Source organism: Alishewanella tabrizica, from assembly GCF_014652375.1.
In the GTDB taxonomy this organism is placed as follows: Bacteria; Pseudomonadota; Gammaproteobacteria; order Enterobacterales; family Alteromonadaceae; genus Alishewanella; species Alishewanella tabrizica.
Window position 1 is genome coordinate 1 of record NZ_BMYR01000006.1, and the last position, 57,671, is coordinate 57,671.

At 46.4% G+C, this 57,671-nt stretch carries 41 protein-coding genes (1 of these 41 running past the window's edge); 18 read left to right on the forward strand and 23 right to left on the reverse strand.

All coding sequences use genetic code 11. The annotated features are described in order from the left end of the window. Window positions 1–3,222 (forward strand): Ig-like domain-containing protein (locus IE070_RS07935; RefSeq protein ID WP_189482244.1); only part of this gene is annotated, 3,222 nt, incomplete at its 5' end. 124 nt (window positions 3,223–3,346) lie between these two features. Here IE070_RS07935 and IE070_RS07940 read toward each other — a convergent pair. Further along, window positions 3,347–3,763, reverse strand: coding sequence for an organic hydroperoxide resistance protein (locus tag IE070_RS07940; RefSeq protein ID WP_189482598.1), 417 nt, complete (start codon window positions 3,761–3,763; stop codon window positions 3,347–3,349). A gap of 210 nt (window positions 3,764–3,973) precedes the next feature. Here IE070_RS07940 and IE070_RS07945 point away from each other — a divergent pair, with 210 nt between their 5' ends. Beyond that, a complete protein-coding gene (locus IE070_RS07945; RefSeq protein ID WP_189482246.1) occupies window positions 3,974–4,420 on the forward strand; it encodes a MarR family winged helix-turn-helix transcriptional regulator in 447 nt (148 codons plus the stop codon). 99 nt (window positions 4,421–4,519) lie between these two features. Here IE070_RS07945 and acuI read toward each other — a convergent pair whose 3' ends face one another. After that, window positions 4,520–5,500 carry an acrylyl-CoA reductase (NADPH) gene (acuI, locus tag IE070_RS07950; RefSeq protein ID WP_189482248.1) on the reverse strand — a complete coding sequence of 327 codons (981 nt, stop codon included), beginning with the start codon at window positions 5,498–5,500 and terminating at the stop codon, window positions 4,520–4,522. A gap of 169 nt (window positions 5,501–5,669) precedes the next feature. Here acuI and IE070_RS07955 point away from each other — a divergent pair, with 169 nt between their 5' ends. Next, window positions 5,670–8,507 carry a M16 family metallopeptidase gene (locus IE070_RS07955; RefSeq protein WP_189482250.1) on the forward strand — a complete coding sequence of 946 codons (2,838 nt, stop codon included), beginning with the start codon at window positions 5,670–5,672 and terminating at the stop codon, window positions 8,505–8,507. Between the two features lie 126 nt (window positions 8,508–8,633). Here IE070_RS07955 and IE070_RS07960 read toward each other — a convergent pair whose 3' ends face one another. Both IE070_RS07960 and IE070_RS07965 read right to left on the reverse strand, forming a co-directional pair. Continuing rightward, window positions 8,634–8,879, reverse strand: a complete 246-nt coding sequence (locus IE070_RS07960; protein WP_189482252.1) for a GNAT family N-acetyltransferase — start codon at window positions 8,877–8,879, stop codon at window positions 8,634–8,636. Further along, complete coding sequence (locus IE070_RS07965) at window positions 8,876–9,145, reverse strand: hypothetical protein (RefSeq protein WP_189482254.1); 270 nt, start codon at window positions 9,143–9,145, stop codon at window positions 8,876–8,878. The genes IE070_RS07960 and IE070_RS07965 overlap by 4 nt, the downstream gene beginning before the upstream one ends. 103 nt (window positions 9,146–9,248) lie before the next feature. Between IE070_RS07965 and IE070_RS07970 the strand changes: the two genes are divergently transcribed. Continuing rightward, a complete protein-coding gene (locus IE070_RS07970; RefSeq protein WP_189482256.1) occupies window positions 9,249–10,493 on the forward strand; it encodes an NRAMP family divalent metal transporter in 1,245 nt (414 codons plus the stop codon). A 70-nt stretch (window positions 10,494–10,563) separates the two neighbouring features. Here the strand turns inward: IE070_RS07970 and ilvN are convergent, their stop codons facing one another. Then, complete coding sequence (ilvN, locus tag IE070_RS07975; RefSeq protein WP_189482259.1) at window positions 10,564–11,055, reverse strand: acetolactate synthase small subunit; 492 nt, start codon at window positions 11,053–11,055, stop codon at window positions 10,564–10,566. A gap of 1 nt (window position 11,056) precedes the next feature. Further along, the gene (locus IE070_RS07980; protein WP_189482261.1) at window positions 11,057–12,796 is read right to left on the reverse strand and encodes an acetolactate synthase 3 large subunit; all 1,740 of its coding nucleotides are present in this window, start codon (window positions 12,794–12,796) and stop codon (window positions 11,057–11,059) included. Between the two features lie 305 nt (window positions 12,797–13,101). Between IE070_RS07980 and IE070_RS07985 the strand changes: the two genes are divergently transcribed. The 4 genes from IE070_RS07985 to IE070_RS08000 all read left to right on the forward strand — a co-directional run bounded on the left by IE070_RS07985 (window position 13,102) and on the right by IE070_RS08000 (window position 19,415). Beyond that, window positions 13,102–13,956, forward strand: a complete 855-nt coding sequence (locus IE070_RS07985; protein ID WP_189482263.1) for a tetratricopeptide repeat protein — start codon at window positions 13,102–13,104, stop codon at window positions 13,954–13,956. A gap of 35 nt (window positions 13,957–13,991) precedes the next feature. Further along, window positions 13,992–15,212, forward strand: a complete 1,221-nt coding sequence (locus IE070_RS07990; protein WP_189482265.1) for a methyltransferase — start codon at window positions 13,992–13,994, stop codon at window positions 15,210–15,212. A gap of 68 nt (window positions 15,213–15,280) precedes the next feature. Continuing rightward, the gene (locus tag IE070_RS07995; protein ID WP_189482267.1) at window positions 15,281–17,035 is read left to right on the forward strand and encodes a putative bifunctional diguanylate cyclase/phosphodiesterase; all 1,755 of its coding nucleotides are present in this window, start codon (window positions 15,281–15,283) and stop codon (window positions 17,033–17,035) included. A 10-nt stretch (window positions 17,036–17,045) separates the two neighbouring features. Next, on the forward strand, window positions 17,046–19,415 hold the full coding sequence (locus IE070_RS08000; protein ID WP_189482269.1) for an ATP-binding protein: 2,370 nt from the start codon (window positions 17,046–17,048) through the stop codon (window positions 19,413–19,415). A 39-nt stretch (window positions 19,416–19,454) separates the two neighbouring features. Here IE070_RS08000 and yihG (IE070_RS08005) read toward each other — a convergent pair whose 3' ends face one another. The 3 genes from yihG (IE070_RS08005) to speA form a co-directional block, all read right to left on the reverse strand. Beyond that, window positions 19,455–20,402 carry a 1-acylglycerol-3-phosphate O-acyltransferase, YihG family gene (yihG, locus tag IE070_RS08005; protein WP_189482271.1) on the reverse strand — a complete coding sequence of 316 codons (948 nt, stop codon included), beginning with the start codon at window positions 20,400–20,402 and terminating at the stop codon, window positions 19,455–19,457. A gap of 15 nt (window positions 20,403–20,417) precedes the next feature. Next, window positions 20,418–21,311 carry a 1-acylglycerol-3-phosphate O-acyltransferase, YihG family gene (gene yihG / locus IE070_RS08010; protein ID WP_189482273.1) on the reverse strand — a complete coding sequence of 298 codons (894 nt, stop codon included), beginning with the start codon at window positions 21,309–21,311 and terminating at the stop codon, window positions 20,418–20,420. Between the two features lie 90 nt (window positions 21,312–21,401). Continuing rightward, window positions 21,402–23,288 (reverse strand): biosynthetic arginine decarboxylase, encoded by a 1,887-nt coding sequence (gene speA / locus IE070_RS08015; protein WP_189482274.1) that lies wholly within the window; start codon window positions 23,286–23,288, stop codon window positions 21,402–21,404. 133 nt (window positions 23,289–23,421) lie between these two features. On the opposite strand from speA, the gene speE reads away from it, so the two are divergent. Next, complete coding sequence (gene speE, locus IE070_RS08020) at window positions 23,422–24,288, forward strand: polyamine aminopropyltransferase (RefSeq protein ID WP_189482275.1); 867 nt, start codon at window positions 23,422–23,424, stop codon at window positions 24,286–24,288. Window positions 24,289–24,373: 85 nt separating this feature from the next. Here speE and IE070_RS08025 read toward each other — a convergent pair whose 3' ends face one another. Beyond that, window positions 24,374–25,012 (reverse strand): YiaD family glycine zipper/OmpA-like lipoprotein, encoded by a 639-nt coding sequence (locus tag IE070_RS08025; RefSeq protein WP_189482276.1) that lies wholly within the window; start codon window positions 25,010–25,012, stop codon window positions 24,374–24,376. Window positions 25,013–25,224: 212 nt separating this feature from the next. Here IE070_RS08025 and proB point away from each other — a divergent pair, with 212 nt between their 5' ends. Together proB and IE070_RS08035 are read left to right on the forward strand one after the other, a co-directional pair. Then, complete coding sequence (proB, locus tag IE070_RS08030; protein WP_189482277.1) at window positions 25,225–26,328, forward strand: glutamate 5-kinase; 1,104 nt, start codon at window positions 25,225–25,227, stop codon at window positions 26,326–26,328. Between the two features lie 103 nt (window positions 26,329–26,431). Beyond that, window positions 26,432–28,333, forward strand: a complete 1,902-nt coding sequence (locus tag IE070_RS08035) for a methyl-accepting chemotaxis protein (RefSeq protein WP_189482278.1) — start codon at window positions 26,432–26,434, stop codon at window positions 28,331–28,333. Window positions 28,334–28,383: 50 nt separating this feature from the next. On the opposite strand, the gene argA is transcribed toward IE070_RS08035, so the two are convergent. The 4 genes from argA to IE070_RS08055 form a co-directional block, all read right to left on the reverse strand. Continuing rightward, on the reverse strand, window positions 28,384–29,703 hold the full coding sequence (gene argA / locus IE070_RS08040) for an amino-acid N-acetyltransferase (RefSeq protein WP_189482279.1): 1,320 nt from the start codon (window positions 29,701–29,703) through the stop codon (window positions 28,384–28,386). A gap of 267 nt (window positions 29,704–29,970) precedes the next feature. Continuing rightward, window positions 29,971–31,122, reverse strand: a complete 1,152-nt coding sequence (locus IE070_RS08045) for a glutathionylspermidine synthase family protein (RefSeq protein ID WP_189482280.1) — start codon at window positions 31,120–31,122, stop codon at window positions 29,971–29,973. A 3-nt stretch (window positions 31,123–31,125) separates the two neighbouring features. Beyond that, window positions 31,126–31,755 carry a DUF1190 domain-containing protein gene (locus IE070_RS08050; protein ID WP_189482281.1) on the reverse strand — a complete coding sequence of 210 codons (630 nt, stop codon included), beginning with the start codon at window positions 31,753–31,755 and terminating at the stop codon, window positions 31,126–31,128. Between the two features lie 10 nt (window positions 31,756–31,765). After that, a complete protein-coding gene (locus IE070_RS08055; protein ID WP_229796982.1) occupies window positions 31,766–32,227 on the reverse strand; it encodes a DUF350 domain-containing protein in 462 nt (153 codons plus the stop codon). A 172-nt stretch (window positions 32,228–32,399) separates the two neighbouring features. Between IE070_RS08055 and IE070_RS08060 the strand changes: the two genes are divergently transcribed. Continuing rightward, window positions 32,400–34,460, forward strand: a complete 2,061-nt coding sequence (locus IE070_RS08060; RefSeq protein ID WP_189482282.1) for a M13 family metallopeptidase — start codon at window positions 32,400–32,402, stop codon at window positions 34,458–34,460. A 108-nt stretch (window positions 34,461–34,568) separates the two neighbouring features. Here IE070_RS08060 and IE070_RS08065 read toward each other — a convergent pair whose 3' ends face one another. Further along, entirely contained in the window at window positions 34,569–35,156 is a 588-nt protein-coding gene (locus IE070_RS08065; RefSeq protein ID WP_189482283.1) for a porin family protein, read from the reverse strand. 261 nt (window positions 35,157–35,417) lie between these two features. Here IE070_RS08065 and IE070_RS08070 point away from each other — a divergent pair, with 261 nt between their 5' ends. Continuing rightward, window positions 35,418–37,838 (forward strand): alpha/beta hydrolase family protein, encoded by a 2,421-nt coding sequence (locus IE070_RS08070; protein ID WP_189482284.1) that lies wholly within the window; start codon window positions 35,418–35,420, stop codon window positions 37,836–37,838. Window positions 37,839–38,032: 194 nt separating this feature from the next. Here IE070_RS08070 and IE070_RS08075 read toward each other — a convergent pair whose 3' ends face one another. The 3 genes from IE070_RS08075 to IE070_RS08085 all read right to left on the reverse strand — a co-directional run bounded on the left by IE070_RS08075 (window position 38,033) and on the right by IE070_RS08085 (window position 43,965). Further along, a complete protein-coding gene (locus IE070_RS08075; RefSeq protein ID WP_189482285.1) occupies window positions 38,033–40,879 on the reverse strand; it encodes a glycosyl hydrolase 115 family protein in 2,847 nt (948 codons plus the stop codon). After that, window positions 40,879–42,606 (reverse strand): glycoside hydrolase family 43 protein, encoded by a 1,728-nt coding sequence (locus tag IE070_RS08080; protein ID WP_229796983.1) that lies wholly within the window; start codon window positions 42,604–42,606, stop codon window positions 40,879–40,881. Before IE070_RS08080 ends, IE070_RS08075 begins: the two co-directional genes overlap by 1 nt. Before the next feature lie 162 nt (window positions 42,607–42,768). Next, window positions 42,769–43,965: a XylR family transcriptional regulator gene (locus IE070_RS08085; RefSeq protein WP_189482286.1), complete on the reverse strand. Its 1,197-nt coding sequence runs from the start codon at window positions 43,963–43,965 to the stop codon at window positions 42,769–42,771. Between the two features lie 221 nt (window positions 43,966–44,186). On the opposite strand from IE070_RS08085, the gene xylB reads away from it, so the two are divergent. Both xylB and xylA read left to right on the forward strand, forming a co-directional pair. Beyond that, window positions 44,187–45,641: a xylulokinase gene (gene xylB / locus IE070_RS08090; RefSeq protein ID WP_189482604.1), complete on the forward strand. Its 1,455-nt coding sequence runs from the start codon at window positions 44,187–44,189 to the stop codon at window positions 45,639–45,641. Between the two features lie 121 nt (window positions 45,642–45,762). Next, window positions 45,763–47,082: a xylose isomerase gene (xylA, locus tag IE070_RS08095; RefSeq protein ID WP_189482287.1), complete on the forward strand. Its 1,320-nt coding sequence runs from the start codon at window positions 45,763–45,765 to the stop codon at window positions 47,080–47,082. Window positions 47,083–47,189: 107 nt separating this feature from the next. Here the strand turns inward: xylA and IE070_RS08100 are convergent, their stop codons facing one another. Together IE070_RS08100 and IE070_RS08105 are read right to left on the reverse strand one after the other, a co-directional pair. After that, window positions 47,190–48,122 carry an aldose epimerase family protein gene (locus IE070_RS08100; RefSeq protein WP_189482288.1) on the reverse strand — a complete coding sequence of 311 codons (933 nt, stop codon included), beginning with the start codon at window positions 48,120–48,122 and terminating at the stop codon, window positions 47,190–47,192. Window positions 48,123–48,228: 106 nt separating this feature from the next. Next, complete coding sequence (locus IE070_RS08105) at window positions 48,229–49,671, reverse strand: sugar porter family MFS transporter (RefSeq protein ID WP_268247348.1); 1,443 nt, start codon at window positions 49,669–49,671, stop codon at window positions 48,229–48,231. A 270-nt stretch (window positions 49,672–49,941) separates the two neighbouring features. Between IE070_RS08105 and IE070_RS08110 the strand changes: the two genes are divergently transcribed. Genes IE070_RS08110 through IE070_RS08120 form a run of 3 tightly spaced genes read left to right on the forward strand, consistent with a single transcriptional unit; the run spans window position 49,942 to window position 54,409 of the window. Further along, the gene (locus tag IE070_RS08110) at window positions 49,942–51,423 is read left to right on the forward strand and encodes an MFS transporter (RefSeq protein WP_189482289.1); all 1,482 of its coding nucleotides are present in this window, start codon (window positions 49,942–49,944) and stop codon (window positions 51,421–51,423) included. A 1-nt stretch (window position 51,424) separates the two neighbouring features. After that, window positions 51,425–52,429: a glycoside hydrolase family 43 protein gene (locus IE070_RS08115; RefSeq protein ID WP_189482290.1), complete on the forward strand. Its 1,005-nt coding sequence runs from the start codon at window positions 51,425–51,427 to the stop codon at window positions 52,427–52,429. 12 nt (window positions 52,430–52,441) lie between these two features. Then, a complete protein-coding gene (locus IE070_RS08120; RefSeq protein ID WP_189482291.1) occupies window positions 52,442–54,409 on the forward strand; it encodes a sialate O-acetylesterase in 1,968 nt (655 codons plus the stop codon). 23 nt (window positions 54,410–54,432) lie between these two features. Here IE070_RS08120 and IE070_RS08125 read toward each other — a convergent pair whose 3' ends face one another. The 3 genes in view from IE070_RS08125 to IE070_RS08135 are tightly spaced (at most 16 nt apart) and all read right to left on the reverse strand, a layout consistent with a single transcriptional unit that may run on beyond the window. Continuing rightward, a complete protein-coding gene (locus IE070_RS08125; RefSeq protein WP_189482292.1) occupies window positions 54,433–55,950 on the reverse strand; it encodes a tryptophan halogenase family protein in 1,518 nt (505 codons plus the stop codon). Window positions 55,951–55,966: 16 nt separating this feature from the next. After that, entirely contained in the window at window positions 55,967–57,001 is a 1,035-nt protein-coding gene (locus IE070_RS08130) for a cupin-like domain-containing protein (RefSeq protein WP_189482294.1), read from the reverse strand. After that, window positions 56,991–57,671: the 3' portion of a SapC family protein gene (locus IE070_RS08135; protein WP_189482296.1), read on the reverse strand. The gene runs 66 nt beyond the window's last position; the window shows 681 of its 747 coding nt (coding positions 67–747); its start codon lies beyond the right edge, outside the window; its stop codon occupies window positions 56,991–56,993. Before IE070_RS08135 ends, IE070_RS08130 begins: the two co-directional genes overlap by 11 nt.

Consider the following 57,671-nt stretch of genomic DNA (forward strand, 5'->3'; position numbering starts at 1 on the left):
AGCGTGGTGGTGAGTGCGGTAGTTAATGCCGATGGCAGTTATAGCCTAGCGGGTGTGGATATTAGCGGCTTAGCGGATGGCGCCTTAACCATTACCGCGACAGCGGTGGATAATAACGGCAATCCAATCAGTGCCAATACGGGCTTAACACTGGATGCCATCGACTCGGCCATTACCTTGGCGGCAGAGCTGGCAGCAAATAATAGCTTAACGCTCTCGGGTAACACGGTGGATGTCGCGCCGGGCAGTACGGTGCAGCTGACTATTACCGATCAGTTTGGTATTAGCGTGGTGGTGAGCGCGTTAGTCAATGCCGATGGCAGCTATAGCTTGGCGGGGATTGATATTAGCGGCTTAGCGGATGGCGCTTTAACCATTACCGCGAGCGGCGTAGATAATAATGGCAATCCTATTAATGCTAATACGGCGATCAACTTAGATGCGGTCGAAGCGGCTCTGAGCGTAAACGCGACCGTGGATAACGGCGATGCGACGCTGGACATCAGCGGCAGCACCACCGATGTGGCCGAAGGCACCGTGGTGAACATCACCATTACCGATAAAAAAGGCAACACCGTGACCACCACGGCCACCGTGCTGGCGGATGGCAGCTACCTGGTTGAAAACGTGGATGTGAGCGGCCTGACCGACGGTCTGCTGACCATCAGCGCGACGGCGTTGGACAACAACGGTAACCCGGTCAACGGCAGCACCAATGGGTCTTTAGACACTACTGCTCCAACTCTTGAAATAACAACGACCGATTCAACCTTATCAGCTGGTGAATCCACCACCGTAACCTTTACCTTTAGCGAGAATGTAATTGGTTTTACTGCGGATGATATAGTCGTATCAGGAGGAGTGCTCAGTGGTTTAACTCAGGATCCAAATAACCCTAATATTTGGACGGCTACTTTTGTTGCTTCCGGCACTGCTGCAATAGCTATTTCTGTTGCTGCCGGCAGCTATACCGATGCTGCAGGAAATGCAGGTGTAGGTGATAGTGTTGGAATTAATAGCACACCTGTTGCAGTAGCTGATACCTATCAGGTTAAAGAAGATACGGAGTTAACTGGTAACGTTTTCAGTAATGATAAAGATGTTGATGGTAACACCCTGACATTAGAGTCTTTTGTTATTAATGGTGTCACTTATACACCAGGTAGTGAAGCTACCATTGCCGGCCAGGGAACGCTAATTATAGCGGCAGACGGTAATTTTACCTTTACCCCTGCTACCAACTGGAGCGGTACTTTCCCAACGATTACTTACTCTGTTATAGATGGTCAAGGGGGTGTATCAGTTGCGGATGTCAATATCACAGTAACGCCAGTTGCTGATAAGCCGGTTTTAGAGGTTACGCCAACTTTAATGAATGGTGTATCTACTTTTACCATTACGACTGGCGCAAATGGCACACTAGCGGGTAGTGGACTTTCACAAGCAGCTATTGAAAGTGCGTTAGGGCTAACAAGCGGATTCTTAGATAGCTTCAATCCTACTGGCGGGCCAGTTAATCATAACGGCAACATAAATGCAGTTGATGGTAACTTTAAGACAAATAATTACCAGCTTAAAGCGAACACAACGATTAAATTTGATTGGTCTTTTATCAACGGTGAAAATTTAAGCAGTGAAATCCAGTCAGGATTCAATGATTTTGTTCTAATGATTGTGACTGCGCCAGATGGAACAAGAACGACTACCTTGATTACTGCGTCGGAGTTACTAGGTGCAGGTGTTAACGGGGCGGGTATTGCCTCGTTTACCGCGAATCAAGATGGTAATTACAAAGTGGATTTTGTCATCCTAAATGGTTTAGATTCTGGAAAAGATTCAGGATTCACCGTAAATAATACGCAGATAGTTATTGATGGCAGTAGCTATGGTATTCCTGTGGCGTTAACAATTAATGCAGCCGTTACTGATGCGAGTGAGACCTTGCTTGTGACTATTTCAGGGTTACCTGCTGGAAGCAGTTTGTCAGCGGGTTCTAAAAATGGTGATGGTTCTTGGTCATTAACAGCGGCACAATTAAGTGGTTTATTGCTGTATCCACCAGTTGGGTTTAACGGAAATATTCAGCTTACCGTTGTTGCAACTAGCTTTGATGGCGATGATCAAGCTTCTGTGACAGCAACAATTGACGTCACTGTGAATCAAACTGTTGCAAGTAAGTCGACAAACTCGACGGCAGCAAGTTCCAATGGTTTGGCTGTTGAGAGTACTGCTAATACTGTAATGTTGTCTCAAATAAGTGAGATGTCTCCTGCGTTAGAGATATTACCAGAAGATCAATCGCAGCCAGTGATCGATGTTGTTGCGATGGTGGTGGACAGCGTACCAGAAGATCAATCGCAGCCAGTGGTTGATGTTGTTGCGATGGTGGTGGACAGCGTACCAGAAGAACAATTGCAGCCAGTGGTTGATGTTGTTGCGACGGTGGTGGACAGCGTACCAGAAGATCAATTACAGCCAGTGGTTGATGCTGTTGCGATGGTAGTGGACAGCGTACCAGAAGATCAATCGCAGCCAGTGGTCGATGTTGTTGCGATGGTAGTGGACAGCATACCAGAGGATCAATCGCAGCCAGTGGTTGATGTTGTTGCGATGGTAGTGGACAGCGTACCAGAAGATCAATCGCAGCCAGTGGTTGATGTTGTTGCGATGCTGGTGGACAGCGTACCAGAAGATCAATCGCAGCCAGTGGTCGATGTTGTTGCGATGGTAGTGGACAGCGTACCAGAAGATCAATTACAGCCAGTGGTTGACCATTTGGGCGAGCAAGACGTCTCGGTGTTAGTTGACAATTCGCAATCGTCAGAGCAAGAGGGTAATAGTGCAGTTGTAGTATCGTTAGAACAGGAACAAACATTGTTACCTATTGATCTGTTTACCGGAGAGACCACCGATATATTCAGTTGGGATTTGGCAGATAACCTAAGTGATATTGGGTCGAACGCGCCAACTGAAAGTGAAACACCAGTAACTGATCAGGCAATACTACAACTTGACGAACTGCTGAATGCGACCGATTCAGAGGGTATTATTCAAGAGTTGAGTATGGCGATAGATAGTGATGTTGGGAGCGCAACCCTGTTACTGAATGGCCAACAAATAGCGTCTTATGATATTAATAATCTGGATCTGTCAGCCTTTGGAACACAAGATGAAGCGATTCAGTACTTATTAAATAATTCGCAGTTTAAGCTTGATGTGTAATACGGTTTAAGACGTGACAATAAACTAGGCCATCGTGGGAGGATATTCGCCCACGATGGCCTAGATTCTTTATGGTACTTAGATATGGTTCTTAGATCTTTATAACAAAGACGTTGCTAACTCGTTACACGCTCGTGTGTAAACGAACATCGATATTGCCGCGAGTTGCGTTTGAGTATGGGCATACTTGGTGGGCTGCAGCAACCAATTGCGTAGCCGTTTCATTAGCTAAACCTGGTAAATTGATATATAAATCAACGTCTAAACTAAACCCTCCTTCCACTTTACCAATACCTACTTCCGCGCGAATACTGCTGTCGGTAGGCAACGTTTGTTTGCTTTGTCCTGCAACAAATTTTAACGCGCCAATAAAGCATGCGGCATAACCTGCAGCAAATAATTGCTCTGGATTGGTTGCATCCCCTTTACCACCTAACTTTTTAGGGGCGGCAAGTTTAGTTTCTAATAAGCCGTCATCTGACTTCGCTTGGCCATCACGTCCACCCGTTGCGGTTACCACTGCTTTATAAAGAATATCCATCATTTACCTCTTGTTGGTTTAAGGTGTTTTTACTGTTGGCGTAATCATAGGCTACATTTATCTTGCGCGCAATATTATTGCGTGAAATATTTTTGTGTGTCAGCCTTTTTTGCTATAATGTCAGCCAAGCATACCGACAACGTGCACAGGCTTTAGATATTGAAATAGTCAAGCTGCGCCTTCGCGCCCTGATAATGCTGAGGATATTACATGACCAACAAAACGTTACCATTGCCGCAACAGGTTTGTTTTGCTTTATATAGCGCCAATAATGCCATGATGCGGCTGTATCGACCCTTATTACAGCCGTTAGATTTAACGTACCCGCAATATGTTGTGCTATTGGCGTTGTGGCAGCAAGATAATATTAGTTTAGGCCAATTGGGGGCAGCGACCTTGTTTGATTCGGGTTCACTCACGCCATTGGTAAGAAAATTAGAACAAAAAGGTTGGTTACAACGGCAAGCAGATGAGAAGGATGAGCGAAGTAAAAAGGTACTTTTAACCGCAGCTGGCAAAGCACTTGAAGATCAGGTTGCTGGAGTGATGCCCGCTTTACGTTGCCAAGTTGCGTTAACTGATGAACAACTACTGACATTGCGGGAGCAGGCACAACAGCTGCTTATACAGTTACAGCAACTTGAAACCTGCCGCTAACGGCAGGCTATTTTCGTTATATGTGTTTTGACAGCTTTTCTTCGACAGTATAGTGCTATTGGGCTTCCCGCTGCTACCCAACAGAATGTTTTGAACAGATTACGGCTGGAGATTGACCAGCAAACGCCCTTGGATTTGACCGGCTAACAAGGCGTGCGCCTTAGCAAGGGCATCCGAAAGCGTAATCTCTTGACTGAGTAATGCAAAGTCTGTTTCTTGTAAAAGCGACGCTAATTGTTGCCATGCGGCAATTCGAGCAGGCATTGGCTGCATTACACTATCGATACCGCACAGTGTGATACCGCGTAAAATAAAAGGGGCTACCGAAGCAGGGAAATCCATACCTTGCGCCAATCCACATGCCGCAACAACACCGCCATAACATGTCTGCGCACAAGCATTGGCAAGGGTATGACTACCTACGGAATCTACTACACCGGCCCATTGTTCTTTTGCAAGCGGTTTACCGGGTGCCGACAAGGTCTCACGACTGACAACAACGCTCGCGCCCAATTGCTTTAGATAATCAGCTGAAGTGGTTTTACCGGTAACGGCGGTAACGTGAAATCCTAAGCGAGCCAACAAGAGTACGGCAAAGCTGCCAACCCCTCCGGTGGCCCCGGTCACTAAAACAGGCCCCGCTGCAGGCGTCAAACCATGCTTTAACAACGCTTGTATACATAACATAGCGGTATATCCCGCAGTACCAATACTCATCGCTTGTTTGGCGGTTAATGGGGCAGGAATTGATTGTAACCAAGCCGCAGGTACTGCTGCACGTTGGGCCAAACCGCCCCAGTGCTTTTCACCTACACCCCAGCCGTTCAATAGCACCTGATCGCCCACTGCAAATGTAGGGCTTTTACTTTTTAGCACCGTACCAGCAAAATCAATACCGGGAACCATCGGAAACGCTCGGACTACCGGCGATTGGCCAGTTATAGCCAGTGCATCTTTGTAATTCAATGTGGAATAAGCGACCTGTACAATCACTTCAGCATCCGGTAATTGGTTATCAGTAAGCTGTTGTAAACTGGCGTGATAATCTGGGGTTTTGTCGATGACTAATGCGCTAAACATCTTAAATCCTCTTATGAATAATAACTAAGGCTAGTTTATACAACAGGTTAGCGCTATGCGACTTTGGTGGTGTTTTTCTAGCCAGTTATATTTTGTTACATCTGTTAGGTTTTCATTAAAAGCGCGACCTGTTTTAATCGTGAATAAAACAACAGCAAAGGAGCTTGTTTTGAAATATTCTTCTCTCTCACTAGCGTTACTGGTTGCCTTGGGTGTAACAAGTTGCAGCCATAAATCACATAACGAATTACCCACTGGGGTGACTCTGGTTGCGGCTAAATCGCAACAGCAAAATGAAATTAGCCTGCCCTATAAAAAATACGTTTTAGAAAACGGCTTAACAGTAATTATTCATGAAGATCAATCTGATCCTCTGGTGCATATTGATGTGACCTATCATGTAGGTTCTGCCCGTGAAGAGTTAGGTAAGTCGGGTTTTGCGCACTTCTTTGAGCATATGATGTTTCAAGGTTCCGACAATGTTGGTGCCGAAATGCATTTTAAATATGTGACGGAGGCAGGCGGTACATTAAACGGCACCACGAACAGCGATCGAACAAACTATTTTCAAACGGTACCAGTGAATCAATTAGAAAAAATGTTGTGGCTGGAATCGGATCGAATGGGCTACTTCCTAGATTCTGTGACACAGGAAAAATTTGATATTCAATTATCTACCGTTAAAAATGAACGCGGTCAGCGCGTGGATAACCAACCTTATGGCCGTTACTTTGAGCAATTATTAGGTGCCTTATACCCTTACGGTCATCCTTATTCATGGCCGGTTATTGGTCATATGGATGATTTAAATCGCGCAACAATGCCTGATTTAAAACAGTTTTTTTTGCGCTGGTACGGTCCTAACAATGCCACTCTTACTATAGGTGGTGCGGTAAAAGCAGAAGATGTTTTACCTTTGGTGCAACAATACTTTGGGACGATTCCTGCCGGTCCAGCAGTAGAAAAAATGGCAAAAGCGCCGGCTAAGCTAGATGCTGATCGGTATGTGTCGATGGAAGACAATGTACATTTACCTTTAATTAGTATGACGTTTCCAACCGTATACGCCGGTCATCCAGATGAAGCGCCGTTAGATATTTTGGCAGATATTTTAGGTAATGGTAACAATTCGTTGCTGTATCAAAGTTTAGTGCGACCGCAAATTGCGGTAAATGCCTCGGCGGGGCATCGCTGTATGGAATTGGCGTGTACCTTTAGCTTAAGCGCTTTGCCACACCCAGCGTCGGGTAAAAATTTAGCAGATATTGAACAATTACTGCGTCAAAACTTAAAACAGGTAGCTGAGCGTGGCGTTAAACCAGACGATTTAGCTCGCGCCAAAACGCGCGTAGAAGCGCGCAGTATCTTTGGTTTGCAAAGTGTCGCTGGTAAAGTTAGTCAACTGGCCTATAACGAAATTTTCTTCGGTGAGCCAGATCGTATCGCCAGCCTATTAGCGGCATATGAAGCGGTAACAGCAGACGATGTGATGCGTGTTTACCAGCAATATGTACAAAACAGCCCCGCCGTGATTAGCAGTGTTGTACCTCGCGGTAAAAAAGAATTAATTGCAGCGGCGGATAATTTCACTCCGCAGCAATTTGATCCGGCAACGGCGCAGGCGTCAGCAGAGTTGCCAATGCGTTATGCAACACAAACCTTCGATCGCAAAGTGGTACCTCAAGCAGGGGCCAATCCGGCTATCGTATTGCCAGAGACTTGGACAACGCAATTAGAAAACGGTATAGCCGTGTTAGGTGCGATCAGTGACGAAACGCCTACCACGTCTATTTTACTCCGGATCCCTGCAGGCAGTTTTCAAAACACCGTTGAACAGGTGGGCACTGCCGCGATGCTGGCATCGCTACTAAATGAAAGCACGGAGAATTACAGTACAGAGCAAATGAGTATGGCGTTGGAGCTGCTGGGCAGTTCGGTATCTTTTAGTGCTGCTGATAATGAGCTAAATGTGTTTATCAGCAGTTTAAGCCGAAATCTGCCGCAAACTCTGGCGTTGGTGCAAGAGAAGTTATTAAGACCCGCATTTAAGGAAGAAGATTTTAACCGCTTAAAGCAGCAACGTTTACAGTCTTTAGCCCAGGCACAGAAAAATGCGAGTTATTTAGCGGATCAGGCAGTACGACAGCTTATGTTTGGCGATACCATTGCTGGACAACCTGGTGCCGGTACAGAGCAAAGCCTGCAAGCTATGACGTTAGCACAGGTGCAAGCGTTTTATCAGGCTTATGTTAAGCCAGAGGGCGCACAGTTAGTTGCCGTGTCGGACTTGCCACAAGCTCAGTTACAACCTTTATTAGCGCAAATTGCACCGCAATGGCAAGGTAAAGCGCCTGAGCTGAAACTGGCATTACCCGCGCCTACAATTCAAGCTGGAGCGATTTACTTAGTACATAAAGATCAATCACCACAATCAGAAATTCGTATTGTGCGCCGAGCGATGCCTCGCGATTTAACAGGAGATTTTTATCGTGCAGGTTTGATGAATTTCACCTTGGGGGGTAATTTCAATAGCCGTATAAACCTAAACTTGCGGGAAGATAAAGGCTATACCTATGGTGCCCGAAGTGGGTTTGGTGGTGATCAACAGGTTGGGCTATTTACCGCCAGTGCCGCAGTGCGTGCCGATGTTACTCGGGAATCTATTACGGAGTTTTTAAACGAGCTTAACACCTATCAGCAAACGGGGATGACAGCAGAAGAGCTGAGCTTTATGCGCAGCGCCGTCAATCAATCTGAAGCCTTACGGTATGAAACGCCAAACGCTAAATTAGGGTTTATGGCGCAAATGCTGGAATTTAAGGTTGGGCCAGAGTTTACTCGCGAGCGAAATAGTGTGTTACAACAAACGTCATTAGCAGAGCTAAATGCCTTAGCCACGCAGTATTTATCGCCTGCAGAGATGGTCATAGTGGTAGTGGGCGAGGCAGATAAATTAAAGCCTGAGTTAGCCAAACTAAACTTACCCATTATTGATTTGACGTTATAACCCTCGCGCGATAAAAGTTGCTTAACACAACTCGCGTAAGGTAATCAACATAATCAAACCCTGGTGTATAACCAGGGTTTTTTATATGGCGTGCTTTAGATAACAGGCGTAATAAACAAACAGGTGTTATAAAAATCGTTGTACGTAAGAACAGGAAGCCGTAATCGATAAGCCCGTTTGTCGCGCCCACGCGAGACCATGTCGCACCAGTTGTTCGGCAAGGCCTTTACCGCGAAATTCTGGCGGGACAAAGGTGTGACAAAAATTAATGGTATTGCCAGTAATTTGATAGTCTAAAACTGCACTCGCATTGGCCATGCTAAGAACAAAGCGGCGTTCTGTTGTTAGATGAGTAATCAGGGTATCACTCATGGCGTATCATCCAGCCAAGGTGTCTCGGGTAATAGGGCTAAATGCGCGATGTAGCGTTCTAAATTAAAGCTTTGTTGTTGCTCAACCACCGCAAACATCTCTGGCGCTAAGGCACAAGCCATCAATTCTAGTGCGGCTTCTCGGCTATGGCCGGTCATGCGTAAACGCATCAGCGTTGCGGTAACTTCTTTAGGGTAATTATCGGCAAGTTGATTTTCCAGTACCTCAATTAAGGTGTCTTGATCCGTTAGCTCGTGGTCTTGCATGGTAATGGCCTTGGTTAGTGCTTAAAAGCTGATTAGGGTGATGCATCCGTAAGTTGCTTAGGCTAAGCTAGCGCGCAGGAAATAACAATAAACAAGAACGATTATGCAACAAGTTTTAACCGGATGGCGTGGGCGTGTGCAAGCACTTGGGCCCGGTGTATTAATGGCAACTGCCGCAGTTGGGGGATCGCACTTGGTTGCCTCCACGCAAGCGGGTGCCTTATTTGGCTGGCAATTACTGTGGCTTATAATCGTAGTTAATGTATTGAAGTATCCCTTTTTCCGGTTTGGGGTGCAGTATACGTTAGAGCATAACGTGTCTTTAGTTGAAGGATATTGGCGTAAAGGTAAGCCGTATTTTTACAGTTTCGTTTTGCTTAATATCGTTGCGGCGATCGTTAATACGGCAGGTGTGCTGATTTTGACCGCAGCGCTCTTGCAGTATGCTTTACCATGGTCTTTATCGATCATAAGTTTATGTTGGTTAATTTTAGCTGCCTGCTTGCTCATTATATTGTTAGGGCACTATCAGGCCTTAGATAACGTGGCCAAGCTGATCATGTTATTGCTCACTATTACCACGGTGGTTGCCGCATTGATCGCAGCAAAAAATGGGGCGATGGCGCCAGTCGATTTTGTAGGGCAATCGCCATGGCAGCTGGCTATGCTAGGGTTTTTAGTCGCGTTAATGGGCTGGATGCCCGCACCTATAGAAATATCGGCCATTAGCTCATTATGGTTAAAAGCAAAACAACAGCGCCATACAGTAACGCCGGCACAAGGACTGTTTGATTTTAATCTAGGTTACTGGCTAACGGCGGCGCTGGCGTGTGTTTTTGTATCGTTGGGGGCATTAGTGCAATATGGTAGTGAACAGCCGATCGCCCTCGCGGGTGCTGCATTTGCGCAGCAGTTAGTTAATATGTATGGCAGCACAATAGGGGAATGGGCAAAACCGCTCGTGTCACTGATTGCGTTTTTGTGTATGTTTGGTACCACGCTAACGGTATTAGATGGTTATGCGCGTACGCTAGATGAATCTGGCCGCTTGCTTGGTTTATATACCCGAGCTACCCGCTGGCGTTTTCCAAGCCTGTTATTGCTCCAGGCATTCAGTGGTATGGCAATGATTGTATTTTTCCGTTCGGCAATAGGTCCGATGTTAACTTTTGCGATGACGCTAGCGTTTCTCACAACCCCCGTATTTGCGTGGTTAAATTTTAGTTTGATGCGTGGCGGAAATAAACCGGGTTTATCAAAAAGGTTAACCCTGCTTAGTTGGCTAGGATTAGCCTATTTGATTGGTTTTGCAGTGGTATTTTTGGTGTGGTATCTCTATCAGGTCTAGCAAGATATGCCGGTTTATTTAACCGTTCTGCTACCAAACACTCGAGGGTGTTTGATAGCAGATAATGAGCTTACATGGCGAGCGTTTTATCGCCACGCGCAATACCTGATACACCACTGCGCACAACTTCTAGGATTTGTGAGCCGGTAAGCGCCTGAATAAACGCATCCAATTTATCACTGGTGCCGACAAGCTGCACGGTGTAGGTGCTGGCGGACACATCGACAATTTGCCCACGGAAGATATCCGCGCAGCGTTTCACTTCATCACGTTGTTCGCCAATCGCTTTAACCTTTACCAGCATTAGCTCACGCTCGATATGGGCAGATTCACTGAGATCAGTAAGTTTAACAACTTCAATTAATTTATGAAGTTGTTTGGTAATTTGCTCAATAACCTGATCATTGCCATGCGTAACTAAGGTGAGCCGAGACAGCGTTGCATCTTCAGTGGGTGCCACGGTGAGTGAATCAATGTTGTAGCCGCGTTGCGCGAATAATCCTACTAAACGGGCCAGCGCACCTGATTCGTTTTCTAGCAAAACAGAAATAATATGTCGCATGTTAAGTCCTCTCTGTCTTACTTAAAAACATATCATTCATGGCACCACCTGGAATTTGCATTGGGTAAACATGTTCTTTCGGATCGATATGAATATCTAAAAATACCAATTGATCTTTTAATGCAAAAGCGCGCTCTAGGGCAGGTTGCAATTCTTCTGGTGTTGTTACGCGAATGCCCACATGGCCATAGGCTTCGGCCAATTTAATAAAGTCGGGCAGAGAGTCCATGTAAGAGCTGGCGTAACGGGATTCATAGTTCATATCTTGCCATTGCTTCACCATGCCAAGATAGCCGTTATTTAAGTTGATGATTTTTACGCCTAGCCCATATTGTTTACAGGTCGAAAGCTCCTGAATATTCATTTGAATAGAGCCTTCGCCTGTGACACAGATCACATCATCATCCGGGAAATTAAGTTTTACGCCCATTGCAGCGGGTAAACCAAACCCCATAGTGCCTAAGCCACCAGAATTGATCCAACGATTGGGTTTATTGAATTTATAGTATTGTGCTGCAAACATTTGATGTTGACCCACATCGCTACAAACAAATGCATTACCTTTGGTGATTTTACTCACTTGTTCAATAACATATTGCGGTTTTAGCAGCGGTGTTTGCGTATCATAGCGGCCACCATGAACGGCGCGCCATGCGTTGATTTGTTGCCACCATTGCTCTAGGGCGCTTGCATCAAGTTTTTTCTTTTTCTGTTTAACAATGCTTAGCATTTCTTCCAGCACGGGTTGCACCAAGCCTACAATAGGGATGTGCGCATTGACAGTCTTGGAGATACTGGCTGGATCCACATCAATATGGATAATTGTGGCATCTGGACAGAATTTTTTGGTGCTATTGGTGACGCGATCGTCAAAGCGTGCACCTACTGCCAAAATAACATCAGCATTATGCATGGTGTGGTTGGCTTCATAGCTACCGTGCATACCTAACATACCGATAAACTGTGGATCGTCTCCGGGATAGGCACCAAGGCCCATTAAGGTATTGGTGACAGGCAAATTAAGATATTGAGCCAGTTCAGTTAGTTCTGCCGAACCACCGCCCATGATCACGCCGCCACCGGCATAAAGAATCGGTTTTTTAGCGGCAAGTAATGCGGTAACCGCTTTCTTAATTTGGCCACTATGGCCTTTTAATTTCGGCTGATAAGAGCGTAATTTAACCTCGTCCGGATAATGATAAGGAAATTTGACGCTTGGTAGGGTCATATCTTTCGGAATATCCAATACGACTGGGCCTGGCCGACCGCTTTGTGCAATATAAAAGGCTTTTTTGATTAAATAGGGAATGTCTTCGGGCCGGCGCACCGACATGTTGTGTTTAACGATCGGTCTGGAAATCCCCAGCATATCGGTTTCTTGAAACGCGTCGCCACCAATAAGATGACTCATTACCTGACCCGTTAAGACGACCATTGGAATAGAATCCATATAGGCGGTAGCAATACCGGTGACCGCATTGGTAGCACCCGGACCAGAGGTGACCAGTACGACACCCGCTTTACCGGTAGCACGTGCATAGGCATCGGCCATATGGGTAGCGGCTTGCTCGTGGCGAACAAGCACATGCTTTACTTGCGTTTGCTGAAATAGCGCATCGTAGATATGCAGGACTGCACCGCCAGGGTAGCCGTAGACATATTCTACCCCTTCATCGGCTAGCGCCCGAATAATCATCGCCGCGCCCGATAACATCTCGGCTTGTTTTGATTGGCTTGTCATAGTGTTGTCTCATCGTTGGCTGAGGTAAAAGCAGGGCGCAAAAATTTGGCGCATAAAACCTGCTGACAGCCCTATTTAGGCTCTCTGTTGTGCTACGTGGACTGGTCTGCGAAATGCAGTGCTCACTGCTATTTCGGGCGCGATGGTTGTTGCTCTAATGGCTTTTTTTGCTGCGCAAAGCTAATTTACGGCAACTCCTTTCGAAAGTCGATGCCTTTTTACGGTTTTTAGCCGTCTTTACCGCTTTGAAATTGCGAATGGCGCCACCATAGTAAGCAAGATAATTGGTTAAATGGATCCGTGTTATGTCAAACAGGTTAAACCCCATTGTGGCTGTTACCATGATGAATGCGCGTGAGGTGTTAGATCGCTCCACCCAGCAGCTCGTATTGTTTCAATTTTGGTCTGCTCGCAGTGCCGCATGCCAACAGTTGTCGCCTATTTTAGAAAAAATTGTGCAGCAATATCCCGAGCAATTATGTTTAGCAAAAGTGGATTGTGATCAGGAACAGGATTTAGCCATTCAATTTGGTGTGCAATCCTTACCTACGGTGATGATGATTAAAGAGGGGCGGCCTGTTGACGGTTTTGCTGGCGTTGAAAGTGAACAACAAATTCTGCAACGATTGGCTGCGTATTTGCCGAAACCCGAAGATGATTTAATTGCTAAAGCACAACTGGCGCTTACCGCTGGCAAGGCCGTAGAAGCCTATCCCCTTTTAGCCGAAGCATTAGCTCTAGCGCCTAGTCGGGTGGATATAAAACTGTGGCTTGCAGATACTGCGGTTGTTTTAGGGCAGTTAAGTCAAGCTGAGAAACTCTTAGCCGACATCGGTTTAGCAGATCAAGACGCACAATTTAAAGCGGTATTAGCGAAACTTGAGCTGGCACAACAAGCCACTAATACGCCAGAAATTCAGGCTTTAGAGGTGCAATTAGCCGCAGCGCCCAGCGACAATTTACTCAAAGAGCAATTAGCGGTTCAGTATCAGGCGGTGTTGCGCTCAGAAGACGCTTTAGCGTTATTACTGCAAATTTTGCAGCACGATCTGAATTTTGGACAAAGCAAAAAAATCTATTTAGATATTCTTGCGGCGTTACCCAAAGGTGATGCGGTGGCATTGCAATACCGGCGTAAACTGTATGCCTTGTTGTACTAAGCATTCAGTTTTTCTCGCCGCGAATGACCTAAAGCATGGCTAATATCCTAACAGGCGATGCCATTGCCTCGCTGTTCTTTGACGTTGCCGCCTTGCTTAAGCGTTACGAAGCGTATTGGCGGCTGCATCCTATGGGTATAAAAACCTTGCCTTGGCAGCCTGCGCTAAATGCACAACTATCATCTTTAACCTTAGCTGAGCTTAGCGCTCTAGACCAATCACCACAATTGCAAGCAGCATGTTTTCGACATTTTTTTCCAGCGTTATTTGAACTGCCCTTTTTTTGGCATGCGGATAGCGCAGCACCACCCGTCACTTGGCCGTTTTGGTTGAGTAACGGTATCGCAGGGCGTAAATTAGAACAAATTCAACAGTTTTGTCAGTTTTTGCCAGTAGGCGATTTGCCTATACTGGAGTGGTGTGCTGGGAAAGGTCATTTAGGGCGTCTATTGGCCGCAGCCGGAACACAATCGGTAACCAGTATTGAATGGCAGCCCGCGCTTTGCCAAGACGGTGAGCAATTGGCAACGCGTTTTGGTCTGCAACAGCGTTTTGTGCAAGCGGATGTATTAAGTCCGGCTGGGCAGGCTGTTTTAACACCAGCACAGCAAGTGGTGGCATTGCATGCATGTGGAGAGTTACATCTTGCGCTCTTAAGGTCAGCGAGCCAGATAGGATGCCAGCAGTTGCACGTGTCTCCATGTTGTTATCATCTGATCTCCCATGATACCTATGTGCCGTTATCCCGAATCGCGCAAGCTTCGGATCTTGCGTTAACGCGGCAAGAATTAAAGCTCGCAGTACAAGGTCAAGTCACCGCTGGCGAACGCATAGCACGCTTGCGAGAAATCGAAGTAAGCTGGCGTTTAGCTTATGATGCGCTTAGGGCACATATCAGCGGTGAGCCAGCTTATCAGCCGCTGCCCTCATTACCCAAACACTGGTTTAGTGGTGCCTTTACGGACTTTATTCAGTTTGCTGCGGCACAACAACACCTTGTGCTACCGACTGATATCGATTTTGAGTCTTATCATCAGCAAGGTCAGCAAGCGTACTTACGATTACAACAGCTTGATGCCGTGCGGCATTTATTTCGTCGGCCATTAGAATTATATTTGGTATTAGATCGCGCTTTGTTTTTACAGCAGCAAGGTTATGAGGTCTGCGTTAGGGCGTTTTGTGATTATGAGCTGACACCACGCAATTTGTGCTTGCATGCAACGTTAGCTACAAAAGCGTCTATTAAAGCATGCTAATTAAGCTTTTCTAATAAGAGTGTGCTATGTTGAATTAATCAACAATCGTGATGTATCACAGGTGTAAAATGCAGGATGAGCTGTTTCAATTTGCTGCAGAGTCTACAGAACTTACCCTACCTAAAGCGATCTTGCCCGCACTTAAACTATTAGTGGTGGATGACGACAGTGATGTTCACACTGTCACGGAGTTACTGTTAAGAGATCTGACTTTTGATGGTCACCGTTTACACCTGTTGCATGCTTACTCTAGCGCTGAAGCCTTTGCTGTACTGCAAAATACCCCAGATATTGCGATTTTACTGTTAGATGTAGTGATGGAATCGGATGATGCTGGGCTAAAATTAGTACAGCAGATCAGAGAAACCTTACATCGTAAAAAAATTCGGATCATTCTAAGAACGGGCCAGCCTGGTTACGCACCTGAGCTAACTACCATTGCAAATTTTGATATCAATGATTATAAAACGAAAACGGAGTTAACGCGTGAACGGCTATATACGTGTTTGATGGCGGCGGCTCGAAGCTATTTACAGCTGGCACAGCTAGAGCAACTGGCTTACGAAGATCATCTTACCGGATTGAATAACCGCAATGGTTTATTAAAAGCCATGGAAATTGCTGCCGCAGGTGGCCAAGTTCACACCTTACTACTACTCGACTTAGATCATTTTTCCATGCTAAACGACAGCTTTGGCAATGAGCTCGCCGATCAATTTTTACAGCAAGTGGCGCAACGGCTTAAGGCTATCCCTTCAAGCATTACTGCTGCCCGATTGGCCGCCGATAAATTTGCGGTATTAAGCCATGCGCCCATTAGTTTAAGTGAGCAACTGTGTCGCGAGTATCTTTCAGAAACTCCTTTGCTAGTTGATGGTATCTCGCAAGACGTGAGCTTTTGTTTAGGCATCGCCACGACGCATCCTGACATTAGTCCGTCTGAAAATCTCTCGCATGCTTACATGGCGCTTAAACGGGCCAAGAATGCCGGTATTCGTCAAACAGTGGTATTTAATGATGCCATGGTAGAAGCCTTACGTGAGCGTGTGGGGCTGATTTCATCATTAAATCGAGGCATGGAATTAGCGCAGTTGTATGTTGCTTATCAACCACAGTTTCATTTGGCTACGAAAGTAGTTATTGGTGTAGAGGCTCTGGCACGGTGGGTAGATGATAGTGGACGACATGTTTCGCCAGCCATTTTTATTGAATTAGCCGAGCAAGCGGGTTTAATCCATCGTTTAGGGCATATTGTGTTGGTTAAGGCTTTAAACGAGACAAAATTTTTATGTTCACTTATCAAAAACTTTCGTTTAGCCGTCAATGTATCCAGCATACAGTTTAAGCATCCTGATTTTTTAGAGCAGATTTTTGCGGCGTTAGCGGAAACCGATTTTCCTGCCAAACACCTAGAAATCGAATTAACCGAGTCTGCCACGATGGATTTTTCTGCCGATACCGAGTTTAAGTTGTCGAAATTACGTGAGGCCGGCATTGCGTTAGCCATCGACGATTTTGGCACAGGGTTTTCATCACTGGCTTATTTAGAAAAGTTACAAGCCAATTGCCTGAAAATTGATAAAAGCTTTGTGGATAATATTGTAGAAACCGGTTCTGGCCTGCGAATTGTGCAAACTATTCTGGCGCTTGGGCATAAGTTAACGATGCGCGTTTTAGCTGAAGGTATTGAAGATCCCCGGCAATTGGCCGCGCTAATTGAGATGGGGTGTGACGAAGGACAAGGCTATTTATTGGCAAAACCAATGAAAATGCAGGTGTTACAAGAGTGGCCGCCGATTAAACAGCTTTTATTAGCACAATAAAGGCCGATTGATGTCAGGGCAACTGCGTAAAAATTTACTTATATCAACCGTGTTTTTGTTGATGTCTTTTGGTGGCATGCTGCTTATTGCTATCTATTTATTACAACAAGCTAGTATTCAAAGTTCCCGTGATGCCTGGGCACAAGCGCAAAGCTCTATTGAATTTCAATTATTATTAAATGCCGAAAATATCAGTAACAACATCAAAAATCATATTCAACGCGCAGTAGAAACGCCCGAGTTATTAGCGTTGATGGCGAGTAAAACCGTTGAAAAGTCTGAACAACTTTCTCGTACGCAGTTAAAAACCTTAGTTGCCGAAGCGTTAAGGGCGAATCCTGTTGTAAACTCTGTGTATATGCATTTTCAGCCTAATGCCTATGATGGCGAGGATGACGCTAATCGGGGCGATTATCGGCATAGTTCGGAGCAGGGAACATTAGAAATTTATTGGGTGAAACACGCCGATGGTTTGCACTTTTATCCAATAGCCGATGGCAATTTTAAATATCAGCAGCAACTTGATGCCTACGGACAGAGCGAGTCGGAATGGTATAACTGCCCGAGCCAGACTCGACAAAACTGTATTACCGAACCATTTTGGTGGGAGCTGCAAGACCTTATAAACGTGCAACTTATGTCGGTAACTGTGCCTATTATTGCCAATAATGCGTTTTTAGGTATCGCTGGGGTAGATTTAAATATGCCCGAGTTTAATGCCGCCATTACCGCGTTTGTGCGGCCCCTCTATGGTGGGAATGTCCGCTTTTACTTGCTAACCGACAGTGCGCGCCTCTTAGCGGCAAACGACTATCCCGAGCGAGTGGGCGAGTCACTGCAAGATGTCGATGCTGCGATTTCCACCCTATTTAACACACCTAGCCAGCGTACTTTTGTGCAAGGTGAGCAGGGTTATCTTATTGAGCGTTTGTCACTGACTATTTTAAACAAGCAATGGCACATGCTGTTATTGATCCCAGAACAGGAAGCATTAACCGAATTTACGCAAGCAAGAGCCGATTTCACGCGATTAAGTGTGCGCAATATGGCGGGATTGATTCTCAGTTCAGGATTACTGATCTTACTCACGATGGCGATTGCTCTGAAATATTTGCATAAACGTGAGCGTTTGTTAAGCCAAAGTCAGGCAGAACTAGAGCTTATTCTCCGTGCTGCGCCAACGCCAATTTCGGTAGGTTATTTGGTTCACGACAAGGTGATCTTGCACAAAGTAAATCAAGCATGGCTAGATAAATTTGGTTACTCGGATCAGCAAATTGCACTGAACACTTTTTCAGATGCATTGCTATGGAGTTCTGCAGCCGATCACACGCGCCTAATGCAGCAAATACGCCAAGAAGGGCAAGTGACTGCCTTTGTCGTGTGGTTAACACGGCGAGATGGCTCCGCGTTTTTGGGCGAGATTTCTGCTACCGTGGTACAAACCGACGATGAAACATTGTTGGTTACGGTATATGACGATATTAGTGATCATTATGCGCTACAGGGGCAATTACTGGCGATTAATGATCAATTAGAACAGCGTGTTGATCAGCGTACGCAACAGTTACAACATACCATCAACACGCTTGAGTTAACTAAGCAAGAGCTGATTCAATCTGAAAAGTTAGCGGCACTAGGCAATTTGGTCGCGGGTATTGCTCATGAGTTAAATACGCCGGTTGGGAATGCGGTGCTGGCGGCGTCACGACTTAAATCAGATTATCAACACTTAGTAGCCAAAACTGCGGTAGGGTTAACGAAAAAGGATTTTGAGCAGTTTTTGGCCGATGGCCAAGACAGCACGGCTATTCTTGATAGAAACTTACTCCGTGCTGCCGAATTGATTCGTAGCTTTAAACAAGTTGCGATTGATCAAACCTCATTGCAACGGCGGACCGCCTTCGTGCACGAGATCCTTGATGACGTATTGTTGATGTTACAACCCAGTATTCGCAAAAGTGGTCATAGTGTAACGTTACAGCAGCCCGACCAACCTATATTGATTGAAAGTTATCCTGGGCCATTAGAGCAAGTATTAATTAATTTGGTACAAAATGCCTTAATACACGCCTTCGATCAGCCGGGGGGGCAAGTTACTATTACGGTGAGCCAGTTAGATCAAACCCTCATGCTAAGCGTGGCAGATAATGGCAAAGGGATACCTTTAGCGATTCAACCGAAAATATTTGAGCCTTTTTTTACCACCCGATTAGGGCAAGGTGGCTCAGGATTGGGCTTGAGTTTGGCGCATAATATGGTAACGGGTATTTTAAAAGGGCAGTTGCGCGTAGAGAGTATGCCAGGAGAAGGCAGTCGTTTTTGGGTAACCATGCCGCGCGTCACTCCTGAGCAATATCTGAGCAATAAAGAGGGCTAACGCGCGGCGTTGTTTGCTGCGGCACTGCAGAACGGAACGTTAATGAAAAGATTCACGTTCAGCATGTGAGGGGCTCACCAATAGGGGAGAACTCTGTTGCTGATAGTATTGGCTGATATACGCATCTTTTAATTGCCAGCGTTGGTTAAGCCATTGCTGAAAATTTTCGCGAAACGCGGCATCATTAAAATAATCTCCAATCACCTCATGGTTCACGGCTAATACGTCGGCATGAATAACCACTTTGGTGAGACGACCCATCAGCATATCTAGTGCGACATGGCCTTGGTTCTCGGGATAGATTAAGGTGATATCCAAAATCGCGTTAAATTGCTCACCCATACTGGCCAGGGTAAAGGCGATACCGCCGGCTTTGGGAGGTAACAAATGTTGGAAAGGACTGTGTTTAGCCCGTTGTTTTTCGGCAGTACAACGACTGCCTTCAACAAAGTTAATAATGGTAGTAGGCGTATATTGAAATTTTGCACAAGATTGCCGTGTGGTTTCAATATCTTTGCCTTTTAAATGCGGTTTTTTAGCAATTTTGGCAGCGCTATAGCGTTTCATGTAGGGCATATCGAGCGCCCAACAGCCCGTTCCCAAAAAAGGTATCCACTTAAGCTGATCTTTTAAAAAGAATTTTGGCTCGGGGATCAGCGGGTAAGCAAAGGTACTGACAACTGGAATATCTACCCAGCTTTTATGATTGGCAATCAGCAAATACCAGCTGTCTTTGTCTAAATGTTGTTGACCACTAATTTGCCAATCAATCTGGTTAAACAAGTTCATTAAAAACGTATTCACCGCTGTCCAACCGCGGTAGCAGCGACGGCCGAGAGCCGCAATCCTTTTGTGTGCGGCTGGCAATGGCAGCAACAGTTTCAACAAGCCAAGGGGAGTAACGAGTATTCCCCAAAACGCTAAATTTAATGCAAATAAGCTGAAGCTTAAAGGTAACAGTAAAAAACCGGGCAAAAAGCTTAGCATCGTTGACACACTCCGTTATTGGTCAGCGCGGGTTTGTAGTGCGGCCAATTGCCGATCTTTATCGGTCCACAATTGGTTAAGCCACTGTTGAAAACGTTCACGGTAAACCTGATCGTTATAATCGCCGATCAACTCTTTACCTATTGGTAAAACGTTAATATTAACTGTTATAGCATGAACTTTACCGGAAATGTAATCCCAAAATGAAGGAATTCCTTGCGGATAATGAATAGTGACATCCAGTAATTTATGTAATTGTTCACCCATAGTGCCAAGGACAAAGGCGGTGCCACCGGCTTTAGGTTTCAATAAATACTGTAACGGTGACTGTTGTTCAGCATGCTTGGCAGGCGTAAAACGGGTGCCTTCTACAAAATTCATGATGGATACCGGCTTAAAACGAAATTTCTCGCAGGCTTTGCGCGTGGTCGCAATATCTTTACCTTTCAACTCTGGGCGTTTTTTTAACAGTTGTTGGCTGTAGCGCTTCATAAAGGGGAAATCGAGAGCCCACCAACATAGCCCCATGAACGGCACATATAAGAGTTCTTTTTTTAAGAAAAATTTAATAAAAGGAATTTTACGATTAAATATATTTTGTAAGATCAGAATGTCTGCCCAAGATTGATGATTAGCAATAATCAAGTACCAATCTTTGCGTGACAGCGTTTCAAGCCCTTCAATACGCCATTTAATAGAGGTAAAGAGCTGCGTCGTAAGATTATTTAAACTTATCCAAGCAACAGCGATGGCATCGACCAAATAGCTCATCCAAGCTTGCCAGCGAGTGATTGGCAACAACTTTAAAATGGCCAACAACATTAACGGCACAAACCAAAACAAGGTATTAATGATATACAGTAGTAAGGATAAAACGCCCTTAAGTGGGCTGGGTAACCATCGTAACATAACGCACTCATCTCATTTTATGGTAGTAGAACGACCATGCAAATAATGGAGGTGTTATGGCTAACACCTCCGATCAGTGCTTATTTTAGCTTAATCTTCGAAATAGGTGTAACCATAAACGCCAGCTTTTAATTCATCCAGCATTTCATCCTTACGGCTATCCAGCATATCCAGTTTTGCCAATTGTTTGGTGTAAGAGGCAATAAGCTTCTTAGCATCAAATTGCACATAACGCAGTACATCTGCAACCGTATCGCCTTTGATGATATTGGTCAGTTTGTAGCTGCCATCTTCTGTTAGCTCAACGTGAACAGAATCGGTGTCACCAAACAAGTTGTGTAAATCACCTAAAATTTCTTGATAGGCGCCAACCATAAACATGCCTAATAAATACTGCTTATCTTCACTGTATTCTGGCAGCGGTAAACTTGATTCAATACCGTTACCATCGGCGTAGCTTTTTAGCATACCATCAGAGTCACAGGTAATATCTTGAATAATCGCACGGTGTTCCAGCGATTCATTCATCCGCTCCAGAGGCATTACCGGGAACAATTGATCAATACCCCAAGCATCAGGCATCGATTGGAACAGCGAGAAGTTTACAAACAGTTTATCGGCCAGCTTTTCATTCAACTCATCGTGAATGGCGCGGTGAGAACGCGCTGATAAGTCCAAATTAGCTCTTACTTTGTTAATGGTAGCAAAGTAAATTTGTTCTAGTAACGACCAATCTTGTAAGGTTAACAAGCCATGTACATATTGGGCGTGCGCGTCAGTAAAGTAATGAATCGCATCGTGATAAGCCTCTATCGCTGAACGAGGCGTTACGTTTTGGTACGCTTCCCATAAGCCTAGAATTACCGTGGGCGAATCTTCGCTTGGCTCTGGTAAATTCACCAAGCCTGGCGCGCGTTCAATGTCGATAGCGTCTGTGACTAACACGGCATGGTGGGCAGTCATCGCGCGACCCGATTCGGTGATAATATTCGGGTGCGGTAAATCGTACTCGTCACACACTTCTTTTAAGCCATTCACGACATTACGGGCATATTCCATCATGGTGTAGTTCATTGAGCAGGCAGAGCGAGATTTTGAGCCCTCATAATCAACACCTAAACCACCGCCTACATCAACTGTCGTAATGGGCACGCCCAACGTACGTAATTCAGCATAATGACGCGCACACTCACGAATCGCATTATGAATATCGCGGATATTGGCAATTTGTGAGCCGATATGGAAATGCACCAGCTGTAATAAATCGAGTTTATTGGCAGCGCGTAAAATTTCAATGGCCTGTAAAACCTGCGTGGCGGTTAAGCCAAATTTGCCTTTTTCACCGCCGGTATTTTGCCATTTGCCTTTACCCACTGAATTTAAGCGAATACGAATACCAATACGCGGTGCGGCGCCTAAGTTATCTATTTCACGGATCAGGGTTTTTAATTCAGACAGCTTCTCAACTACCACATACACGGTGTGGCCCATCATTTGTCCGATAGTGGCTAAGCGCAAAAATTCGCTGTCTTTGTAGCCGTTACACACAATTTGCAATGGTTGTTCTGTTACACCCAAAATCGCCATTAATTCTGGCTTACTACCGGCTTCTAAACCGACTTTACCGCTGTCGTGGCTAATTAGGCGTTTAACTACAGAAAACTGTTGGTTTACTTTAATGGGGTAAACCGCCGTATATTGGCCTTGATATTCTTTTTCGGCTTTCGCCAGTTGAAAAGATTTAATTAAAGTATCAACTCGGTGTTGCAAAATGTCGGTAAAACGTACCAACACTGGCAAGGTTAATCCTTCTTCTTTAAATCGCTGAGTCAACTCCGGGAAGCTAATACCCGCTTTTTTGTGATCCTGGTCCGGATAGGCAATTAAATCACCGTCCTTATTCACATCAAAATAGCCTTCACTCCAGACGGCAACGTTATAAATGGAACGTGCTTTCTCAAAACCCCAATCAGCCATGGTATTTCCTCAAAAATTTAAACTGCTATAGTTTAAAGCCTATAGCGTCTTGGTGCAGCAAAATTGCCGAAATATTTGTATGTCACCGCCAACGCAGGCAAAATACGGGCCTTATACGTTTTAGGGGGTAATAATGTCAGTAATTAATGACAAAAATTGGCTTACCGAAGTGTTTGCCGACAGTGGTAGTGTGTTTGGTTTAGCCATTACAAAAAAACTGGATGAAGTGCAGTCACCTTTTCAGAAAATTGCCATGTATGAAACCACCCATTTTGGCAATTTAATGGTCATTGATGATGTTATCATGTTAAGTAGTCGTGACAACTTTTTATATCACGAGATGCTGAGCCATCCGGTTTTATTTACGCATCCAAATCCCCAAAATGTGGTGATTATAGGCGGTGGTGATTGTGGTACCTTGCGTGAAGTGTTAAAGCATCCTGGTGTGAAATGTGTCACGCAAATTGATATTGATGAACACGTTACTCGCATGGCAGAAAAATACTTCCCTGAGCTGTGTGCCTCTAACAACGATCCGCGTGCGACGTTAACTTTTGAAGATGGCATTAAGTTTATGCGTGATGCCGCGCCAGGTTCCATCGATGTTATTATTGTTGATTCAACCGATCCAATTGGTCCAGGTGAAGGCCTTTTTAACCGTGCTTTTTACGCTAGCTGTGTAGCAGCATTAGCGAATGACGGTATTTTGGTACAGCAAAGTGAATCGCCGCTGATCCATATGCCTCTTCTTACAGCAATGCGTCAGGCGATGACGGATGCCGGTTTTGCCAGCTTACAAACCCTTAATTTCCCGCAAATGGTCTACCCATCAGGTTGGTGGACGTGCACGTTGGCTAAGAAAACGGGTGACTTTGTTGGATTCCGTGAAGCCGATGCAGCAGCTGCACCATTTGAGACAGAGTATTACAATGTTGAGGTACATAAAGCCGCTAGTGCGTTACCGAATTTTGTCAAAAAAGCGTTTGCACAAGCGCGTTAATCGCGTAGCCACGTATTCTACGTTAACCACAACGCCCGGCATGTCCGGGCGTTGCTGTTAAAACGTTAGCATAAATGCCGCGGAGTTACTCGACCACTGGCTCAATATGGATCTCAACCCGCCGATTTTGCGCGCGGTTTGCTTCTGATGTGTTAGGAACTGCCGGATAATCTGGACCGTAACCTACTGTTTCTACTCTGATAGATTGCACATTTTGCGCGATCAAATAATTTTTAACGGCATCAGCACGGGCACGTGATAAATTCATATTGTATTGATATGGGCCGGTATCATCAGTGTGGCCAGCAACAACCAACATGGTTTTGGGGTAATCACGCAATACTTTTGCAATGTCATTTAAGACGGGATACAAGCTGGCACGAATATCTGAACGATTAATGTCAAAGGTCAGTTGGGCGGGAATGTCCAGCGTAAGTTTGTCACCATTTCGGATCACTTTAACGCCTGAGCCAGAGAGTTCTTCGCGCAGTGCTTTTTCCTGATTATCCATGTAACTGCCCACAGCGGCACCCGCTAATGCACCTACCGCAGCGCCAATGACTAAACGTTTGTTTTTATGATTACCCGTTGCTTTACCAGCAATAGCACCTGCTACCGCACCAATAGCCGCGCCGCGGGTGGTATTTTGGTTATCCGTAGTGGCACAGCCTGCCAAGACTAAACTCGCCGACATCATTAATACCACTGTCGCTTTTACTTTCATTGCTGTTTCTCCGCAATTACCACATGATTTAGCGTTATCTTAACGTGGCAGCATGAATCAAGGCTGAACCTATCAATTGCACTGTATCAGTGTTATCTCGCCATACCTCGAGACACGAGCAAACGCATAAATAGAAATAGACATGTAGACTTCTAAACTTTAAGCTAAGCACGGTGTATCAGCAGAGATAAATAACAGCAAGGACAGTAAGTATGGCGGTGCGTGGTTGGAAACGTATTGTATTAAAAGTGGGAAGTGCGTTAATTGCACCAACGGCAAATGGCTGTTCTACCCGGTATTTGTTGTCTATCGCGCGGTTTATTGCTGAATGTCGCGCGGCAGGTACCGAAGTCGTCTTGGTCTCTTCGGGCAGTGTGGCTGCCGGCCGAAATGCGATAAGCTTTAAGCAACTCCCCTTACCGATCAATGTTAAACAAGCAATGGCGGCAGTTGGACAAAGTCGGATGATGGCATCGTGGTCACAATTATTTGATTTTGATTGTGCGCAAATTTTGCTAACGCACGATGACTTAAAAGATCGTCGGCGTTACTTAAATATTGATAATACCCTGAAAACCTTGCTGGCGAATGGTGTATTGCCCATCGTTAATGAAAACGATACGGTGGCAACGGCTGAATTAAAAGTGGGTGACAACGATAATCTTGCTGCTATGGTTGCTATTGTGGCCGACGCAGATGCCTTGCTTATCTGCTCTGACATCGATGGTTTATACACTGCAAACCCGCGCACCACACCTACTGCAACCTTGTTGCCTCAGGTATCAAGCATAACGGCTGATATCTACGCCATGGCTGGCGGTAGCCATCATGCAATCGGTACCGGCGGTATGATCACCAAAATTCAAGCCGCGGATAAAGCGACCGCTGCGGGCATTGATACCTTAATTATTAATGGTCAAAAAGCGGCAACCTTTGATGAGTTGTTGCTTAATCGGCCAGTAGGTACGGTATTTTTACGCCAACAAGAGCGCATAAGTGCCAAAAAACACTGGTTACGCCATAACCTAAAGCCAAGCGGATCCATAATATTGGATACAGGTGCAGTCCAAGCGGTAACGCTGCGTGGCGCTTCACTGTTGCCTTCAGGTATTCATGGGACAGAGGGTGATTTTGAAAAAGGCGATGCCGTATTATTGACGCGCGAAAGCGGTGAAACGATAGCGCAGGGTATTACACAATACAGTGCCATGGAGTTGCGAAAAATTCAGGGTGCAAAAAGCCAGGAAATTACCGCACGCTTAGGCTATTGCCCTAGCGAAGTGGCGGTGCATCGCGATGATTTGGTTTTGTTTTAGGCTTGTAAGGGATTAACTGCTCGCGTTGTCATAGGATTGTCAGTGTCGCAGTGTTAAAATCGGCACAAACACTTTTCGCTATGATGTTAGCCGGAGCAGTACTTTGACCTTTCTGAAAAACCTGTCAGTTAAACAGCAACTGATTTTATCTTTGGTGCTGGCCACCTTATTGGCAACGGCCTTAATGGGTACTTTGTCTTATCAACAAGCGCGCAATGTTGTTGTTGAGCGTATGCTGCATCATGAGATGCCGGCGTTAGTGAAGCAAGTGGGGCAAACGTTAGATACCCAAATCTTGCAAATGACCACGATTACGCAGCAACTCGCCGAAAACCCCTACATTTTGACTTGGGCTGAGCAGGGGTTTGCCGCGTCAGAAGAACCGATGCTGCTTACCCAAATTCGAGCCGTACAACGCCAGTTAACCTTAGACGCTGCCTCGTGGGCCGATCGAGAAAGTGCGCGTTATTGGAATCAAGATGGATTTTTACGTGCGTTAAATCAGCAAGACGATGCGTGGTTTTTTGCGTTTCGTGATTCAGGTCAAGCAACCAACGTCAGCTTATTTACGGAACCTAACGGCCGGGTGCGGATGTTTGTTAATTATCAGCAACTTAACGGCCGGGGCTTATCGGGTATCGCCGTCTCGTTAGAGCAACTTGTTGCTTACTTAAATTCGGTGCGTATTGCCGAATCGGGTTTAGTGTATCTTATTGATCAGACTGGACACGTAATCTTGCATCCCGACAGTAGCGTGTTGCAAAAAACCTTAACAGATGTTGTGGGTGCCAGTGCAAGTCAGCAACTATTACAAGCCGGATTAGCCAGTGTGGTGAATGATCAGGTGTTACTCGTCAGTACACCTGTGACCAGTGCTGGTTGGAAGGTGGTCGCACAAGTGCCGGTTAACGAGGTGTTAGCACCCGTCCAACGGATTCGTGATCAAGTGCTCCTTTCTGGCATTATTTTAACGCTGCTTGCCGCGTTAGCTGCGTGGTTTGTGGCGCAGCGCCTCACCCGGCAGTTACATGAGGTGGCGCATTCTCTGCAAGATATTGGTCAGGGGCAGGGCGATTTACGCCAGCGTCTTGCGGTGAAAGGGGCGCAAGAAATTCAGCAAATTAGTAGTGGTTTTAATAATTTTGTCGCCAATATTCGGCAATTAGTGGCTGAAGTACAGCAACAAAATACTTTATTGCTGTCGTCCTCTGCAGTGGTATCTGAAAATGCTAACAATAATAAAGAGCTAGCTGCAGAACAACGGCAGCGATTAAGCCGTATTGCTACAGCCATAGAGCAATTAGGTGCCACGATTGCCGAAGTAGCAAATCATGCAAAGGTCGCCGCTGAAGCGGCAAGGACGACGCGTGGCCATGCCGATCAAGGTTTAGCTGTGATTGCCGAAACTAACAAGAGTATTGGCGAACTGAGTGGTGAAGTAGAAAATATTGCTAAGGTGGTAAGTACCTTAGCGCAAAATAGCGATAAAATTGCCGATATTCTTAGTGTGATCCGCAGTATTTCTGAACAAACCAATTTGTTAGCTCTAAATGCTGCGATTGAAGCTGCACGAGCGGGTGAGCAAGGGCGTGGTTTTGCGGTGGTTGCCGATGAGGTGCGGCATTTGGCGCAACGTGCTGCACAATCGACAAATCAAATCCAGCAGATGATTGATCAACTCGCTAGCCAATCCCGTCATGCGGTGCAGGCATCTGCCGCAGGGCAAGAACGTGCTCGGCATGGCGTTATAGCTATGGCGTCTGCCAGTGAAGCCTTAGGGCGCATTGTGCAGGGGATCCGTCAATTGGATGAATTAAATCAGGATGTAGCGCGTGCTACTGATGAACAAGCCGCAGTGGTACAGGATATTAGCCAAAGCGTGCACGATAGTAATCAATTAATTGATGAAAGTGCCGCCGCCGCCGCTCAGTTAGCGAATTTTAGTGCCGACTTACGTCAGTTATCGACAACGTTACAGGGGTTAACCACGCGCTTTATTATCTAAAGCGCGTAGTGTGTCGTCGCGCGATCTGGCAAATGGGCGAGATTCGTGCGTTATAAATCCAGCGCCAAAATTTTTGAGCGGCGCTGGTAATTATAAAGTTGTTTTTTCTGTGTCGGTAAATCTTCTACGGTCACGAGCTCAAAACCCTGTTCTAAAAACCAGTGAATACTGCGTGTGGTGAGTGCAAACAGCCGATCATATTTTCGCTGTCTTGCTTGCTGAATAACACTGCGTAGCAGCGTGGTGCCACGGTCAGCATCACGATAATCGGGATGAACCGCTAAGCAGGCAAATTCACCCACGTTGTCTTCGGTAAACGGATATAACGCAGCACAACCAATAACCAAACCATCTCGTTCAATCAAGGTAAAATAATCGATCTCCATTTCGAGTTGTTCACGTGAGCGTCTTACCAGTAAGCCTTGTTGCTCTAGTGGCCGAATCAAATCTAAGATACCGCCAATATCACTAATTACCGCGCGGCGTAGTTTTTCAGCGGATTCAGTGACCACTTGCGTACCAATACCATCCCGTGAAAACAGTTCTTGTAGCAAAGAGCCATCTTCACTATAGCTTACTAGGTGACAACGTGGCACACCTGCACGACAGGCCGTAACGGCGGCGCGTAAAAATGCCACTGTCCCCACGCAGGCGTCATCGAGCAGCTCTAATTGCTGCATAATATCTTCGGCACGATTTGGCATTAATTCAGCCGTTATTTCGCCGTTTTCGCCGGTAATACCACCCACCTCATTAAAACCAATCATCTTATCGGCTTTCAGGCGAATGGCCACTTGGGTGGCAATTTCTTCAGCGGTTAGATTAAAGCTTTCGCCCGTAACCGAGGCAGCAATTGGGCCCATCAGTACAATACCATTATTATCAAGCTGACGACGGATCCCTGTGGTATCAATACGCCGTACTCTACCGCTGTGGAAATAATCAATACCTTCGTCAACGCCCAGTGGTTGCGCAATCACAAAGTTTCCACTGACCACGTTAATTTGCGCACCCTGCATAGGCGTATTACTTAAGCTCATAGATAAACGAGCCGTAATATCTAATTGTAAGGCGCCGGCGACTTGTTTGATTAATTTAAATGAATCATCATCGGTTACGCGCACTCTGTTGTGATATTGCGGTTCTAAACCAGCTTGCGTTAGTGCTTGGTTAATTTGCGGCCTAGCGCCGTATACCAATACCACTTTAATACCTAAGCTGTTAAGCAGCGCAATATCATTGATAATGCTTCGAATACCAGGCTGCATGATCGCTTCGCCACCCAGCATAATGACGAAGGTTTTCCCTCGGTGAGCATTAACATAGGGAGCAGATTGGCGGAAACCGCTAACGAGTTCAGTTGTACGCACGGGCAGTTAAGATCCTTTAAAAAATGGTAATAACAAGTCTGGCAGTTATTCACAAAAACTGCCAGACCACGTTTTAGAACAGGATAAATTATGTTGCGTTATGGTAACGCAGATGTGGTTTTATATCCAATATATATGAATATTTATTCGCCTGTCTCGTGCTGTTATTAGCACGAGACAAAGGGTTTCTGCGCGTTAGTTTGGCGCTAGCTTAGCCATTAGGGCAAGCCCGTTTTACGTAGCAGAATCTACAGCCAATCGAGACGCTTAGCCTAAGATAATGTGCGGTAAAAACCGCGAGCTGTCTTTGGTAATTAAACTATTATCTTCTCTAACGCCAATACCTGCAGCAAGATCGCCAACTACCCAACTACCAATTAACGTATAACTGTCGCCAAAACGCGGTAATGGCGCAAAGGCTTGCCGAATATAAGCGCCGTCATCATAAGGTCCTGGTTGAAAAATCCGTTCGCCACTGTGGGTGAGCAATTCAACATTGGCGCCTTCGCGTGAGAACAGGGGTTTACGTACCCAGCCAGCGCTGAGTGGCTGTTTACCGTCATCAAAAAACGCCGGTAATAAATTAGGATGCCCCTGATGCTTTTGCCACAATAAAGGCAATATACCTTTGTTGGACAATAAGATTTTCCACAAGGGTTCAACGAAACGGGTATTAGAACTGATTAACGTCGATGAAAACTCTTCTTGTAACATAAACTCCCAAGGATAGAGCTTAAATAAGCCTTCAATAGGGAAACCGTCCAAATCGACTAATTGCCCTTCGATATCCCCCAATTGTTCTAACGCAATATAGCGACTATCAATGCCAGCTTGTAGTGCAATATCCATCAGATAATCGACAGTTCCTTTGTCTTCTTGGCTATCGGCAACACTGCTAAAGTAAAACGGCTGCGGTAACGGGAGTTGGGCAAAGGCTTGCTCAAGTTTATCTTGTAGCGAGTTAAATTGGTCAGCACCAGAGGGAAGAGCTCCCCGCATTTGCTGATCTTCCAGCCAAACCCATTGGAAAAAGCCGGTCTCGTATAACGATGTGGGCGTGTCGTAATTTAGCTCTAGCAATTTTGCTGGGCCTTTACCATCGTAGGCAAAGTCCATCCGGCCATAAAGATGCGGCTCGCCATTTTGCCAGCTATAACGTACGGCGTCCCAAAACGCTTCTGGGATCCCAAGTTGTTGTAGTTTTTCTTCGCTTTGCAAGATTTCTGGCACGAGATCAAGCGCCATCTGATGCAACTGCTCAGTTGGCGTCTCTAAATCGTCTTCAATCTGCGCGAGGCTAAACTCATAATAAGCCGACTCATCCCAATACGGCTCATTATCAATCGTATGAAAGGCAAAGCCGACGCTTTCAGCAAATGCCTGCCAACCTGGGCGTGGTGCAATAGGCACTTTTTTCATGGTTTAGCCACCCATGGTGGTCTGACGCGGGGCGGCCGCCGCACGTTGTTGTGCTTGCGCACCAAACCCACCGCGCCGCGCTAAACTGGCTGGCTTTGGTTGAACGGCTGATGGACGAATTTGGGTAACCCCTGGTTTTGAAGCCACAGGGGTATTGGTTGCCGTGCGGAAAGTACTTTGATCATCGCGTGATTTATACAGCGGTTGATTCGGTACCGGATTACGTCCACCAGCAGCAGCTGCGGTATTTTGTTGCTGCGGTGCTGCCATGCCTCCCCGGTTTAGCATTTGACCTGCTAAAAAGCCCATCATCATTGGCATAAAAAAACTGCCTTGTGCTTGTTGTTGCCCTTGTTCTGGAGCGGTTTCACAACGACCTACCCCAAAGTCGACTTCACATTCTTGCTTGTTCGCATAACGTGGAGCAACTTGTGGGTGTAAGGCTTGGGCATCCGCAAAGGCGGCTTGGCATTCCGCTGGTGGATTATAAAAGGCCGCACATTCGTCAGGCGTATTAAATACCTGAGCTTCGACCGTTTTTTCACTACCACAGCCGCTTAACAATAAGGTTGCAGCCGGTACCATAAATAACATGGCCGCTTTACGACTACGTTTGAAGTGTGGATGTTGCATTATTGGCTCCTTAATAACTCATACAGGCAGCGTTTAGCAAACCGACGCTGATCGAACACCCTGCAGAAAAAATTCCTGCAGCAAGATCACCTTGGGTAATACGTTGTGGCAACTGTTTTAGTGCCAGTTGGCTAATGAAAAACGTGAGTATTTGTACTACGGTGGCCACTAACCCCCAAATCGCGCAATCAAGTAAAGACAGCGAATGGGTAATGGCGCTAGATAACGGCAGTGCAAAACCAATCAGAGCCCCAGCAAACGCTAGCGCTGCCGCAGGATTATTGGCGCGAATTAAGCCAAATTCATCATGCGGTGTCACCCAACTGTACAGGCGAACAAACACCAATACTGACACAACGGCCAACACAAAATAGGCCAAAAAAGACGGTAAACCTGCTAATGAACTTAATGCCGTATCTAACATAGTAAGATCCTGTGAATAAACGATATGCTGATCCTGCGGAAATTTCACGCGTAATTCAAGTAAAACCGTATAGCGGGTCGCGCATTCACTTATCTAAAGGTGTTTATCGCAGCCGACAGGGTGCATATCTTGTTTACTGGACAGGGTAATGCGGCTTTTTTACACTCAAATAAATGTGGCTCTTTTACTCTCAAATAAAAACCAAAACCAAGGATCCCCGATGAAAAAACCAACGTTATTAGCACTAGGTATTGCTCTTGCGCTCGGCGTAAGTGGCTGTCAAAGTCAACCTAACGCAGAACAGTCACCCGCCGTGAGTGTGACGGCAGAACAGCAAGCTGGTTTTGCCTTAAAAAACTTTGATAAAAGTGTGGCTCCGCAGCAAGACTTTTTCCGCTTTGTAAACGGTAATTGGGTAAGCGAAACAGCAATTCCAGCAGACAAGGTACGTTGGGGCAGTTTTGATGAATTACGCGAGAATGCCGATCAACAGGTTCTAGAGATTATTCGTGAACTGGCAGCCGGCCAGCATCCAAAAAATTCAGATGCACAAAAAATTGCCGATTTATACCACTCTTTTTTAAATGAGCCCTTGATCAATACGCTCGGTTTAAACCCATTGCGTGGCGACATTGCACGGATACAGCAAGTCCGCACGCATCAAGAGCTTGCTAGCTTGTGGGGTGAACTTCAGCAATACCGGTTTGGTGCACCCTTAGCGGTATTTGTTGGGCAGGATCAGCGCCAATCTGATCAGTACATTACAGGTGCTAGTCAAGCTGGCTTAGGGTTACCTGATCGCGATTATTATTTAAAAGATGATGAACGCTCACTGGCGTTACTGGGGCAGTATAAAGCCTTTATTGCCACGCTTTGGCAGCTAGCGGGTTGGGATAATCCAGATCAAGCGGCAGATCACGTGTTAGCGATTGAGAAACAATTAGCCACCATTCAGTGGGGACGTATTCAAAATCGGGATCGCAATGCAACTTACAATAAGCTCACGATAGCGGAAATTGAACAAACTGCACCGGGTTTTGATTGGCGTGCGTTTTTAACTGCTGCCGAGTTAGGCAAGGTCAATGAACTGGTGATTCGCCAGCCCACTTACTTTACGGCTTTCGCCAAATTACAGGCCGATATCCCGGTTGCACACTGGCAAACCTATTTAAAATTCCACTTATTACGTGCTAATGCCGCCAATTTAAGCGAGCCATTTGCCAAGGCAAGTTTCGAGTTTTATGGCAAAACCCTAAGTGGCCAACAAGAACAACGTAGCCGTGAAAAGTTAGCCGTTAATGTGGTAGATAGTAATTTAGGTTTTATGGTGGGCAAAGAATATGTTGCGCGCCATTTTAAACCTGAAGCGAAAGCTCGTATGGATGTGATGATCGAAAATCTGCGGGTGGCTTTTAAAGAAGCCATCGACGAGCTGGAGTGGATGAGTGCAGAAACGAAAGTGGAAGCGCAAGCCAAATTAGCCAAGTTTAATACCAAAATTGGTTACCCCGATGTGTGGCGTGATTATGACTGTTTAACGATTGAGGCGAACGATTTGATTGGTAATTTGCGCCGTAGCAGCGAGTGTGAATATCAGCGAATGGTTAATCGTTTAGGGCAACCTGTAAATCGTGATGAGTGGGGCATGACACCGCAAACGGTAAATGCATACTACAGTTCAACCATGAACGAAATTGTGTTTCCGGCTGCGATTTTGCAACCGCCATTTTTTAACGTAGACGCGGATGACGCGGTAAACTACGGGGCCATTGGCGGGGTTATTGGTCACGAATTTACGCATGGGTTTGACGATCAGGGCCGCCGCTCGGATGGTGATGGTAATTTACGTGATTGGTGGACACCCGAGGATGCACGGCAATTTAGCGAACGTGCTCAGCGGATGATCGATCAGTATAATGCGTTTAATCCAATTGATAATTTGCACCTGCAAGGTGCCTTAGGGTTAGGTGAAAACATTGCCGACTTAGGTGGCTTAACGGTGGCATTCCGTGCCTATCAAAACGCGACTAAAGACCAACCCAAACAGACGATTGCTGGTTTTACCCCAGAGCAACGTTTCTTTATTGGTTGGTCACAAGTTTGGCGTATCAAATTCCGTGATGAAGCTTTGCGTCAGCAAGTGATTACCGGCCCACACTCGCCTGGAATGTATCGGGTATTAGGGGTGCTGTCGAATATGCCAGAATTCTATGACGCCTTTGAGGTAAAACCCGGTGATGGTATGTATCGAGAAGAAGAGGTTCGGGTAAAAATCTGGTAATCGTTACTCATTGAAAATAGAGATGAAATAAAAAGGGGGGAGTCTTACTTCCCCCTTTTTTACGCTACTAAAATTCGCTCAGCAGAATCTTAGATAGTGTTATATAGCTTAGAAACGATAATTCACGCCCAGATTTACACTGCTGGTTTTAAACTTCAATGTAAAAGGCCCTTCGCGGAACGTTTCTTCAGGCAATTGCAAGTACTCTAAGCTAGCCGACCAATTAGACGTAATATTAAACGCCGCGCCCACACCCCAGCTAAAGCCATCTACCGTATCGGTTTCTGAGTAGCTAAAGCCCGGCTCACGTTCTTCATATTTAAATTTTACTGAGCCAAAACCGGCTAAACCATATAATGAAAAGGCATCGCTTACTGGCACAGTACCTTTAACCAATAATAAATTTTGCTGACTTATTTTAAATTTCTCAGAAAAGCCGCCTTCACTATAAGATTCATCACGAATACCCGTACCTAAGCGTATTTCAGCGGCAAAGTATTGATTAAAACTGTAGCCGGCCACTGCCGACAGTGTCGTAAAGTCAAAACTTTCTGAAAATCCACTTTCTGTTTCTTTTAACTTGGCCGCGCCAATTTGGCCACCAACATAAAACGGCGTATCAGCCGCGATAACCGGCGTAACTGCGGTACTCGCAAAGGCCGTAATGATGGCTAAACCTAATAATTTTTTTAACATGTTTAAATCCTTGTAGGGTGGTGATACGGCATATTCAGCTTTTTTAACTGAATAAAAACTGAATATGTAACGTAGCTGTATTAATTTTAAATAAATTAACAAAAAAATTCAGTTTAAGTTTGTAACAAGGTTTTACATGTTGGTGGCGCTGGTCTCAATTTATCTTTTAGTGGTCGAATGCACACACAGGATACGGGATAAACGTGCTACAACATTTATTATTTTCAACAGCGTTATTTTAATAAACAGGGAATACCAAACATGAGAATGTTGCTAAATACCTTGCTGCTGGGCGCCTTGCTCAGTGCCAGTAGCGTCGCATTGGCGACGGCGGTTGATATTGGCTATCAACAGCCGGCCAAAGAAATTGTTGATATTGTAGATGCGGCTCCGGCACCGGGTGCCAGTTTAAGCCCAAACGGCCGTATTATGTTAAGCACGGCTTTCCCTGCGTTACCGGCTATTGCCGATTTAGCGGCGCCAGAATATCGGCTAGCGGGTGTGCGTTTTAACCCAGCCAACAATGGTCCGGCGCAACCACGCTATGTATCCTCTTTGCAGCTGATCGATTTAGATACCCAGCAAAGCAAAGCAATTAGTGGCTTACCGAAAAGCTTAAAGGCCGTTAACCTAAGCTGGTCGCCTGATAGTCGTTACTTAGCGTTTATTCAATTAGAGGATAACCGCGCTAACCTGTGGCGAATTGATATCGCGGCGGCTAAAGCCAGCGCGTGGGGCAAAGCGCCAATTAATGCCATTTGGGGCGGGGTATTGCAATGGTCGGCAGATAGCAAAGCGATTTATGTTGCCACCGTGCCAGCAAAACGCGGCAATGAACCGGTTGCCAGTAAGGTACCAACGGGTCCTGTCATTACCGAAGCGCGTGGTCGTACGGCGCCAGCTCGAACCTATCAAGATTTGTTAAAAAATAAACATGATGAAGCCTTATTTAGTTATTACTTTACCAGCCAATTAGTGAAACTAGGCGTTAACAATAAAACGACGCTACTTGGCAAGCCGCAATTGTTTCGCAGCGTAGAGATCTCACCCGATAATCAATTTATATTAGTGAATCGTATCGAGCAGCCGTTCTCCTATGCGGTGCCAGTATTCCGGTTCGCCTACACCACCGAAGTATGGGATGCCTCGGGTAAGCTGGTTTACCAAGTGGTACAACAACCTGTAGCGGATAACTTACCCATTGCCTTTGATGCCGTGCCAACAGGGCGTCGTGATATTAGTTGGCGTGCCGATCACTCTGCCACGTTGTACTGGGCACAGGCTGCTGATGGCGGTGATCCCGCTAATAAGGTAGCCGTTCGCGATCAGCTGTTTCAATTAGCAGCGCCCTTTACGGCCGAGCCCGAAAAATTAATGGATTTACGTTATCGTTTCTCGTATTTAATGGCGGCTGCTGATGGTAGCCTGATGGTGTGGGAGCGCTGGTGGCAAGATCGTAACGAAAAGGTGTGGTATTTACCTAATGGTCAAGCGGCCCAACTGATGTGGGAACGCTCATCAGAAGATCAATATAACGATCCAGGCTCACCATTAATGACCACCGCGGCCAATGGTCAGCGTTTACTGCGTGTGGAAAATGGCGCTATTTATTTAACGGCCGTTGGCGCGTCTACTGAAGGTAATCGGCCTTTTATCGATAAACGGCAGTTAGCGACGGGCGAGACCACCCGGTTATGGCGTTCGGAAGCGCCATTTTACGAATATCCATTAACCTTATTACCCTCGGGGCAGCTATTAACACAGCGCGAATCGGCTGACTTGCCGCCAGATTTCTATCTGCGTAATCTTCAATCAGGCGAGCTTACGGCCCTTACTCAAACACCACATCCCATGCCACACACCCAAGGCATAAGCCGTGAGCTGATTAATTATCAGCGGGCTGATGGCATTCCGATGTCGGCGACCTTATTACTGCCTGCTGGATACGATAAGACTCGTGATGGTGCCTTACCCACTATTGTGTGGGCTTATCCGCGTGAATTCCGGAGTGCTGCGGCAGCTGGTCAAGTGACTGATTCGCCTTACCGGTTTAATCGTATTGGCTATTGGAATCCACAATTTTTAGCGACACAAGGTTATGCGGTGCTTGATAACGCCACTATGCCGATTGTTGGCGAAGGCGATAAAGAACCAAATGATAGCTTTATTGAGCAACTGGTGTTAAATGCAGAAGCCGTGATTGCCGCAGGGGTGGCGCGTGGTGTAACCGATCCAAACCGGGTAGCAGTAGGTGGCCATTCGTATGGCGCCTTTATGACCGCGAACTTGCTGGCGCATACCCATTTATTTAAAGCCGGTATTGCACGTAGTGGCGCGTATAATCGCACCTTAACGCCTTTTGGCTTTCAGCGTGAGCAGCGCACCTTATGGGATGATCCTGAATTATACGCTCGGATGTCGCCGTTTTTTCATGCTGAAAAAATTAAAACGCCGCTGTTGTTGATCCATGGCACTGATGATAACAACTCCGGTACCTTTCCGATGCAAAGCGAACGTTTATATCAGGCGATTAAAGGTAATGGTGGCACTACCCGTTTAGTCATGTTACCACTGGAATCGCATGGCTATCGCGCTCGCGAATCAGTGTTACATATGCTGTGGGAAACGACCGCTTGGTTGGATGAATTTGTGAAGAATGCGGAAGTACAAGCCGCTCAGTAAAATTCGCTGATGATGATTTGTGATGACCTATGAAAGCAGGCGACGCACGTTATTTAATGTGACATAAATAACGAGACATAAGTAACGAAATATAAGTAACGAGACATAAAAAACCGCAGTGTTATTACTGCGGTTTTTTTACGGGTTAGTTTTTGTCAGCACACTATTTTAGCAGGCTTGCCAAGAACAGTCCGTTAGCGACGGCTTTCTGGTGGACCCAGATAACTCGGTTTTAACCCCCCTGTATCGATAATCAGCTTTTGGAGTACCAGTGCCGGATCAACCAAATAAATGCGCAGGGTATAGGCACCGGGTTGGGGAACATCCAGTGCGCTGTTGCCAACTCTCACGCCATCCAAAACCGCTTTTTCCCACGTTTCATAACGGTTATCGGCCAGCACATCCACGAATTGTGGCGTGTCGTTATTTAACGCAACCGCAAAACGTAACCCGCGCCCCGGCACCAGATCCAAGGTTGGCGCGACGATGCTATGCAGAGTGAAGCGGCCACTGCTATGAAAGTACACCGGGTATTCTAGGTAGGGTGCATTTAGAACATCTGTTATCTGATAGTCCAATGTTGTCATGGCCGACATCGAAGAATGATGACGACCATGCCAAGGAATTTCCTGCCACCACGCGTTAGCCGTATTACCTACCACCTTACCACTGGCTGCTTCCAGCGCAATGTAGCCATCGGCTTCAATAAACCCCTGCGTTGGCGTAGTAACGGGTTTTACTGCGGATACCTGCACTTTGGCACCGCCCCAGCCGGTGCCGGTAACATGCACTTCTGCGGTATTCAGCCCCGTTTTCGCTTTCGCCCAATCCACCGTTACGGTGATGGATTGTTCAATTTCCAGTAATCCACTGCTATGGCTGAGCGTAATCCAGTCTGCGGAGGCAACGGCTTGGTATTCAAAGGGTAGAGTCCCTTTGTTAAATACCTCTATGACACGCTGCTGTTGGCCATGTGGATAAAAATGCTCCAGCGCCAGTGTTTTGCCTTGATACTCACTAATTGGCCAGGACAAGGGCGAGCCCTCGGCGGCAACGCCCATATCTGCCACCGCCATAGGTGTTGCTACAGCAACGACCGGCATCAAATTCGCTGGCGGGTTGCGCCAGTAAGTAAAACCGATGTGCGGTTGCGACATCATATGGTTCCAGCGGCCATTACCCAAGCTATGATAAAGCGTGGTGAGTTCGGCATCGCGATCAAACCAAAATCGTACCTGTTCGGCCCAGTAGTTAGTGGTTACACGGCCCTGAGTGCCATGCAGCTGGTTCATTGCTACTGCGCGGTTGTGTTCAAACACCGCCTGGCTGGCTTTTAGCGGATGCGCAACCAACTGAATAAACGCATCGTGCAGCTTGGGGGCTAACTGCTGTTGTACGTGATCGGCTGTAGCAACCAGTGTTGCCAGTTCACGGCTTATCCGCGCAGCTTCGCCGTAATGAAAAATACTGTAGGTGTCTGGTGCTATGGCTTCTGGTTTGCGTCGGCCATTATGATGGGTATAACCCTGAATTAACTGGGCGATGGTGGTTGCATGCGCAGTGCCAAATTGCTGTGCGGCCCAATCGCTGGCAAATTGTTGTAAATTGTTGGCATTAAAGGCCTCCGGGTTCCATGCCATCCGTAAGAAAAAATCAGTGGGGAATTCCATTGGTTTAAGATCACCGACATTCACTATCCAAATGCGATCAGCTTGAAATTGCCAAGCCAAATTCATTTGCTCCCAAATTTTCGCCATTGGCACCGTATTAATCCAGCGATAAGAGCGGGGGCTACCCACATAGTCAAAATGATAATATACGCCAGCACCGCCTGCGCGATTGCGCTCGCTGGCGGTAGGCAAACGTCGGATATTACCGTAGTTATCATCGGCCCACAGTAGCGTCACGTCATCTGGCACCCGCATTCCGCGCTCATAAAAGCCCTGTACTTCTTTATACAGCGCCCATACTTGTGGAACATGCTCTACAGGCCGATCAGTAAAGGTTTCTTGTAAAATTTGCCGTTGATCAGTAACAATTTGTTGTAACAGCTCCACATTGTCACCCTCACTCATCGGCTCATCTTCTTGACCGCGCATGCCTAAGGTAAAAATACTTTCTAACGCTTTGTGTCGTTTGGCCCCTTCTTGCCAAAAGCGGTAAATATTCTCGCGATTAGTTGAGTATTCCCATGGTCCTGTGCCATAGCGATTCCACTCTTTATCCGCGCGTAGCATAGGTTCGTGATGGCTATTACTCATAACGATACCCATTTCATCAGCCAAGAGTGCGTTTTGCCAATCATCATCTGCAAAGGCGTTATTCCACATTGCAGGCCACAGAAAATTTGCTTTGAGCCGTTGCAGGAGTTCAAAGACATGTAGATAAAACTGGCTATTGTAATCGCCAAATTTTTCGTTAACCCAATTGGTCAGGGCAGGATGTTCATCGTTTAAAAAAATACCGCGGTATTTTACTTTGGGGGCATCCATGCGTAAGGTATTGGCTTTAATATACAGCTGTTCACTTTTTACGACGGGCACATCGGCCCACCAATGCCAAGGCGATACACCAATGGTTTCGGCCAGATCGAATACGCCATAGATCGCGCCGCGCTTATCACTGCCCACAATCACTAGCGCCTGCTCGACGCCAGGAAACGGGGCCGAAATCACCTGTATTTGGAACGCTTCCCACTTGCCCGCAATAGCACTCACATTTAGTTTGCCAGCATCAATTAAGTGCTGTATCAGCGGGTTATTACCAAGAGTGCCAATAATCAGCATGTGTTTGGCTTGCTCGTTGTGGCTGATCGCTAAGGTTTTACCACTAACATTAGCGATATCCTGTTGCAGGCTGGTCACGGCTCGCAACAGGCCCGGATGATCTTGCGCGTCTACCTGCATCAGCGCTTGGCTATTTTTTCCGACCAGCGCAAAGTCGCCCTTGCTGGGGGTGGGTGTCAAGTAATCACTTGGCAAGCCCAGCACGAATTGGCTAAACAGTATGCAGCCCAAGCAGAGTAGTCGCGCAAGGATCATTAGTTACCTCCAGTTTCTTGTCGGCTATGTAAACCGAGCATGGTACCGACAAAGCCCGTTGCTACCTGTGTGCTTAATATTTTTGCATCTTGCGTATCGCTAACCGCTTGCCACTCGCCATCACCTAACGCGTAGTAAAAATTGATGCTGCCAGCTTGGCCTGATATTTTAAGGCGCAATTGTGTTGCATCTGCGGCTAAGGGTAAGGCAGCAATTTGCTCTGGCGCCGCCCCTGCGGCTTTTTCTAAAAACAACTCCTTGCCATCACCTTTGCTGCGAACGCCCATGTAGTAGTGATAGGTTTCATTTTGAAACGCCACAATACCTGCAGAAGCCTGATTCACGGTTGCTGCAGGAATGTGCATTTGGGTACTGGCTTCAAAGTGCATATGTTGCTGGCGCCGACTTACAAATGACGGTTGATCGAATGAGCTCAAACCGACCCCCGGTTTAAGCTGCAATTGCTGATTAGCAAGCGTTAACCAACTTTGATCAAATTGGCGCAGTGTGTTCCACTGTAAATCGAGTGTGCTGTTAGTAAAATCATCGCGCCAGGTGAAGTTGCCTGTTAAGGGCTGTGCCGCTGGTACACTGGCTAAGCTGGTAGGTGCGTTTAAGCGGTATGGAATCGTTTCGCCTGCTGGTAAAATATGTGGCCAGCCATCTTTCCAGGTTACAGGTAGTAAAAAGGTTTCACGCCCCGTATTAAAAAAGCGCTCTTGATAAGCGCGGCTAGCGAGAAACACCGCCCACCAACTGCCATCTGGCAATTGAACAAAATCGGCGTGCCCGGCAGTTGTAATGGGATCTGGCCGAGTGGGATCTAAGTCTCGTTGGGTTAAAATAGGATTGCCCGTATAGGGCACAAAAGGCTCTGTTAAACTACGACTACGAAATACCACCGCTGAATGTTCATCGGCTGTACCGCCCTCTGCGCAGACTAAATAGTACCAGTTATCATGTTTATAAATATGTGGGGCTTCAATCCAAATGGGTTTAGTGCTGAGATCGACACCACCATTGACCAATAAGCGTTGCGAATCTGCAATAATTTTTTGGTTCGCTAAATCATACTCCCATAGCCAAATGGCTTTGTGTCCTTCATACAAGGATTCTTCGGGCTCACCATTGTGCGCGATGTAAACGCGGCCATCGTCATCAAAGAACAGATCCGGATCAATCCCTTCTACTTCGGGTAACCAAATCGGATCTGACCAAGGGCCCGCTGGATCGGTGGCGGTTAGGATAAAATTACCGCCGCGATCAACCACCGTGGTGATGATATAGTACACCCCATTATTAACCCGTAGGGTGGGAGCAAAAATACCGCGTGATACTTGTAAACCCGCCATATCGAGCTGCGATTCGCGCGTTAAGGCATAGCCGTGTAAGGTCCAATTCACTAAATCGCGGCTATGTAAAATAGGTAAGCCCGGCGTGTAAGTAAAAGAAGACACCGTCATATAATAATCATCGCCATTGCGGATGATACTAGGATCGGGAAAAAAGCCCGCTAACACAGGGTTTTGAAAGGTGCCCGAGGCTAAAGGGCCATCAAAAATGGGATCCATACCTTGGTAGTGAAACCAGTCAAATTGGGCGGTAGAGGAAGCGGTAACAGTAGGGACAGTATTGCTGTTGGCTTCTGGGGTACTGGCTGGTTGGCAAGCACTCAACCCAAGTAGTAAGCTCATGCTAAGTAATAGGGGTTTGTAGTGATGGTGCATTGGTTGTGACTCCTGGTGTTGGTATCGTCACCCCATTAAAGTGAAAAAAGCCATATTCATCAATGGCCTTAGTGTTATGAAAATGCGTCTGGACTGTGCGTTTTTTGGCAATCTATGTTGCAGGTCGGCGATTGACCTGCAACATACGAAGCGGGATGTTTTTTAATCGTTTACCGCAGCGGTATTGGTAATACCCGTGTGGCCGTTTCGGTATTCTTTAGGTGTTTGTGAAAAGTGTCGTTGAAACACCGCATACATATACTGCAGTGAAGGATAACCACACATTTTGGCAATATCGGTTGGATTTACTTCTGTTTCCTTCAGCATCTTACAGGCTTTACTCAGCTTTTGATTATGTAATTCGGTGTGAATAGAGTGACCGCGCTCAGCTCGAAAACGTTGTTCTAAATTAGAACGAGAAATGCCAACGAAATCGGTGACCTGTTCTACTTTGGCGCCACGAGTAGCATGGCGGCGAATGTAATGCATCGCCTGAATGACATAAGGATCACGTAGTGCTTTAAAGTCGGTAGATTGCCGCGAGGCTACCCCAGCAGGGGCAACTAAAATACGCTTTTGCCCAACATCAATGTTGTTCAATTGAGTGTGCAGTAATTTAGCTGCCTTATAGCCCATTTCAAAGCAGCCCTGTGTTACTGAACTTAAACTGATCCGGCTTAAATATCGCGCGATATCATCGTCATCGATGCCAATAATGGCGATATTATCCGGCACAATAATACCTACATGCTCACACGCTTGCAGCAAATGGCGCGCCCGTGAGTCAGTTACGGCAATAATCCCAATCGGTTTGGGTAAGCCCTGAATCCAGTCGGTAAGCCGATTCATAGCATATTGCCACGTTTCTGGTCGGGTACAATGACCTTGATAGACATGGCAATCATAGCCATCTTGCGCCGTTAGCGAACGAATGGCCTGTTCACGCTCACTCGCCCAGCGATGTTGTTCGTCAGTTGGCACGCTGTAAAAAGCAAAGCGGTCGAGTCCCTTACGTTTTAAATGCTCGTAAGCACTTTGCACTAAGGCAAAATTATCAGTAGCCACATAAGGTACGGCGGGATAATCGTCTGGATTACTGTAAGAGCCGCCAATGCCTACGATGGGTTTATTGGTATTGGCTAAGGCACGCTGAATGTTCATATCATCAAAGTCAGCGATGATGCCATCTCCTCCCCACTCATGAATATGCTCTAGCCGGCACAAAAAATCTTCTTCTAGATACAGATCCCAATCTACTTTTGACGATTGTAGATAATGACCAATACCTTCAATAACTTGTCTGTCATACACTTTGTTGGCATTAAACAACAAAGTAATGCTGTGTTTTGCTTTAAACATAGTTGCACCCTGTCAGTGTGTTACATAATTTTTATTTTTTTTGTTTTTAATTTTTGCCGTTATCAAAAAAAGTTTCGGCTTTGTCGATATTAGACCAGTAATTGACCAAGTCAAAGCTGAAAACAGAATTCAGCGGGGCATTACGAATTTTCGTAATTGCTGATCCTACCCTCCTCATCAAAGATTGTTTTATGTTCAGTAAATTATCTTCTAAGGTCACCATGTACATTGGTATAGATTTAGGGACTTCCGGCATAAAAGTTATCTTATTGGCTGAAAACGGTCGTGTCATTGATAGCGTTAGCGTACCGTTACAGCAACAACGGCCATATCCTTTGTGGTCAGAACAAGCGCCCGAAGACTGGTGGTCAGCTTTACAGCTCGCAATGCAGCAATTAAGTTCGCAACACTCTCTGGCTGCCGTTAAGGCCATCGGGTTAGCTGGGCAAATGCATGGTGCAACTTTGCTGGATAGCGATAATCAGGTTATTCGGCCAGCCATTTTGTGGAATGATGGCCGTGCTTTTGCGCAATGCCAAGAACTGCAGCAACGGGTGCCTACTTTAGCTGCCTTAACCGGCAATTTAGCGATGCCTGGGTTTACTGCGCCTAAATTACTCTGGGTGCAGCAACATGAACCTGAGGCGTTTAAGCGTATTGCGAAGGTGCTGTTACCAAAAGATTATTTACGTTTTTGTTTAAGTGGTGATTTTGCTTCTGATATGTCTGATGCGGCAGGAACCCTGTGGTTAGATGTGGCAAAACGTGATTGGAGCGACACACTTCTAACCGCATGTGGTTTAGCGCGGCACCACATGCCTGCGCTTTATGAAGGCAATCAGATCACCGGTACTTTACTCCCCGCGCTGGCAACGCAATGGGGGATGCAAACGGTTCCGCTGGTGGCGGGTGCGGGCGATAATGCTGCTGGGGCTATTGGCGTTGGGATAGTCAATCCAGGGCAGGCGATGCTGTCGTTAGGCACTTCAGGTGTCTATTTTGCGGTTAGTGATGGTTTTAAAGCCAACCCACAGTCTGCGGTACACGCGTTTTGCCATGCCTTACCCAATAGTTGGCATCTGATGTCTGTCACCCTCAGTGCAGCGAGCTGTTTACAATGGTACGCCGATACGGTGGCACAGGCGACAGTCAGTGAGCTACTCGACGAGCTGGAACATAATCCACCAAATACGTCACAAGCCCCGCTTTTTTTACCGTATTTATCGGGCGAGCGTACGCCGCATAATAATCCTAATGCACAGGGTGTCTGGTTTGGTTTAACGCATAGTACCGATCGGGCCATGCTAACTTACTCCGTACTAGAAGGTGTGAGCTTTGCGCTAGCGCAAGGTGCGTTGGCACTGCATGACAGTGGCTTAATACCCACCGAAATCAGCTTAATTGGTGGGGGGGCTCGCAGTGCCTATTGGCGTCAGCTACTGGCTGATATCTTACAGCAGCCGCTATTGTTTCGCGAAGGGGGGGAAGTTGGCCCTGCGTTGGGAGCAGCAAGGCTAGCCATGCTTGCACTGCAACCTGATACAGCAATTAGTACCCTTTGCGTGCAACCACCTTTGGTGAGTGAACACCGTCCCAATCCATTACGTCAAGCAGATTTACTGGCTCGGTATCAACGCTTTACCACGATATATCAACGTTTAGCCGATTTGTTTTGATCTTTAGTCCTAGGTGGTTGACGAAAAGCACAATTTCGCTTTGAAAAAACATAATTGTGATTAACCACCACATTGCCCAACATGAGTGTGGCAGCATTCAGTTAAAACCAAGGAGAGCAGCGTGGCTCAGTATTTCGATCAGATTAATAAAATAGTATATGAAGGTGCCGACAGCACCAATCCACTCGCATTTAAACATTATAATCCTAGTGAAAAAATTCTCGGCAAGACCATGGCAGAGCACTTACGCATGGCAGCCTGTTACTGGCACAATTTTTGTTGGAATGGCCAAGATGTGTTTGGTCAGGGAACCTTTGATCGTCCTTGGTTAGCGGGTGGCGATGCCATGCAACAAGCCAAGCATAAAGCCGATGTTGCCTTCGAGTTCTTCAGTAAACTGTCTATCCCTTACTACTGTTTTCACGATATTGATGTCGCTCCTGAAGGCAATTCCATTAAAGACTATATCAATAATTTTGCGGCGATCGTGGATGTACTCGAGCAAAAACAAGCCGAAACCGGTGTGAAGTTATTATGGGGTACCGCCAATCTGTTTAGTCACCCTCGCTATGCTGCAGGTGCGGCTTCTAATCCCGATCCTGCGGTATTTAGCTACGGTGCGACGCAGGTGTTTCATGCAATGAACGCCACTAAGCGTTTAGGCGGTGACAATTATGTATTATGGGGTGGTCGTGAAGGTTACGAAACGCTACTCAATACAGACTTACGTCAAGAGCGTGCGCAATTAGGCCGTTTTATGCAAATGGTGGTTGAGCATAAACACAAAATTGGTTTTAAAGGCGCGTTATTGATTGAGCCTAAGCCCCAAGAGCCAACGAAGCATCAATATGATTATGATTCTGCGACCGTGTACGGCTTTTTAAAGCAATTTGGTTTGGAAAAAGAGTTCAAGGTTAATATCGAAGCGAACCATGCAACGTTAGCGGGACACTCGTTTCATCATGAAGTTGCCACGGCAATTTCGTTGGGTATTTTTGGCAGTATTGATGCCAACCGTGGAGATGCGCAAAACGGTTGGGATACTGACCAATTTCCTAATAGCGTAGAAGAACTCAGCTTGGTTATGTACGAGATCCTTAAAGCGGGGGGATTCTCTACTGGGGGCTTTAACTTTGATGCCAAATTACGCCGTCAAAGCTCAGATCGGTATGATTTATTTCATGGTCATATCGGTGGTATGGATCACCTAGCAATGGCACTTAAACGGGCTGCAGCGTTAATTGAAAAAGATTTCTTAAGTGCTGCAGTTGCAAAACGCTACGCAGGATGGAGTGATGCACTGGGTAAAACCATTCAAAGTGGTGAGCATAGTTTACAATCTCTGGCCGAGCTTACCGTGCGCGAACAATTAGATCCTAAGCCAGTGAGTGGTCGCCAAGAGTTGTTAGAAAACCAGCTTAATTTGGTGTTATACCGCTAACGTTTCGCTTTTATCCTGTCTGTACCTGTTGTCTTGCCCGGCGTGCCGGGCTTTTTTATGCGTTGCGGCGCATCAACAACCATCGCTATAACGTGCGGTTTCTCTCCCTAAAGATGTTGCATCAATTGATAACGAAGATGCGCAACAAAGGGCTGCCCAGGCCGTGTATAGTGAAATGGAAAATGGCTATGGTTTGGCGAATCTGGATAAAATTGCGGTTCAAGGCACAGCCCTTGTCGTGGTGCAAAAGGACAGGGGAGATAATCGCCGGTATACACTTGTAACCCAGGATAATCAGAACTTACGAACAGCTGCAGGCGCCCATCTGGGCTGGTTAGGATGGCAGCCGGTTGCTGCACATCAGCAGTGACGACAAAGTTATGATCGAGTGATAATGCCTCTAGCGTTTTTGGCTGACGAAAATCTAGCGCAGTGTTAGCGATATGCCGCAGTTCTCCGGTAGGAATTTTGTGTTCGTCGGTTACCGTGACAAGATCAGTATTTAACCAAAGCTGATGCGTATCAATGTTGGTATGCGTGGTGGCTAAATTAAAGTACGGATGTAACGTGGGGCCTACCAAGGTAGGGCAATCGGCCCACGCATGAAAATGGACATCTAAGGTGCCGTCACTGCCTAGCTGATAACGAAGAGTAAACTGGATAGGGCCGGGATACCCCCCATAGCCATCTACCGTATTGCAACCAAGCACCAGCTCAGTTGGGGTGTGAGTTAGCTTATGCCAACGCATTTTTTGTAAGCCTAAGCGTCCCCCGTGTAATTGGTTTGATCCTTCATTTTGCTCCAATTGATAGCATTGCTGATCGATATAAATTTTGCCACCTTTAATACGATTAGCATAAGGTCCTACTACGGCGCCTAAATAACAACGATCCTGTTGATAATCGTGTAGCGAGGGATAGCTAAGAATTATATCGCGATGTTGCTGGCCTACTACAGTAGACCAGCGATACAAGCTGGCGCCGTGTTCTAGAATCATCACGGTATCGCCACGGGCATTGGTTAAGGTAAAACTGTTCATAAGCTGCTCAGACTAGACAAAAGACCAGCCTAATCCGCTAACCGTCTCAATCCTATTCTGTAAGTTGCTGGCGCTATTATGGAATTTATTGCACTTGTGGCCCATGTTAGCCTTGCATATCCTCCAGTTCAGTACCCTTGGTTTCATGCACCATCTTGATCACAAATAGGATAGAAATCAGCGCGCCCACTGTATATAAACCATAAGCGCCGGCTAACCCTATGCCGCTAAGTAGCATGGGAAAGGTCATGGTGATCAGAAAGTTGCTGCTCCATTGCGCTAAGCCACTGACCGCCAATCCAGAGCCACGTAATTGGTTTGGAAACATTTCACCTAGCATCACCCACATGACGGGTCCCCAAGACATATTAAAGAAAAAGACATAGGCATTGGCACTAATTAAAGCGATCAATCCCCACTCACCCAGTATTAAGCGGCCCGTAGTATCCTGTGCCGCGTTGCTAAAGGCGAGCACCATCACGGCCAAGGTAAGGGTCATTCCTATAGAACCCCATTTAAGCAAAGGTTTGCGTCCAATTTTATCAATAAGTAATAAGGTGATGACGCAGGCGGCAATACTTAACCCACCGCTGATCACATTAATGCGTAGCGCGTCAGACTCAGAAAACCCTACGGCTTGCCATAAAACGGCGCCGTAGTAAAACACTACGTTAATGCCAACCAATTGTTGGAACGTTGCCAAGCCAATCCCAACCCAAACAATGCGACGCAGTTTGCCGCCACGATCTAATAAATCCGCTAGCTTGGGCGGTTGCTTATGCAAAAGCGATTGCTGGATATCCTGTAATTTAATCTGAGCGGTATGCTGACCATATAATCGACAGAGCACGTCTCCAGCAGCTGCATGTTTACCAGCAATGACCAAAAAGCGCGGACTTTCAGGAATAAACAACAGCATCAGTAAAAAAAGCACCGCGGGCAGCAGCTCCATCCAGAACATCCAGCGCCAAGCGGCAAAATCGAACCAGAGGAGTGCGGTTGACGCGCCAGCAAATTCTGCGAGTAAATAATTGCTTATAAAGGCCATAAACAAGCCAAAAATAATCGCAATTTGCTGCACCGTGGTGAGCATGCCACGATAACGCGCGGGAGCAACTTCAGAAATATAGGCGGGAGCCATTACCGAGGCGGCGCCTACGGCTAAGCCACCTAAGATGCGATAAATAACAAAAGTCAGGGAGCTATCTGCGATACCAGAGCCCCAAGCACTGATCACAAAACAGATGGCCGCCGCCAGTAAAATATTTTTGCGGCCATAAATATCGGCCAATCGTCCAGCAAAAAAAGCCCCTATGGCGCAGCCTAGCAGCATACTGGCAACATTAAAGCCGGTCCCTGCGCTATCAGACATAAAGGCTTGTTGTAAGCCATCGACAGTGCCATTAATCACGCCGCTGTCAAAGCCAAAAAGAAAGCCACCTAAAGTAGCAACGATAGTAATAAATATAATAAAGCGGCGATTATCGGTTTCTGGGGTAATCTGCGATGCTGCCGAGCTGTGCTCGGTAAGCGAAATGGGTTGCTGCAAAAGAGTGGCTCCTGTAAGCGCATAATGTGTGCTTGCAGCATAAGTTTAAATTGACGGTAACGCAGGCCGGTTGCTAAAAAACATAAATCTTTCAATACATTTCGTTAATTCTCCTAAGGCATTAGCATTGTATGGTAAGGATTAGCCATTCCATTAATTACATAAACGATGCACTGGTCATTGCTGTGTTGCATTCTTTGGTTGTGCAAGACAGCGAGAGCTCCAAGGTAACGAGAATAATAAAAAGCGCTTAACAACAGGTAGAGGCAAATGCAAACAGTAACGCAAAAACTCAGTGTCACAGAAAAAATTGGTTATAGCTTAGGTGACTTAGCGGCCAATCTCATCTTTCAAACGCTTATGACCTTTTTGGCGTTTTTTTATACTGATGTGTACAAGATCCCTCCCGCTGCTGCGGCAACGATTATCTTTATTGGCGGTATGATAGGGGCTTTTTTTAACCCCATTATGGGCTTAATTGCCGATCGTACCCAAACACGTTGGGGGAAATTTCGGCCTTGGATCCTCTGGACAGCGGTGCCATTCGGCATTATTGCGCTGCTAGCGTTTAGCACGCCCGATTTTAGCCCAGAGGGCAAAATTGCCTATGCTTTTATTACCTATGTGTTGTTGGTGCTGGTGTACTCAGCTAACAACCTTCCTTATTCGGCGTTAAGTGGCGTGCTTACCGGCAATATGTCGGATCGTAATAGTTTATCGGCGTATCGATTTGTGGCCGTTATGGTCGCGCAATTTATTATTCAAGCGTTGTTATTGCCACTGGTATTAATTTTGGGCGATGGCGATAAAGCCGTTGGGTTTGAAAAAACCATGTTTATCTTTGCTTGTACTGGCATCGTATTTTTCCTCATTACGTTTTTAACCACTAAAGAGCGTGTGTTATCGCTACAACTGCAAAAATCGAGCGTGCGACAGGATGTCAGTGATCTCGTGAAGAATAAACCTTGGACCATTATGTTGCTGTTAACGGTGTTGGTGTTTATTACCTTAGCGTTGAAAGGGGGCATGTATATTTTTTATTTTGACCATTATTTAAGCGAATCACATGTCGCGCAGTTTTTAAATGATATTGGCTTTAATGCGTTTATTGCTGGGTTAAACAGTGTTTTAACTAGCGTTGGTTTAAATGCTTTTTTATGGCCAGAAGACGCTGCCACGTCGGGGTTCAGCTTATTTAACGCTGGCGGCATTATCTGCATGATTATTGGTATCGGTTTCTCGAAAACGTTAGCCGACCGTTTTGGTAAGCGTGATGTGTTTGCTGTGGCACTGTTTATTTCCACATTATTTATTTTGTTGTTTTACGTGTTGCCCGCAGAGGCAATAGGTATGGTCTTTTTAGCGCAAATTCTGCATGGGTTATTTTATGGTATTACCATTCCCTTGTTGTGGGCCATGATTGCCGATGTAGCCGATTATTCTGAATGGAAAAATCACCGTCGCGCCACAGCGATTATTTTCTCTGCCATGATTTTTGGCTTAAAGCTGGGATTAAGTATTGGTGGCGCCTTGGTAGCAGGTATTTTGGCGCATTATGGATACGATGCGCAGCTTACTCAGCAATCAGCAGAGACCATCAACGGTATTAAGTTATCCGTGAGCTTATACGCCGCCATTCCCTTTTTAATGGGGGTAGGGGCGATGTTGGTGTATGAAATTAATAAACACAAAGAAATTGAAATTGAACGCGAACTCGCTGCGCGTCGCGCATCCGCACAAGGAAACTCGTAGTATGTCAGACATTGATTATAAAGACGTGCAAGATAAGGCCATTTCCGCCCCATTGGTTAAGCATATCTATACGGCAGATCCGTCAGCACATGTGTTTGATGGTCGTATTTACATCTATCCTTCACACGATATCGAAGCCGGTATTCCGTTTAATGACAACGGTGATCATTTTGGTATGGAAGATTATCATGTGTTATCTCTGGATCACCCCGGCGCATCTACAATTGATCATGGGGTAGCTTTACATATTGCTGATGTGCCATGGGCAGAGCGACAAATGTGGGCGCCAGATGCAACGAAAAAAGGCGATAGCTATTATTTTTATTTCCCAGCTAAGAATGCGGCTGGGCGTTTTCAGATTGGTGTTGCCGTTAGTGATTGCCCAACCGGACCTTTTAAAGCGCAGCCTTTGCCCATAGCCGGCAGCTATTCAATCGATCCAGCCGTGTTTGCGGATGATGATGGCAGTTATTATCTGTATTTTGGCGGGATCTGGGGGGGGCAGTTACAAGAATATCGCAATAATCAATTTGGCGAACACTATGCCGAGCCGAGTGCAACGGAACTCGCCCTTTGCCCCAAAGTGGCCAAACTCACTGATACAATGTTGGAATTTGCCGAAGCCCCACGCGATATTGTGATTTTAGACGAGCACGGCAAGCCCTTGTTAGCAGGCGATACCGACAGGCGCTTTTTTGAGGCGTCTTGGTTGCATAAATATCAGGGGAAATATTATTTTTCCTACTCGACAGGTGATACACATTTTATTTGTTATGCGATGGGCGACAGCCCTTATGGCCCCTTCACCTATCAAGGCCGGATCTTAGAGCCGGTCGTTGGCTGGACAACACACCATTCTATTTGTGAGTTTAATGGCACCTGGTACTTGTTTTACCATGATTCGATATTGTCTGAAGGGGTAACGCATCTACGTTCGGTAAAAATGACACCACTAGAGTATGACGAGCAGGGGCGCATCAAGATGATCAGCCCTTATCGTCGATAACGCGGAGGCAGTATGGCAGCAATACCGCTTATTCGTTTTGCTCAGGCAAGTCTTGTATTGAGCCTTGTATTGGTTGGGTATAGCCCCAGAGTGGACGCCGATATCCGTTTACCAAAATTGATCAGTGATCATATGGTATTACAGCGTGATACAACGATCTCATTATGGGGCTGGGCCGATGCGGATGAGACGGTAACGGTGTATTTAAATGATGTCTTAGTGGGTGAAAGCCTCCCTAAAAACGGTCGTTGGCAACTGGCCTTAGCCGCGCAAAAAGCGGGCTGCGGCCACCAGCTTACTCTGCAGGGGAAGCAGCGACTCGACATAATCGATGTTTGCTTTGGTGATGTTTGGGTAGCGTCTGGGCAATCTAATATGGAGATGCCTATGGCACGATTGGCTGAGGCATACCCCGATGATCTACAGCAGGCTACCTATCCACAAATCCGCCAATTTACGGTGCCCCAAGAGTATAATTTTGACGCGCCGCAACACGATGTTAGTAGCGGTAGATGGCAGCTTGCCAGCCCAGCAACGATTCATGATTTTTCTGCACTGGCCTATTACTTTGCGCGCGATTTATACCAACATAATGGTGTGCCTATTGGGATTTTAAATAATGCTTTAGGCGGCTCACCCATCGAAGCGTGGTTAAGTGAAGAGGCGTTGCAAGCTTTTCCCGACGCCTTAGCTGAGGCAAAGCGCTTTCGCGATCCGGCCTTGCGGGCACGTATCACCGCAGACGATCAGGCGAAAAATGCCCGCTGGTATGGTGATTTACAACAACGTGATCCCGGGTTAAACCCTGATAAGCCATGGTATGCCCCCCATTTTGATGACAGTCAGTGGCCCACCTTTACGGTGCCAGGTTTTCAAACTAACGCCTTTACGGGGAGCTGGTGGTTACGAAAAACCGTTATGCTAAGTGCTGAACAAGCCAACAATGCCGATACGCTGCGCTTAGGTTCTATTGTAGATGCCGATGAGGTATATATAAACGGTCAGCTTATCGGTAATACCACCTATCAATATCCGCCTAGGCGTTACACCGTGCCGACTGGCGTACTTCAGGCGGGCGCAAACCTAATTGCTGTTCGAATCACGTCCACTCAGGGGAAAACTGGCTTGATGCCTGATAAACCCTATTGGTTGGGAACCGATGAGCAGTCCATTCCCCTAAATGGCATATGGCGTATGCAAACGGCTGCGCGTGCCGAAATGTTGCCGAGCGATACCTTTATTCGTTGGCAACCGTTGGGGTTGTTTAATGGTCTAACGGCGCCTTTAACGTCTCTGCCAATCAAAGGTGTCATTTGGTATCAAGGTGAGTCTAATGTTGGGCGCTATCCCGAGTATGCAGCACGCTTTCGAGCGCTGATCCGCGATTGGCGTACGCAGTGGCAGCAACCTGAATTGCCTTTTTTATATGTACAATTAGCCAACTACTTGGAAAAAACATCTGCGCCATCCGACAGCCATTGGGCTGGACTACGCGAAGCGCAACGTCAGGCATTGGATATGCCACATACTGCAATGGTCGTGGCCATTGATACCGGTGAATGGAATGATATTCATCCGGTAGATAAGAAAACCCTTGGGCAACGTTTGGCGTTAGCCGCAAGAGCAGTAGTATTGAATGAAAACCTACTCTACCAAGGGCCACAATTACAGACAATGCAGGCAGAAGGGAACGCGTTAGTACTGACGTTTGATCACGCCTTGCAGCTAAAAGGAGAAGGCCAAAGTTTTGCTATCGCAGGGGCCGATAATAAATTTTATTGGGCGCAACGCGTATTCGTGTCAAGCACATCATCGTCCCACGATCCGTCGCCACAAGCCTATCAGCTTCGGTTATCGCACCCTCAGGTGAGCGCACCAACCCAAGTACGCTATGCGTGGGCCGATAACCCTGACGCAGTATTGTATAATACTGCAGGTTTGCCAGCCTCGCCTTTTACCGCAACGCTTAAGCCAAACTAAATAAGGCTGCGAGCAACCCGAGATCAGCTGGGCTGTGCTTGACAATATTGGCGGATAAAGTCGCGATGCGCCGGTAATCTAGACACTGCGCCTTGAATGGTTTCGCGGATCTGTTGCAGATGGTGTTTCAGATCCTGCGGAGATAATGCTGCTACTAATTTGTGATAACTTTGCGGTTGTAGCCGTTGCCCCAACATCACGTGTGTCCACGATTCCAATCGGAAGAGTTCTTCGCCAGTTTGAAAGGCATGGGCATTTTCACGAAATAAGGCGATGCGGTGAGCGAGAGAATCGGGAATGGGCATATTTTTACAATACTGCCAAAACGGACTATCGTTTCGTTCAGTCTGATGATAATGCAAAATGATAAAGTCTCGGATTTTTTCCAATTCGCTAATGGATTGTTGATTGTATTCATCAATGAGCGGTTGTGCCATGCCATCAAACGGAAATAAGCGTAATAAACGAATAACGCCATTCATAAATAAGTAAATACTGGTCGATTCCAGAGGTTCTATAAACCCGCTAGACAATCCTAGTGCCACACAGTTTTTATGCCAAAACTTCTTCCTGCGTCCACTTTGGTAATGCAGCATGCGCGGTGATGTCACGGTGGGTGTATCCATACTGGTTAGTAAGCGTTGTTGTGCGTGTTCGTCACTTAAAAAATCGTTGGCATACACCAAACCATTGCCCATACGATGCTGCAGGGGAATTTGCCAACGCCAGCCGCTGTCATGAGCAATAGCCCGAGTGTAGGGAGGGAGCGTAGCGCCACATTCAGTTTGTACCACGACCGCTTTATTGCAGGGTAGCCAATGATCCCAACGCTCAAAACCGGTTTGCAGCGTTTTCTCAATTAATAACGCCTGAAAACCCGTACAATCGATAAAGAGATCGCCGCTGATTTCTTGGCCGCTCTCTAAGATAAGTGCACGGATATCTCCATTCACCTGTTGTTGAACGTGTGTAATTTTTCCTTCAATTCTTACTGCGCCTTGCGCTTCACTAAATTCGCGCAAAAATCGGGCATATCGCCCAGCATCGATGTGATAGGCATAACTTAGTGCGGCCTGTTCAGTTTTGGCAAATTTACCTGAAGCCGCCGCCTGATGCTCGTAACAATATTCACCTAATGGCGCGGTTATGGCGTGCTGTAAACCATGCAGATAATAGTGCTGAAAATCGGCTAAAAAGCTGCCTTGTCCTGTTTTACCAAAAGGATGGATATAACGATCGCCTTGCTGTCCCCAATGCTCAAACGAAATACCTAATTTAAAGGTTGCATGCGTCGCGCGCATAAACGCTTGTTCATCAATACCGAGTAAATTGTGAAATAGCTGTACTGGCGGGATAGTGGATTCACCTACGCCGACGGTGCCAATGTCAGCCGACTCCACTAGCACAACCTTGACTAAGCCTTTCAAACGTTTTGATAACGCGGCTGCGGCAACCCAACCGGCTGTGCCTCCTCCAGCAATTACAACGGTTTTTACAGCGGATGTTGTAGCAGGTTGAGGGTTTTGGGTAAGCGTTTGCACAAAAAACTCCTTTAGATTAGCGATTTAGCTGGTTTAATAACATTGCGCGAAGTTGCCGTGCGTGTAACTCATCCAACTGACCTAATACGCCTTGCGCAGCCGGGGGAATATGCGCCGCAGCATGTTCGGGGGCGTCGAAAATATAATAATTCAAGATGGCTTGCCACGCTTTGCGCTCATGCGGCGGCTTATCCCGCAAACAGAGTAAGGCGTGGTAAAGCAGGGTCATACCCGAACCGGTGTAGCGCGGTGCGCGGCTCCACCAATAATTAATAAGGATATTAAACGGCGATAATGCCTCTACCTGATGCCACCACATACTGGGTAAATACAATGCGTCACCGCTGTCTAATTCCGCAACGTAGGCCGCGGCCATAGCATCGGGGAAATGTGGAAAGCGATCTAAATCGGGTTGATCAAAATCGACCATACTGATCATTTGCCCCCCTGGCGTCGGTGCCATCGGGCCTGGATACAGGTTGGCAATTTGCTCAGGTGGAAATAACGTGAAACGTCGCTGCCCCATGATACAACAGGCGATATTTTCAGAAGTGTCGAAATGGCATGCTGCCACAGACCGATTACCTAACCAAATACTTACGCGATCGGGCGTAATGAACTCACCTGCAACGGCGCCTGGTATCTGTAAACGTTGGTGATCGGGTAAGTCTGGAAAATGACTTCGAAGTAAATTAGAGGCAACATAAATTGACGGGGGCGCAGCCAGCTCATACCAGTCTAACATCGACTGCAATACCTCGGTGATCTGCCCTAAGCGAATATCGAAGTTAAGCTGGGTCGCATCATCATTATAAAAGTAACGGCCTTTATGTTGAGGCTCGCCTTGAAATATTTGCGTTGCTTGGCCGTTGTAATAATGCCGTAAATACGCAGCCACTTTACTTGGACCAGCACTAGACAGAGTAACCAAAGGCCAATCACGAACTAAGCCTTTGAGTACAACAGGTTGATCACTTTGCAATATCTCTGCCGGGATCTGGTTCGGTTCGCAATCTGTGATGATCCGACACGGTGTAAGATTAGGTGGCATGATATGTGTTTGCCGCCAATAACCGTTGGTTTTTGCGTTCAATCAGGTCAGAAATATGAAACATCGAGTTTAGCATCGCAAAGGCAAGCTGCAAAAACCCTGCGCTATGTAAAGACGCTAGCGCTGTGCTTGATAATGCGGCCAAGGCATCGGCATCGATACTGTAATTACCGGTTAAACGATGTTTTTCACCATTATGCAGTTCATAATCAATATTAATGGGTTGCAATAATTGCCATTGTTGCAGGGTGTTAAACAGCGAGGGAGCCAGGCTCAATCCTTGCTGAATGCGATCTAATAGCGCAGTGATATGCAGCAAATACGGGCTGTTCCCCCCTTCTGCTAGAAACAATGGCTGGCCATCTTGTATGCTAACTTTAGGGTGTTGGCAATCGATATGGACTACCGGCTCACGGTGCGCGCCGTGTTGTTGAAAACCAATACGAAATGGACCTTTCGCTAACATGGCTGGGATTGTGCGTGCATCCCAACCATAGGGTGCGTTGCTATCGAGATAGAGATTTTCATCGGCAGCCAAGCCGAGTAATGCCACGGCATAAAAGCTGTTTGTGTCGGCATTGTGTCTTACAACAAGCGGGTATTCATGCTGCAGCGCTAAAAATTCGGTAGGGAAAACCGGAATACTGCTGAGGTTATCGCCATAGTGTGT

Coding starts and splice junctions, on each gene's coding strand:
- yihG (WP_189482273.1), bottom strand. CDS start 21,311: ATGTTACGATGGTTACCCAGCCCACTTAAGGGCGTTTTATCCTTACTA.
- proB (WP_189482277.1), top strand. CDS start 25,225: ATGGCGGTGCGTGGTTGGAAACGTATTGTATTAAAAGTGGGAAGTGCG.
- IE070_RS08110 (WP_189482289.1), top strand. CDS start 49,942: ATGCAAACAGTAACGCAAAAACTCAGTGTCACAGAAAAAATTGGTTAT.
- IE070_RS08120 (WP_189482291.1), top strand. CDS start 52,442: ATGGCAGCAATACCGCTTATTCGTTTTGCTCAGGCAAGTCTTGTATTG.
- speE (WP_189482275.1), top strand. CDS start 23,422: ATGTCAGTAATTAATGACAAAAATTGGCTTACCGAAGTGTTTGCCGAC.
- IE070_RS07980 (WP_189482261.1), bottom strand. CDS start 12,796: ATGACAAGCCAATCAAAACAAGCCGAGATGTTATCGGGCGCGGCGATG.
- IE070_RS08130 (WP_189482294.1), bottom strand. CDS start 57,001: ATGCCACCTAATCTTACACCGTGTCGGATCATCACAGATTGCGAACCG.
- IE070_RS08115 (WP_189482290.1), top strand. CDS start 51,425: ATGTCAGACATTGATTATAAAGACGTGCAAGATAAGGCCATTTCCGCC.
- IE070_RS08100 (WP_189482288.1), bottom strand. CDS start 48,122: ATGAACAGTTTTACCTTAACCAATGCCCGTGGCGATACCGTGATGATT.
- IE070_RS08025 (WP_189482276.1), bottom strand. CDS start 25,012: ATGAAAGTAAAAGCGACAGTGGTATTAATGATGTCGGCGAGTTTAGTC.
- IE070_RS08060 (WP_189482282.1), top strand. CDS start 32,400: ATGAAAAAACCAACGTTATTAGCACTAGGTATTGCTCTTGCGCTCGGC.
- IE070_RS07945 (WP_189482246.1), top strand. CDS start 3,974: ATGACCAACAAAACGTTACCATTGCCGCAACAGGTTTGTTTTGCTTTA.
- speA (WP_189482274.1), bottom strand. CDS start 23,288: ATGGCTGATTGGGGTTTTGAGAAAGCACGTTCCATTTATAACGTTGCC.
- IE070_RS08050 (WP_189482281.1), bottom strand. CDS start 31,755: ATGCAACATCCACACTTCAAACGTAGTCGTAAAGCGGCCATGTTATTT.
- IE070_RS08070 (WP_189482284.1), top strand. CDS start 35,418: ATGAGAATGTTGCTAAATACCTTGCTGCTGGGCGCCTTGCTCAGTGCC.
- xylB (WP_189482604.1), top strand. CDS start 44,187: ATGTACATTGGTATAGATTTAGGGACTTCCGGCATAAAAGTTATCTTA.
- IE070_RS07940 (WP_189482598.1), bottom strand. CDS start 3,763: ATGGATATTCTTTATAAAGCAGTGGTAACCGCAACGGGTGGACGTGAT.
- IE070_RS07990 (WP_189482265.1), top strand. CDS start 13,992: ATGGCTAATATCCTAACAGGCGATGCCATTGCCTCGCTGTTCTTTGAC.
- IE070_RS08065 (WP_189482283.1), bottom strand. CDS start 35,156: ATGTTAAAAAAATTATTAGGTTTAGCCATCATTACGGCCTTTGCGAGT.
- IE070_RS07965 (WP_189482254.1), bottom strand. CDS start 9,145: ATGCAAGACCACGAGCTAACGGATCAAGACACCTTAATTGAGGTACTG.
- yihG (WP_189482271.1), bottom strand. CDS start 20,402: ATGCTAAGCTTTTTGCCCGGTTTTTTACTGTTACCTTTAAGCTTCAGC.
- IE070_RS08045 (WP_189482280.1), bottom strand. CDS start 31,122: ATGAAAAAAGTGCCTATTGCACCACGCCCAGGTTGGCAGGCATTTGCT.
- IE070_RS08075 (WP_189482285.1), bottom strand. CDS start 40,879: ATGATCCTTGCGCGACTACTCTGCTTGGGCTGCATACTGTTTAGCCAA.
- acuI (WP_189482248.1), bottom strand. CDS start 5,500: ATGTTTAGCGCATTAGTCATCGACAAAACCCCAGATTATCACGCCAGT.
- IE070_RS07960 (WP_189482252.1), bottom strand. CDS start 8,879: ATGAGTGATACCCTGATTACTCATCTAACAACAGAACGCCGCTTTGTT.
- IE070_RS07995 (WP_189482267.1), top strand. CDS start 15,281: ATGCAGGATGAGCTGTTTCAATTTGCTGCAGAGTCTACAGAACTTACC.
- IE070_RS08000 (WP_189482269.1), top strand. CDS start 17,046: ATGTCAGGGCAACTGCGTAAAAATTTACTTATATCAACCGTGTTTTTG.
- IE070_RS08085 (WP_189482286.1), bottom strand. CDS start 43,965: ATGTTTAAAGCAAAACACAGCATTACTTTGTTGTTTAATGCCAACAAA.
- IE070_RS08080 (WP_229796983.1), bottom strand. CDS start 42,606: ATGCACCATCACTACAAACCCCTATTACTTAGCATGAGCTTACTACTT.
- ilvN (WP_189482259.1), bottom strand. CDS start 11,055: ATGCGACATATTATTTCTGTTTTGCTAGAAAACGAATCAGGTGCGCTG.
- IE070_RS07985 (WP_189482263.1), top strand. CDS start 13,102: ATGTCAAACAGGTTAAACCCCATTGTGGCTGTTACCATGATGAATGCG.
- IE070_RS07970 (WP_189482256.1), top strand. CDS start 9,249: ATGCAACAAGTTTTAACCGGATGGCGTGGGCGTGTGCAAGCACTTGGG.